This window comes from Clostridium ganghwense (assembly GCF_026735165.1).
Classification (GTDB): domain Bacteria; phylum Bacillota; class Clostridia; order Clostridiales; family Clostridiaceae; genus Clostridium_H; species Clostridium_H ganghwense.
This window is the reverse complement of sequence record NZ_JAPQES010000007.1, coordinates 172,652-230,322: the sequence shown is the minus strand read 5'-3', so window position 1 is coordinate 230,322 and position 57,671 is coordinate 172,652. Positions and strand designations below refer to the sequence as shown.

Sequence of the window (57,671 nt, the reverse complement as noted above, 5' to 3'; positions counted from 1 at the left end):
CAGCCACTGCTGCTGCTTCTGTGTTAACATAATTTATATCACCATATAAATCGTTTGATAGGTGATGATCTATATTTATAAGTGTATAATTTCTATCAGATATTTCTAGATTAGAATTTATTCTATCAATATTTCCACAGTCTAAAACTATAACTGTATCTGTACCTTCTAAAATATGATCAATATTTTTATTTACTTCTTCTGAAAGGGGTAAATATTTAAATGTTTCAGGCAATCCTTCTTTAGACATAATATAAACTTCCTTATTTAATTTAAGAAGTCCCTGCATTAATGCAAGGGAACTTCCTAAAGAATCACCGTCAGGCGATATATGACAAGTTATGCCAATTTTTTTACTTTTATTGATGGCTTCAATAATATTATTTATCTGCATCATAATTATTTCCCTTTAAATTTGCAAGAAGATCATTTATGTGCATTCCATGTTCTATACTATTATCTAACTCTAAAATTAATTCAGGAGTGTATCTTAATTTAACTCTATGCCCAATTTCACGTCTCATAAATCCAACTGAACTTTTCAAAGCCTCAAAGCTCTGTTTTTCAGAATCTTCATTTCCAAATATACTAACAAAAACTTTTGCATATCTTAAATCATTAGTTACATCCACTTTAGTTACACTAACCATAGCTGTAAGTCTAGGATCACTTATTTCATCACGAATTATATTACTAAGTTCTTTCTTTATTTCTTCATTAATTCTACCTAGCCTATATTTGGCCATATAACTCTCTCCTTTATTTTTATATCTGTTTAGGTTTTATTTCTTCCATAATATATGCTTCTATTAAGTCGCCTTCTTTAATATCATTAAATTTCTCTATTGTTATTCCACATTCATATCCTGTTGCTACTTCTTTTGCATCATCCTTAAATCTCTTTAAAGATGAAATCTCTGATTCAAAAATTACTATACCATCTCTAATTACTCTAACTTCACTATTTCTTGTTATTTTTCCATTTAAAACATAACATCCTGCTACAGTTCCAACACTTGAAATTTTATATGTTAGTCTTACTTCTGCAGTACCTAAAATTACTTCTTTGTATTCAGGTTCTAACATACCAACCATTGCAGATTTTATATCATCTAAAGCATCATATATAACTCTATATGTTCTTATATTTACGCCTTCTTTTTCAGCAAGAGTAGAAGCATTGCTAGAAGGTCTTACATTAAACCCTATAATTAATGCATTTGATGCTGTTGCTAAAGTAACATCTGTTTCAGTAATAGCACCAACAGCTCCATGAATAACTCTTACTTTAACTTCTTCAGTAGATAATTTTTCTAAAGATTGTTTAACTGCTTCAACTGATCCTTGAACATCAGCTCTAACAATAACACCTAATTCTTTTACTTTTCCTTCTTTTATTTGGCTATATAAATCTTCTAATGATACTCTATTAGTAGCTTGTAGACGCTGTTCTCTCAATTTCGCTTTTCTGTTTTCAGCCATATTTCTAGCTGTTTTTTCATCTTTTACTACATTAAATCTATCTCCAGCATCAGGTACTTCTGATAATCCAAGTATCTCTACTGGTATTGATGGTCCAGCTGAATTTATCTTATTACCTTTGTCATCAAACATAGCTCTTATTCTACCATATGTGGAACCAACTATAATAGAATCTCCAGCTTTTAATGTACCATTCTGAACTAATAATGTAGCTACAGGACCTCTTCCTTTATCAAGTTTAGCTTCGATAACAGTACCCTTAGCTCTTCTATTAGGATCTGCTTTTAATTCTTCCATTTCAGCAGTTAAAAGAACCATTTCTAATAATGAATCTAAACCTTCTTCTGTGTGAGCTGATACTGGAACACAAATTACATCTCCACCCCAATCTTCTGGAATAAGATTATACTCTGTTAATTCTTGTTTTACTCTATCAATATTTGCTCCAACTTTATCAATTTTATTAATAGCTACAATCATTGGAACATTAGCCGCTTTACAGTGATTAATTGCTTCTTTAGTCTGAGGCATTATTCCATCATCAGCTGCAACAACTAGTATAACAATATCTGTTATTTGAGCTCCTCTTGCTCTCATAGTTGTAAACGCTGCATGTCCTGGTGTATCTAGGAATGATATTTTTTCTCCGTTAATTTCAACAGTATAAGCACCTATATGTTGAGTTATTCCACCAGCTTCTGTTGATGTAACTTTTGATTTCCTTATAGCATCCAAAATTGATGTTTTACCATGATCAACATGACCCATAACAGTTACAACAGGTGGTCTTTTTTCATTTCCATAATCTTCATCTTCATCTTCATCTTCTTTAATTGCAGCAGAAGTATCTTCTTTCTGTGAAACCATTGCGTCAAATTTTTCTGCTAATTTTTCTGCTGTATTAAAATCCAACTCTTGATTAATAGCAGCCATTACTCCCATAAACATTAATTGTTTTATTACTTCAGTTGTTGGTTTATGTAGTTTTTCTGCCAATTCCTTTACAGTAATAGTATCTTCTATTTCAATTATTATTTTTTTTTCACACTCTTCAGAATTTGATTGACTTGAAGTATTTGCTTCGTCTTTATTATTTTTCTTTTTCTTTTTCTTTATGTTAACGTTAACGGAATCACTAATTTCTTCCTCATATTCATCAACAATACTTTTTTTATTATCTTCATCATCATTGTCATCGAAAATTTCTTTTATAAGTTCAGCATCTTCTTCGTCTAACACGCTCATATGATTTTTAACCTTTATACTAAATTCATTTAATAATACATCTATTAATTCTTTACTTGTTACATTTAATTCTTTTGCTAATTCATAAACTCTTGTTTTAGCCAAACCATTCACCCCCAATTATTATTCAAGCACTGCAAAATTTTTGCAGTGTTTGTTTTATATACATTTGTACTATCGCATAGTTTTACACCTTCTGTTGTTCAGTTAAAATTTCTGATTTAAGCTTATCATAAATATTATCACTTATCTTTGAACTAAGATTTCTCTCAAGTCTTTTAGATTTAAAAGCAATTTCTAAGCATTCTACATTTTTGCATATATAAGCTCCTCTGCCAGGCTTTTTACCGGTTAAATCAACTGATATTTCATCTTCTTTATTTTTAACTATTCTCAATAATTCTTTCTTAGCTTTCATTTCTGAACATCCAGTACACATTCTCTTGGGTGTCTTTTTTATTTTCATAAATAAATTACCACCTTTCATCAGAATTATTCAGAAGCTTGTGATTCGCTTTTTATATCAATTTTCCAGCCAGTAAGTTTAGCTGCAAGCCTAACATTTTGACCTTCTTTCCCTATAGCTAATGATAATTGATTATCTTCAACAACTATTTTAGCAGATTTATTCTCCTCATCTATAACAACATCCAGTACTTTAGCAGGACTTAGAGCATTAGCTATATATGTTTCAGGTGATTTATCCCATTTTATTATGTCAATTTTTTCATTTTTCAATTCATTAACTATATTTTGTACTCTCATTCCTTTAGGTCCTACACATGCTCCTGTAGCGTCTACATTTTCATCATGTGAATAAACAGCAATTTTAGTTCTTGAACCTGCTTCTCTTGCAATACTCTTTATTTCAACTATGCCATTGTAAATTTCCGGAACTTCCAATTCGAATAATCTTTTTACTAATCCTGGATGAGTTCTTGAAACTACAATTTGCGGTCCTTTTGTTGTATTTTTAACTTCTACAATATATAACTTTAGTTTTGAATTAAAGTTATATGCTTCTCCAGGCATTTGTTCATTTGGACCAAGAACAGCTTCAATCTTTTCTAAATCAATGAATACATTTCCTTTATCTTTTCTTATAACTGTTCCAGTAATTATATCATATTCTTTTGCTACAAATTCATTATAAATTACTTTTCTTTCGGCTTCTTTTATTCTTTGAATAACTACTTGCTTAGCTGTTTGTGCAGCAATTCTTCCGAATTTTTTAGGAGTAACTTCTATGTCTACTATATCTCCTACTTCATATAATGGATCAATTCTCTTGGCTTCGTCTAATGACATTTCATTGATATTTGATGGCTCTTCTTCAACTTTTTTAGGTGTATATACATGTATTTCACCATTTTCTCTATCTATAGTAACCTTGACATTTTGTAAATTTCCGCCTACCTTAGCATAATTCTTTTTATACGCTGATACTAATGCATCTTCCACAGTATAAAATAATAAATCTTCGCTAATTCCCTTTTCTTTTACAATCTCCTTTAAGGCTTCAATAAACTCTGCATTCATTTTTAAAACCCTCCTCAAAACTCCCCTTTTAAAATAATTTTTTTAATTTTATCTCTAGGAATAGATAACTTACTATCTTCTATTTCTATTTCTATAAAATCATTACTAAAACTTAATAATTCACCTTGGTATTTTTTACTTCCTTCGAATAATTTAAAAAGCTTTATAGTTATCATATGATTTATATATTTGTTCAAATGTTTATCACTATATAGTATTCTTTCTACTCCTGGAGAAGATACTTCTAAATAATAACTATCTTCTATAGGATCTTTCTCATCTAGCATACTACTTACTTTTCTACTTACTTTTTCGCAATCTTCTAGAGAAATTCCTTCTTCTTTATCTATGTATAGCCTAAGATAATTTTCTCCTTGTTCTTTTACATATTCTATATGATATAACTCATAAGCTAATTGAGATACTATAGGCTCAATTAATTGAGAAAGTTCATCTAATAAAACATCTCTTTTCATAACTAGCCCTCCTTATTCTTAGTTTTTACAAATTATTTTTTAATAAACCAAATAAACAAATATTAATGAAAAACGCAACTATATGTTGCGTTTTTTCAAAATATAAAGAGTGGGTATTATATCCCACTCTTATGCTAAAATTTATCTGCAAAATAATTCTACTACATTTTAACACACTAATAAGCCTATTTCAAGTAATCTATAAAACATTTTGCTTGAACAAACCAAAAATGGTTATTTCTTAAAAGAGAGATAATTGATTAGTTTCTGGTAACCCCTTAAGACATCCATGTTCACTTAAAGCTTCAATAACTGTTTTAGAAACTTTAGCTCTCGTTCTTAAATCCTCTTTAGAAATGAATTCACCTTCTTCTCTAACTTTAGTAATACTTTTAGCAGCATTTGCTCCAACTCCTGCTAAAGCACTAAGAGGAGGTCTAATATAATTTCCTTCTATTGAAAATTTAGTAGCATGAGACTTATATACATCAACTTTCAAAAACTTTATGTCTCTTTTATACATTTCATATGAAAGTTCCAAAATAGTTAATAAACCTTTGTCCTTTTGACTAATACTATTTCCCATAGCATTAATTTCATCCATTTTTCTTTTTATAACTGATTCTCCTTGAACAATTAACTGAGCATCAAAATCATCTATTCCTCTAACAGTAAAGTAAGTTGTATAATAGGCCTCTGGATAATATACCTTATAATAAGCTATTCTAACTGCCATCGTTACATATGCAACAGCATGACCTTTAGGAAACATATATTTTATTCTTTTACACGATTCTATATACCAATCTGGAACCGTATGTTCTTTCATCAATTGCTCATGTTCTTCAGTAAGTCCTTTTCCCTTTCTTACCTTTTCCATTATAGTAAAAGCATCCTTAGGAGGTAATCCTTTATAAATTAAGTAAACCATAATATCATCTCTTGTGGAAATACAGTCTTTTAATGTGGTATATCCTTCGCTTATGAAATATTGTGCATTATTAAGCCACACATCAGTTCCATGTGACAAACCTGATATCCTAACAAGATCTGAAAATGTTTTTGGTTGTGTATCTACTAGCATTTGTCTAACGAATTTAGTTCCGAATTCAGGTAGCCCATAACTTCCTACCGGACATCCCAATTCTTCTTCTGTAACTCCTAATGCTTCTGGAGAAGTAAATAAACTTAAAACTTTCTCGTCACCAATTGGTATAGTAGTAGGATCTAGTCCTGTAATATCTTTAAGCATTCTTAATACAGTAGGATCATCATGACCAAGTATATCTAATTTAAGAAGTCTTCCACTTATTGAATGATAATCAAAATGGGTAGTAATAATATCTGAATTAGTATCATCAGCAGGATGTTGTATAGGACAAAAATTAAATATTTCATTGTCACTTGGTACAACCATAATTCCCCCTGGATGTTGTCCAGATGTTCTTTTAACCCCTGTACATCCTTTAGTTAATCTTTCAATTTCAGCTTGGGGAACCAATTTTTTTTTCTCATCTAAATATTTCTTTACAAATCCATAAGCTGTTTTATCAGCTATTGTTCCAATTGTTCCTGCCTTAAAAGTATGACCTTTACCAAAAAGAACTTCAGTATATTTGTGAATATCAGCTTGATTATCACCTGAAAAGTTTAAATCTATATCTGGCTCCTTATCTCCGTTAAATCCTAAGAATGTTTCAAAAGGAATATCATGTCCATCTCTATCATATTCAGTACCACACTTAGGACATTGTTTTGAAGGTAAATCTGCACCAGAAGCTACAGAACCGTCAGTAAAAAATTCACTGTTTTTACATTTAGGACATATATAGTGAGGTGGTAATCCATTAACCTCTGTTATATCACTCATAGTTGCAACTAAAGAAGAACCAACTGATCCTCTAGACCCTACTAGATATCCATCATCTATTGATTTGGCAACTAATTTGTGTGCTATTAAATATAATACTGCATATCCATTATTTATAATAGAATTTAACTCTTTGTCTAGTCTTTTTTGCACTATATCTGGTAGAGGATTGCCATATATTGCATGTGCCTTATTCATAGTCATATTTCTTATATCCTCATCCGCTCCTTCTATTTTGGGAGGAAAAGTTTCATCTGGTATAGGTTTGACATGTTCAATTTCATTTGCAATTTTTTTAGGATTATATATAACAACTTCTTTAGCTTTATCCATTCCTAAATATTCAAATTCCTTTATCATTTCATTAGTGGTTCTTAAATATAAAGGTGGCTGATTTTCTGCATCAGAAAATCCTTGACCTTTCATTAATATTTCTCTAAATATTGCATCCTCAGGATCTAAAAAATGCACATCACAAGTTGCAACTACAGGCAAATTATTTTTTTCTCCTAACTCACATATTTGTTTATTAATGTCTTTAAGCTGTTCTTTATCTTTAACCATACCCTTTTTTATCATAAATTCATTATTATCTATTGGTTGAATTTCTAAATAATCATAAAATTTAATCATGTCATTAAGTTCTTCTTCACTTTTTCCTTCAAAAACAGCTTTATAAATTTCACCCGCTTCACAAGCTGAACCAATTATTAGACCTTCTCTATATTCTTGAATTAAACTTTTAGGCATTCTTGGTCTTCTAAAGAAATAGTCTAAATTCGATGTGGAAATAAGCTTATATAAATTTTTTAATCCTACCTGATTTTTTACAAGTATTATTAAATGATAAGTAGGTGATTTTTTAATATCTTGATTTCCTAAAAATTCTTTATTTAAATCTTGTAAATTAATTATATTTTTCTCTTTTAATAAATTAAAGCAAATTAATAATATATCAGCTGTTGCTTTTGCATCATTAACTGCTCTATGATGGTTTTCCAATGAAACCCCTAAATGTTTAGCTATAACATTTAACTTGTATCTTTTTAATTCAGGAAATAAAAACTTTGCTAAAAGTACTGTATCCATAATTCCATAATTAAATTCTATATTTAAATCTTTACAATTTTTTCTTATAAAAGATGTATCAAAATTTGCATTGTGAGCTACAAGTATAGAATTCTTTGTGAACTCCATAAATTTTGGAAGAATTTTATCTATTGTTTCAGCCTCTTTAACCATATCATCTGTTATGCCTGTAAGTTCAGTAATTTTATACGGAATTCTTATTTCAGGATTAATAAATACACTGAAACTATCAATTATAGTACCATTTTTAATTTTAACAGCACCAATTTCTATGATTTTATCATAAACACTTGAGAAACCTGTTGTTTCAATATCAAAAACAACAAAAATATCATCTATTGCTTTATTATCAATATTAGTAGCAACTGGTACTCCATCATTTACAAGATATGCTTCGACACCGTATAAAACTTTAATATTATGTTTTTTAGCCGCATCCATAGCTTCTGGGAATGCCTGAACTACACCATGATCTGTTATTGCAATTGCAGGATGCCCCCATTTTGCTGCCCTCTTAATTAGATCAGAAGTAGAAGATAATCCATCCATGGCACTCATTTGAGTATGAACATGAAGTTCAACCCTTTTTTCTTCAGAAGTATCCATTTTTTCAATTTTAGATGTTTTTACTATATCTCTTCCCATAATAACAACTTCTCTAGCAAAGGAATCATGTACCGCTTCTCCTCTAACTTTACAATAAAGTCCCACTTGTAACTCTTCTATCAACCCCTCTGTCTCATTAGGTCTTGGGAAACATTTCACAGTTATAGAACTTGTATAGTCAGTTATATAAAAAGTAACTATTTTTCTACCAGATTTAGTTTCAATTATTTTTATATTAAATATATCTCCACATATAGTAACTACTCCAGAGGTTTCATTAATTGAGTCTATATCAGTAATTTCACCAATTGCATCTCTTCCCAAAATAGCATTAGGATTTTTACTATATTTCTTTTTAAAACCTTCTTTATTTTTAGTATAGGTAGGAGCATTAGAATTTTTTTTCGTTTCTTTTTTCTCAGATATATTTGAAGAAGTAGATTTTTGTTTTAGAACAGATTCTATCAATGATTTTTCTTCTATTTCTTTATTTTCAAAGTAATTTTTTTCTTCTAGTGTTGAATTATAGTTCAAACTTACTCTAGCTTTAATTCCAAATATATCATAAAGTGTATTTCGTGTAAGATGTTCAATACTTTTTGATTTTAACAGCTTACACATAAATTTATCACCAACTTCTATTTCTAAATAGTCGTCTTTAACTTTTTTAACCGCATCATTTAAAAACTGCTTACAAACTGGAACTTTAAGAGAAATATTATTTACTATATCTATCCAATGTTCTTTTATAATTTTTTCTAAAGTCAAATTAGATATATTTTTATAACAAACTAAATCAATATTATTGAAACAAGATAGTTTTTTTATAATAAGTTTTTTTATAATATTTTTTGTATCATCATTTATTTCATTGATAGATCTTAGCACAACCTTTAATCTATCACTTTTAGTCAAATATTGAACTCTTAATATTTGTATATCATTTTCTAAAATATTTTCATTAGTGTCTAATTCAGCTTTTAATATTTGAACTAAACTAGTATTCATTAAATTTCCTCCTAATATAATTAGCTAAGTAAATAATGTAGGCTATGATTTTTCATAGCCTACATTTTATTGATTTCATTTATTAATTCATCAATTAATTTATCTTCTTTCACTTTTTTTATAATTTCACCTTTTTTAAAGATTAATCCTTCTCCTACACCACCAGCTATACCTATATCAGCTTCTCTTGCTTCACCTGGTCCATTTACTACACATCCCATTATTGCTACCTTAAGATTTTTATTACATGCTGCTAATCGTTCTTCTGCTTCATTAGCTAGTTGTATTAAATTAATTTTAGTTCTACCACATGTAGGACAAGATATGAACTCAATTCCTTCTTTTAAATATCCTAAAGATTTTAAAATTTGTTTACCAACTCTAATTTCTTCTACAGGATCTCCTGTAAGAGATACTCTTATAGTATCTCCTATACCCTGAGAAAGAAGTGTACCTATACCTATACTTGACTTTATAGTACCTCTCCATACTGTCCCAGCTTCAGTAACACCAACATGAAGTGGATAATCAACCTTTGAAGAAATAATTTTATAACTTTCAATCATTTGCATCACATTTGAAGATTTTAAAGAAATGACTATATCATTAAATTTTACACTTTCAAGAATTTGCACATGTTTCAAGGCACTTTCCACTAGAGCTTCAGGACATATTTTACCATACTTACTTAATATTTCTTTCTCTAAAGAACCAGAATTAACCCCAATTCTAATTGGTATGTTTCTTTCCTTGGCAGCATTGGCTACCATTTTAACTCTCTCAATACTTCCTATATTTCCAGGATTTATTCTTAAAGCTGCAACTCCACTTTCTATAGAAAGTAAAGCTAATCTATAATCAAAATGTATATCTGCTACCACAGGAATATTAACAGAACTTATTATTTTTTTTAACGCTTTTGCTGCTTCCATATCTGGTACTGCACATCTTGTAATATCACATCCAGCTTTTTCAAACTCAGTAATTTGTTTAACTGTAGTTTCAATATCCCTTGTATCTGTGTTATTCATTGATTGAACACTTATTGGGGAATCTCCTCCCACATAGATACTTCCAACCTTAATTTTTTTTGTTTTTATTCTTTCCATAAAATTATCACCTGAAATCTTCTAAAGTTTTATAGGATATAAAACATCCTTAATGGTTATTATTATCATCAGTAGAAGTAATAACGCAAAACCTATTGTATTGATAATCCCAATTTTATCTTTATCCACTTCTTTTCTCGTTATTATTTGATATAGTGATACAAAAATCCAAAATCCATCTAGTGCAGGAAAAGGTAACAAGTTAAAAATTCCTAGTTGTACACTTATAAAAGCAGAAAAAGCAACTAAATTTATTAATCCTGCCTTTGATACTGCCCAAGTAATTCTTAAGATTGTGACAGGTCCCCCAATATCGTCTTTTGACGCTTTCCCTTTGAAAATCATCCCAAAAGATAAAATTGTTTGCTTAATTGTTGAAGCTGTTTGTTTAAAACCATATTGAATTGACTGAAAAGTACTTGGCTTTTCTACAACAGTAGAAGCAACTCCAACCATATAACCATTAGTTTTTGGGTTCTTCATAGGGATTAAAGTAATAGATTTTTTTTCTTCGTTTCTTAATATTGTTATTTTTAGTGGTGCTCCTTTTGACATTGCAACTTGAGTTATGAAATCATCCCAAGTAGATATATTAGAATTATTAGTTTCTAATATTTTATCTCCTGGTTTTAGTCCTGCTTGCATAGCTGGACTTTGTGGGACAACTTCACTTATAACTGGAATTAAGTACCCTTTCAATGAACTAACTCCAGCAAATAATATTATTGCTAAAATAAAGTTCATTATAGGACCAGCTGCAACAATACTTAATTTTTGTGCAGGAGATTTATTTGAAAAAGCCCTTTCATCTAAACTTTCTTCATCTTCTCCTAACATTTTTACATAACCGCCAATAGGAATTGCCCTAAAAGCATATAAGGTTTCCTTACCTTCAATGCCAAATATCTTTGGACCCATTCCAATAGAAAACTCTTCAACTTTTACACCATTAAATTTTGCTAAAGTAAAATGTCCTAATTCATGTATTATAACTAAGATACTAAAAGCTATAACAACTAAAAGTATATTCCATATTATATGCAACAATTGTTCCTCCTTTAAAAATTATATTTATCCTGAATAAATTTCCTAACTATTTTTTCAGTATTCAGTATTAATTCTAACTCTATATTATTTTCATTTTCAAATTTGTTCATGCATTCTTCTATTATATCTATTATTTTCAGATATTTTATTTTCTTTTGTAAAAATAATTCTACAGCTTCTTCATTTGCAGCATTTAGGATAGTAGGCATAATACCCCCTTCAATTCCCGCATCATAAGATAACTTGAAACCTCTGAAATTAATCATATCAGGTTTTTCAAATGTTAACTTATTAATTTTATAAAAGTCAAGTTTATTGATTAAACTTTTTTCTCGTTTAGGATAGTTAAGAGCATATTGTATAGGTAAAATCATATCTGCACTAGAAAGTTGTGCTATTATACTTCCATCTTTATATTCTACCATTGAATGAATTACACTTTCAGGATGTATTACAACTTCAATATCCTTATAATCTAAACCAAATAACCAATGTGCTTCTATAACTTCTAATCCTTTATTTAAAAGAGTTGATGAATCAATAGATATTTTTTTCCCCATATTCCAATTAGGATGTTTAATAGCTTGTTCTGGTGTAATATTAATTAAATCCTTCTTAGTTTTACCTCTAAAAGGTCCTCCAGAAGCAGTTAAAATAATTTTATTAACTGATTCTATACTATTTCCTTGAAGACATTGAAAAATAGCACTATGTTCTGAATCAACTGGCAAAATGTTGACTTTATGTTTTTGGGCTTCTTTCATTACTATCTCTCCACCAGTAACTAAAGTTTCTTTATTAGCTAAAGCTATGTCTTTACCCGCTTTTATTGCATTTAATGTTGGTACTAAACCAACCATTCCAACTATTGAAGTAACTACAATATCTACTTCCGGTAAAATAGATATTGTAGTTAATCCTTCAATACCTTCAAAAATATTAATATCTATATTTTGCATTTCACAATATTCTCTAACTTTTTCATATGTAAATTTATCAACTACAGCAACATATTTAGGTTTAAATTCTTTTATTGTATTTATTATTCTTTGATAATTTTTATTGGCTGAAAAAGCAATAAGCTTAAATTTTTCACTTTCTTTTTTTATAACCTCTAAGGTCTGAGTTCCAACTGAACCAGTGGCCCCCAAAATAGTTATGTATTTCACTACAGTCACTCCTATCTTAACAAATCTTTTCTTAAGTTGAAAATATTATTTCCTTAGTTGTAATAATGTAAAGTGGTGCCATAAATAATCCGATAAATCCAAAAACCTTAATTCCTATATATATAGCTAAAATCAAAATCAAAGGATGAATTTGAAATTTTTTACTAACAAATTTTGCTTCTAAAATTTGTCTTGTTACTTGCAATAGAATATATAGTATTATCAATCCACTAGCAATTATATTTCTTTTAATAATAAAATTATATATTATTAAAGGAATGAACACTAATATTGTACCTATATATGGAATTAAATCTAAAACACCACAAAGTGCAGATAAAAATATGGCATTATTAATCCTTAATATAACAAAGCCAATTAAGGTTTCTAAAGTTGTTATTAATACTAAAATTAATTCGATTTTAAATATATTATTTATATCATCTAACTTTATCCTAAGCCTAGAAATATTATTTTCTGGGAAAAGTTTTTCAATCGTATTTACTATAACATATTTATCTACTAAAATAAAGTAAACAGCAATATTGCTAATAAAATATGCAAATACACCATTTGTAGTATACATTGCTCCTTTTTTTATATATCCATTATTAGCAATATTGTAATAAAAATTTTTAACATCACTATTAAATTTAAACAAGTCAATTTTAAAGAATTCATTAAGATTATCAACAACACTTCTGAGCTGAATAATTATTTCAGAATAATTATTTAGTACCAATGTAGAAATCTTATTAAAAAGTATTCTACTTGTGTAAAAAGCAATAAAAAATAAAATAAGATTAATAAAAAGTATACTTAATACTGCATTTGTATTTTTATTGAAAACTTTATACTTACACAACAAATCATATATTGGCTTACAAGTAAATGTCATAAAAATGATAATAAAAAACGGTTTAAAATAATTTTTGATTATAAAAGTTAAAATAATAAAAATTACTAACATCATAATACAATGAATTAATTTATTATATGTATTTTTACTGTTTTCCACCCATTACATCCCCATAATTATTGTTATATAATAATATACTACAGTTGATGCAAAAAGTATGCTATCAAATCTATCTAAAATACCTCCATGACCAGGAATAAGATTACTAAAGTCTTTAACTCCTACATATCTTTTTATAGAAGATGCTACTAGGTCACCAAATTGACAGAACACACCGCAAAAAACGCCTATCAAACAAAAATTATATAAAGGAATCTCAACTCCTTGTTTCATAATCACTAGCCCATATATTCCACAGCCTATAGTACTACCTATGAGTCCTCCTATTGAACCTTCAATAGTTTTTTTGGGACTTACTTTAGGGCATAATTTATTTTTACCAAAATATTTACCAACATAATAAGCCGAAGTATCGCACAACCATGATGAAATAAATATTATCCATATTAAATATTGACCATATTCTTTTTGGTTAACTAATACAATAAAGCTAAAAAATATTGTAACATAGAAAAAACCAAATAAAGTAATAGATATATCAATAAAATTATATTTTTCATTAATTATTGGTATACACAGCATTAAAAGAATTGTAATGAATATACTCAAAAATAAAGCTTTATAATCCACTGAATTTTTACCTACAAATAGAATATAATATACAATACATAGCAGATAGGCTACTATACTTAATGGCTTAATATTTTTATTCTTCATAATTCTAAACAGTTCATACATTCCAAATAACGAAAGAGTCATAACAACATATTTTAAATATATCCCACCCATAAATAGTACAATTACTAGTGGTGATAAAAGTAATGCTCCAAAATATCTTTTATCCATAGTTTCACCTCTATTTTAATCCGCCGTAACGTCTATCTCTGTTTTGATAATCATAAATAGCTTTTTGTAAATCTGTTTTTTTAAAGTCAGGCCACTTTGTATCTGTATACCAGAACTCAGAATATGCACATTGCCATAATAAAAAGTTACTTAATCGTTGCTCTCCTGCTGTTCTAATAATTATATCTGGATCTGGTATATTCACTGTGTATAAATGCTTTGAAATAACTTTTTCATCAATTTCAGTATAGGTTAAATTTCCTTTTTTTATTTCATTTGAAATATTTTTTATTGCATGCAATATTTCATTTCTTCCACCGTAATTAAGTGCAAGATTTAAAGTCAGTCCATTGTTATTCTTGGTCATTTCATAAGCTTTGTTTAATTCCTCTTGACATATTTTAGGTAACTTTGATATATCTCCAATATGCTTAACTACAACTCCTTGTGAATTTAATTCAGTTACTTCTTTTTTTAAATACTCTACTAAAAGTTTCATTAATGCATTAACTTCATCTGCTGGTCTCTTCCAATTTTCTGTCGAAAAAGCATATACAGTTAAATATTTTATACCCAATCTAGTACTTTCTTTAACAATTTCTCTTATAGTTTCTACACCAGCTTTATGTCCTAATGTTCTTGGTAAATTCTTTTCTTTAGCCCATCTACCATTACCATCCATTATAATAGCAATATGTTTAGGGATACTTTGCATATCAAGAGTTATTTCATGGTTTTCTTTAGATTTTTTATTTTTAAAACCCAAAAAATTTTTCATTAGCTTTTCTCCATTTCAAATTTATTTATTAAAGCTTTAAAATACCTGCGATTACGCAGGTATTTTAAGTTTTAAATATAAAATTATACAGCCATAACTTCCTTTTCTTTACTAGCAACAATTTCATCTATATTTTTAATATAGTTGTTAGTAATTTTTTGCACATTTTCTTCTGCATCTATAGCCATATCTTCTGTAATTTCATTTTCTTTCTTTAAATTTTTAATTTTATCATTAGCATCTCTTCTAATAGATCTAATAGCTACTTTGGATTCTTCACCATTTTTTTTAACTTTTTTAACTATATTTTTTCTAGTTTCTTCAGTTAATTCAGGAATTAATAATCTTATTACTGAACCATCATTAGAAGGATTTAGACCTAAATCTGACTGTAAAATTGCTTTTTCAATATCTTTTATAGAATTTTTATCCCATGGTTGAATAAGTAAAACTCTTGGTTCTGGAGATGAAACATTTGCTAATTGATTAATAGGAGTTTCAGCTCCATAATACTCAACAGATATTCTATCAAGCATAGATGGATTAGCTTTCCCTGCTTTCATTGAAGCAAGGTCCTTTTTTAATACTAAAACAGTTTTATCCATTTTTTCTTCTGATTTTTTTAGAATTTCTTTTACCATAATAATGTTACCTCCATTTATTTTGATACAGTAGTACCAATTTTTTCACCTATTACTACTTTCTTTATATTGTTTGGAGTGTCAAGTCCAAAAACTATAATTGGAATATTGTTATCCATACATAATGATGTAGCTGTTGAATCCATAACTTGTAATCCTTTTTCTAATACCTCAATATATGTTAGTTGCTCAAACTTCTTTGCATCATCATATTTGTTAGGATCCTTATCATATACTCCATCTACTTTTTTAGCTAATAAAATTGCATCTGCTTCTATCTCCGCTGCTCTTAAAGCTGCTGTTGTATCAGTAGAAAAATACGGATTTCCAGTACCTGCTGCGAAAATAACTACTCTTTTCTTTTCAAGATGTCTCATTGCTCGTCTTCTAATGAATGGTTCAGCAACTTCTTTCATTTCAATGGCTGTTTGTACTCTAGTATTAACTCCTATATTTTCCAAAGAATCTTGTAGTGCTAATGCATTTATACATGTAGCCATCATTCCCATATAGTCTGCAGTAGTTCTATCCATATCTTCACCATTTCTACCACGCCAGATATTTCCTCCGCCTACAACAGCTCCTACTTCTATTCCCATATCTACTATTTCTTTTATTTCTTGAGCAATTCTTTTTGTAACAGTAAAATCAATACCAAATCCATTTTCTCCACTTAGTGCTTCTCCAGATAATTTAAGCATTATTCTCTTATATTTTGATGAACTCATATTATTATTATACCTCCAAAATACCAAAAATTACACTTTTTTTTGGTTTTTCATATTTTTACTTTAAAAAAAGAGAACACTAGGTGTTCTCTTTATTTACTTTTATTCATTATTTTTTTTCCATTTGTTTTTGAACTTCTTCAGCAAAGTTTTCTTCTTTCTTTTCTAGACCTTCTCCTCTTTCATATCTTACAAATTTAGAAAGTGTTATTGGAGATCCTACTTCTTTAGATTTTTCATCTAATAATTTCTTTATTGTATAATCAGAGTTTCTAACCCAAACTTGATCTATTAAGCAAACTTCTTTTAAATATTTTTTGATTCTACCTTCAACCATTTTTTCAACTATTTTTTCTGGTTTTCCTTCATTTAAAGCTTGAGCTTTATATATTTCTCTTTCTTTATTAAGAACTTCTTGATCAACACTGTTTTCATCTAAGAATAGTGGATTTGCAGCTGCAACTTGCATAGCTATATCTTTTGCAAGTGCTGTTAAAACATCACTTGCTTTTTCACAAGTAAGTGCTACTGCTACACCAATTTTTCCGCCAGCATGTATGTAGCTGTTTATAACTCCATTTTCGATTGTAAGCTTTTCAAATCTTCTTACATTCATATTTTCACCGATTTTTGCAATTAAAGCAGTTAAAGCATCTTTTACTGTAACGCTTTCATCTCCGATGAATTTTGCATCTACTAATTCTTCAACAGTATCTACATCTGTAGTAGCTATTTGTTTCGCTACATTATTTGTAAATTCAATAAAGCTTTCATTAACTGCAACGAAATCTGTTTCACAGTTAACTTCTAGTATTACAGCTGTCTTTTCATCTTCACTTATATAAGTTGTAACTAATCCTTCTGCTGCAATTCTTCCAGCCTTTTTAGCTGCAGATGCTAATCCTTTTTCTCTTAAAAATTCTACAGCTTTATCCATATCACCATTAGTTTGAGTTAAAGCTTTCTTGCAGTCCATCATTCCTGCACCAGTTTTTTCTCTTAATTCTTTAACCATTTTTGCAGTTACCATATGTATTCCTCCTATCAAGTTAATTTAAAAATTATTCAGCTAGTTGTTCACCTTGATTTCCTTCTATTATAGCATCAGCTACTTTTGAAGTTAATAATCTTACCGCTCTTATAGCATCATCATTTCCTGGTATTACAAAGTCAACTTCATCTGGATCACAGTTTGTATCAACAATTGCTACAACTGGTATTCCTAAAACTTTAGCTTCTGCTATAGCATTTTTTTCTTTTCTTGGATCTACTACAAACATAACACCTATCTTGTTTGCATCCATATTTTTAATTCCACCAAGATTCTTTTCTAACTTTTCTTTTTCATTTCTTAATTTTATAACTTCTTTTTTAGGAAGAACTTCAAATGTTCCGTCTTGTTCCATAGTTTCAAGATTTTCTAGTCTCTTTATTCTAGTTTTTATAGTTTTGAAATTTGTAAGCATTCCACCTAACCATCTATTGTTAACAAAGTGCATTCCTGCTCTTATACTTTCTTCTTGTATAGCTTCTTGAGCTTGTTTTTTAGTACCTACAAATAAAACTTCTTTTCCTTCTTCAACTACACTCTTAACGAAATCATAAGCTGCTTCTACTTTCTTTACAGTTTTTTGAAGGTCAATGATATAAATACCATTTCTTTCTGTAAATATGTATGGAGCCATTTTAGGATTCCATCTTCTTGTTTGATGTCCAAAATGAACACCTGCTTCTAATAATTGTTTCATTGAAATAACTGACATTAATATTACCTCCTATTGGTTTTTTCCTCCATTACCTTTTAACATGAAAAACCTTTATTTCTAAAGGCACCATTTCATAAATTAGGTAATGTGTGTTTTTCTTCCTTATGTAGTATAGCACATGAATTATAGCCCTTCAACAAAAATTATAAAAAACTTGTAATTTTTCATAAATAAATATAGAATAGGAAGACAAAATTCCTATTCTATATTTATTATTTCTATTTTATTTTTTTTAATTCATCTAATAATTTTTCATTTAAAATTTTTATATGCGTACCTTTCATACCTAAAGATCTTGATTCAATAACTCCAGCACTTTCAAATTTTCTTAAAGCATTTACTATTACAGATCTAGTAATGCCTACTTTATCTGCTATTTTTGAAGCAACTAATAACCCTTCATTACCATCTAATTCATTAAACACATGTTCTACCGCCTCAAGCTCTGAATACGATAGTGTACCAATAGCTAATTGAACTACAGCTTTTTTTCTCGCTTCTTCTTCCATTTCATCATTCTTAGATCTTAAAATTTCAAGTCCAACAATAGTAGCACTATATTCAGCTAAAACTAAATCTTCATCTGTAAATTCCCCTTCAAACCTTGTAATAAATAAAGTACCTAGCCTCTCTCTATTTCCAATTATAGGAACAATAGTTGAGAGTTTACCTTCCATTTCAGCTGGTTTAGTTTCATCAAAAGAAGATTTACCTTCATTCTCTAAATTAGCTAATGTTTCGTGAATATTTAATAATTTTGTGTTAAAATATTCTGGAAATTTCTTTTCATTTATAACCTTCTGTTTTACACTTTCACATTCCACACCATTATGAAATTTATGACCTAGTATTTTTGCTTTTCTACTTATTATGTAAACATTGCATGATAACACTTCACTTAGTGAAGCACAAATATCATCAAATACAACTGGTTCAGCCCCCGATTTTTGTAGTATCTTATTTAGCATTCGTATTTTATTTAATAATTCTGAAGCCATTTGTTCCTCTCCTTCTTTTAATACAGTTTAAAATAAGTAACTAGAATAAGTTTGAATTTTTATTTTTTTTAAAATATTTTGAATTATTCTAACCACTCTAAATATATTATCATAGTGTTTTCTATATTTCAACTGTGTTTTTATTAAATTCGACATATATTTTGTTTTTTTCACAATTGTAAAATTAATATTAAAAAATTATTAAAGTGGTTAGATATCTTTATTTTTCAATTTTATGCTTACATTCTTTATTAGAACATTCTATATAATCACCTTTTGCCTTGCTATGCTTTTTCATCATAAAGCTTCCGCATTCTGGACATTTTGTTTCCACAGGCTCAAACCAACTTACAAATTTGCACTCAGGGTAATTACTACATCCATAAAATTTTCTACCTTTTCTACTTTTTCTTAATAAAATTTTACCACCACACATTGGACAAGGAATATCTAATTCTTCTACTATAGGTTTTGTGTTTTTACATTCTGGATATCCAGGACATGCAAGGAAATCTCCAAATCGCCCATGCTTGATAACCATATTTCTTCCACACTTATCACACAGTATGTCTGTAACTTTATCCTCTATGGTTATCTTTGCAATTTCTTTTTCTGCTATTTCTATAGCTGCCTCTAATGGTGTGAAAAACTCTTTAACTATATCCTTCCAATTTTCTTTTCCTTCTTCAATACTATCTAATTTAGTTTCCATATCAGCAGTAAATTCAACATCTACAATTTGCTTGAAAAATTCACTAACAATATTGTTAACTATAAACCCTAATTCTGTTGGAATTAAAGTTTTCTTTTCACGTTCTACATAATTTCTGTCAAGTAAGGTTGAGACTATTGGTGCATAGGTACTAGGCCTTCCTATACCATTTTCTTCTAAAGTTTTTACTAGAGAAGCCTCTGAAAATCTTGCAGGTGGTTGAGTAAAATGTTGTATTCCTTCTACTTTAGTTTTGGTTAATTCTTCTCCTTCTACTAATTCAGGTATTTTAGAATTATCATCATCATCATCTGTTTCATATTTATATAGTTTCATAAATCCATCAAACTTGATACTAGAGCCACTTGCTTTTAAACCATATAATCCATTTTCTACTGTTATAGACATAGTATTCATTATGCATTCAGCCATTTGGCTGGCTACAAATCTTTTCCAAATAAGTTGATATACTTTATATTGCTCTGGTTTTAAACTTTCTTTTATTTTTTCAGGATAAAGTTCAACATAAGTTGGTCTGATTGCTTCATGAGCATCCTGTATATTTTTTTTACTTTTGAAGTCTCTAGTTTTCTTTGATATATAGTTTTCTCCAAAATTATTAATAATATAATCTCTTGTATTCTCTTGTGCTTCTTTAGATATTCTTACTGAATCTGTTCTCATATATGTTATTAAACCTACAGTTCCTACACCTTTAATATCAATTCCTTCATATAGTTGTTGAGCAACAGACATAGATTTTTTTGTTGAATAATTCAATTTTTTATATGAATCTTGTTGAAAAGTACTTGTTGTAAAAGGTGGTAATGGTTTTCGTGTTTTTTTAGACTTTTTAATTTCTTTTACAATATATTTGTTTTTGTTTAATTCATTAATAATTGTTTTACTTTCTTCTTCATTATCAATCTGTATTTTTTTATTATTTTTTGAAATTAATTTTACAGTGAAAGTTTTTTGTTTCTTATCCTTTTTTAATTGAGACTCTATTGTCCAATATTCCTTCGGTTGAAAACTCTTAACTTCTTCTTCTCTGTTACATATCATTTTAAGTGCTACTGATTGTACTCTACCGGCACTTAGTCCCCATTTTATTTTTCTCCAAAGAATTGGACTTATTTTATATCCTACCAATCGATCTAACACTCTTCTTGCCTGTTGTGCATCAACCACATTAAGATTTATTTCTCTTGGTTCTTTAATTGCAGCTTTTATAGCATCTTTAGTTATTTCATTAAACTCTATTCTGCATTTTTGCTCTTTATCTATTTTTAAGGTTTCTGCTAAGTGCCAGGAAATTGCTTCTCCTTCTCTATCTGGGTCAGTTGCGAGAAAAATTTTATCACTTTTTTTAGCTTCTTTTCTTAAAACCTTTAATAGTTCCCCCTTACCTCTAATAGTTATATATTTGGGAGTATAATTATTTTCTATATCAACACCTAATTGACTTTTAGGTAAATCTCTAACATGCCCCATTGATGCCTTTACAACATAATTCTTTCCTAAATATTTTCCAATTGTTTTTGCTTTAGCTGGAGACTCTACTATAACTAGCTTCTTACCCATATTATCCCCTCCATTAACTCTAGTCTATTGTAGTTAAGTATAATTATTAATGTATATTATTATAATATCTTTAAATTTTATTAATATTCCTTATATGCTAATATACATAATGCTTATTCAATTTTTCAGCTGCAATTCAAATAATACCTCATATAATTGTTTTATGTCAATCTTTGCTAACATTAAAACATAAATAATTATATTTTAACTTAAATTTTAATAGCTTGGATATAATTTAAAAGTTCAATTTAAAATTATATCATTAGTATATAATATTTACAAAGAAGTCCATAAAAAATTTATTTATATTGTAATATTAAAATAGCTATATCATATAAAAATAGCATAATTATTATCACATATATTTATTTACATTAAATGTAAATTATGTGATATATAACTATGCTAATGTTTCTTTATTACATTAAATTTCTTTCACATTTTTGACATAATAATTGCCACTTAGAGACACTATTTCCTCATTTAACTGAAGGTTTAATAATACTTCATATAGTTTTTTTATATCAATATTAGTTAATCTTGATATATCATCAATATGTATAGGATTAGTATTTATATATTTATATACTCTTTGTTCTATATTACTCATTTTCATTTGTTTAACTAAATTTTCTTTTATATTATTTATATGTAGTAATTCATATATATCTTCAATATTAGTTAATACATAAGCTCCATCTTTTATTAGATGATTAGTCCCCACACTTTGAGAAGAAAAAATATTTCCTGGCACAGCAATAACATCTTTTCCCTGTTCTAATGCTGCACTTGCTGTTATTAAAGAACCGCTTTTTTTACCAGCTTCAACCACAATTACAAGATCACTTAAACCACTTATAATTTTATTTCTAATTGGAAAATTATACGAATAAGGTTTAGTACCTGGAATAAATTGAGATATTATACAACCATTATGATGTAAAATTTCATTGTATAGTCTTAAATTATCTTTGGGATAAACTATATCTAATCCTGATCCTAAAACAGCACAAGTATATGAAATTTTCGCTATACACTTTTGATGTACAATTGAATCTATTCCTCTTGCCATACCACTTATAATATTTATATTATTTTTACATAAACTCTCACTTATTATATTACTTACATTTATCCCATAATTAGTACATTTCCTTGATCCAACTATTGATACATTATATTTTTGATTTAATTTTTCAATATTTCCTTTGTAAAATAGCATATACGGTGCATCATCATATATTTTTAATCTTTTAGGATATAATTGTTCCGTAATAACAACTGTATTAATTTCATTCTTTTCTATTTCATTTTTTATAAAATCAATTTTTTCTTTATTCCAAGCCTTTTTTAAGATTTTGAGAGTGTTTATGTCCAACTCATTACTTTTTTCATTAACTACACTTCGATACCAAAGATTCTGAATATTTTTAAAGTTTTCTAACAACTTTCTTTTTGTACGATAAGATAAATTAGCTATAGCAAACCATAGTTCATAATCATTCATAGCATTTCTCCTTTATTTTTATTAAATAATAGTCTGATCCATATATTTTCTATATTGCAATGCCTCAATTACATCCTCTTCCTCAATTTTTTCTCTAGAATTCAAGTCAGCTATACTTCTTGAAACCTTTAATATCCTACTATAACTCCTTGTACTTAAATTAAATTTCTCATAAATTTTCTCTATAATTCTATTTGTTTTAGAATTAAGTTTGCAATACTTATTAATAAGTCTTTCATTCATTTGTGCATTACAATAAATCCCCTCATTTATAAATCTTTCTTTCTGCATTTGTCTAGCTTTTTCAACCCTTAATCTTATCTCTTTAGAAGTTTCTTTTTTATTTTCGTTTTTAATTTGTGTATAGGATAAAGCATTTACAGGTGAAAATATATCTATCCTATCTAACAATGGACCTGAAATTTTATTAATATACCTTTTCCTTTCATAGTCACTACATGTACATTCCTTAGTTCCACTTTGCCAGAAACCACACGGACAAGCGTGTAGATAACAACCTTGACTATGTGGTAAAAAAACATGGTTATTTATCTGTAGAAAATTCACCCTCTACAACTGCTAAAAGAATATATGAAGCTAGAATAGAAAAAGGACTCTCCATAAAAAGACTTGCAAAGCTTTCCCAAATGGATAAAACTTATTTAAATAAGATAGAATTAGGCGGAAATGTACCTTCTAGTAAAATAATAAAAAAACTATCATTAGTATTAGAAAAACCTATATGGTATTTAGGAGCATATGACAAATTTCCTCAAAATACACTTGGAGAACGCATATATAAATGTAGACTTTTTTACGGATACACTCAAAAAGAGTTTGCAGCAGTATTAGGAGTACTTCCTGAGACAGTTCGCAACTGGGAAAAAGATATATCTACACCTATTAAAAAACATTCTAATATCTTAAAAATTTTTTTAAAAATTTTAAAAATATAACCTATATAATATGTAGAAACTATTTCAGTTTACTAGGGCTTTGTAATCATAAAAAACATATATTAGCAATCTAAAAAAGGAGCCATTAGGCTCCTTTAGTTCTATTCTTTATAATCAGTTCGTAATACTCTATTTTTGTGTATTAATTACTTCCTTAATTATTAGTTTTTTATAATGTAATTTAAGGAAATTATAAAATTATTCTTCTTTTTCAAAAACTAAATCGAAATTTTTAATTACACCATGTCCACTAAACCCTGAAGGAATAGCAGTAACAAATCTCCAACCTTCTGCACTATATTTATCAATTAATTCTCTATGATTTGCCTGTTTAAATATTCCTTGTGTATCTGATTCAACATAAATATATTTATACATATAATCTTATTCCCTCTATAAATCTCTTGAAACTTTACTGTATAGCCCCAGATAATCTTATTTATAATGTAATAATAACTAATCAGCAACCTAAAAAAAGGAGCCTAATAATATTATTGGAATTGCTTCGTAATATTTTGCTAGTATGTCTTAACTATTTCCTAAATGATAAATCTTATATTATTTTTGCTTTTCAAATATAAGTTCATAATATGGTGCTGACCCATATCCGCTGATTGCTGGTGCAAAAATTTGAATTAATCTCCAACCTTCTGCTGCATATTTTTCAATTATTTTGTGATAATCTTCTTCAGGCTTTACTCGTAAAAGGCCTGACTTCATTTCTATTTTTTCAAATTTGTACTCATACATTTCCACATCCTCCTTCTTCATTAGTATTATATTTGATAATAACATATTTACGACGCAATTACTTCACAATGTGAATTAACACAATTACATATTATACAATACACTTAAATTTATAATTTTAGTAACCTAAAAATATTATTGAACTTGCTTCGTAATATTTTGCTATTATGCCTTAACTGTTTCTTTTAATATTAGCTTTTTATATCGTCATTTAAGAAGATTATTCATTTGTAGTTGATATGATATATTTTATAAATTAAAATTTATGGTTAATTTTTTAATTTTGTTGTAACTTTTTCCACTTTCGTATTTTGGTTCTAAAGGATTTAAATGGTGCAACAGTATTTATATGAATCCACTTCCATATTGCCCAATTAGAAGGAGTTGATGATGACCACTTCCTTCCTCCTTGCTGAAATAATTCGATATCCGTATAATTATTTATCAATTGAATAATTCTCTGTTCAGTCTCTAAAAACATAGTACATAACTCTTTTAGAGTATATTTCTCATAATGTTTATAAAAACTTTCATATAATCCACCAAGATTATTCCATTTATATTCTGGAGTTGGGGTTACGACAGCATATCCTTCTTGTTCTTGATTTTCCCAGCTAAGAATAAGATTCATCCATCCTAATTGATAGGCAATCATTTGAGTAGGTGTTTTATCTACGCCATCAATTAACGTATTTTTATCTTTTTCATTAACATCAGTAAATTCTTGAATAAATAATTTTGAACGTTTAGAAATTTCTAAAATCAATTCCTCTCTGTTTTTATATTCCACCAACTTAATCCCTCATTTCAAATTCTTATTTAACATTCGTAATATCTTACAATTTCATCTTAAAATGTTATATATTCTTGCGACGTAATTTATTTATATTGTTTAACAATAATACTTGTACAAGTATACCATATTTAAAATTAGGATTCATATTATGTAAAAGTGAAGTGAGGATACCAGCCCCTACTTAATTGATTTTTAGATAGTTAATTAGCAATATAAAAAGGAGCCATCAGGCTCCTAACTCTTTTATCATATTTTCTGTAATTTTAATCTTATTTTGTATAGATTCAATATATAATTGATCATCTACTTCATTTAATCTATTCTTATAATAATTCAAGTAACTATATAAAGCTAAAATCATTATATCTTTTTCCTCTTCTGTACATGCCATTATTCCTTTCATAATCTCACCTCATTGAAATTATATACATTAATGTTATTAATTATACAAGTTGATTATTCTAAAAAAATCAAGGTATAATATTAGTCATGATTATGTCATTATTTAAAGATATTACGAAGTAAAGATTATTTATAGGATATTAAGTTCGAAGGAGGAAGGAAATGGAAGCTGTTATCTATATTTTAATTTTCATATTGTGTTATTTGATTTCAGGTATAATTCATGAATTAGGACATATTATTGTTGGTTTGGCTAACGGTTGGAAATTTTACTTATTGGTCATTGGACCATTAGGAATAAAGGCTGATGAGAATGGTAAGATTAAATTTTATTTTGAAAAACAAATTGCTATGTGGGGTGGGGTTGGCGGTACAGTGCCTAAAAGTGCTAACGTAGATAATATTAGGATATGGTCAAATGTTTTATTAGGTGGACCATTGGCTTCGATAGTTATGGGAGTTATTTTTCTGCCGCTAGGAATTATCACAAACAACATTGTTTTGATTCTATTAGGAGCAATGCCTTTAGGGATGGGAATTATGTGTGCTCTTCCAATTCCTTTAAAAACAGGTGTTGGCACATATTCTGATGGAGGAAGATGGAGTAGACTTCATAAAGGAGGACAAGAAGCCAATGAGGAAATTGCACTATTTAAATTAACAGAAAATAGAATTACAGGTGGTGATTTTTTAAACATTGATTTAAAAAGCATTGAGTCGCTTATAAAATCAAAAGAAATAGGAATTCAATATTATGGGTATTATTATAAATTTCAATATTACAAAGCAAGAGGCAATGAAGAAGAAATGAAATTAGCAATTCAAAAAATGGAAGATATTAAAAGTAAAGTATCTTCGATTGTTGTTATGGATTGCAAAATTGATTGATATACATTATTCTTATTTATTTTATTAAATAGAGAAATTAGTTAAGACACAATAAAAGAGAAGTGTGTAGCAAATATGGGATTCTGAGTTATTACACAATAGCAAAAGATTATGCATTTAAAAATAGGAGCACTAGCTCCTATTTTATTGGGAATTTTGAGAATAATGATATTTCCATTCTTTGACCTTTTGATAATCTAAATATTGATAAAGTACATCTTCTCTTTTGTTATCTTCTATAATTTTTTTAGTCCTATCTATATCAGAACTTACTATTGCAATTACAGGAAAATTATCAAATAGCTTCTTATATTCTTTACTTTTATAATACATTTCCCACTTTTTTATTTTATCTTCAAAGTGTTTGTCTCCTAGATCTAGTTCTACAAATATCCAAGTATTAGTTTTCATTAGAATATCTATTTTTAAAATGTACTTTCTATTTTGATATCTAAAATAATATTTATTATTAAACTTTATAAATGCATCTAATCTTTTTTCATGAAAATAAAAATCTGCTGCTGCTAGAGAATATTCAAGATTAATATTTAACTTCTTAGATTTATATCCTATAGTTTCATATCCTTTTTTATCTAAGGTAAAAACATTTTCTTTACTTGGAAGCTTATATAAGACTTTAATATATCCATTATCTTTTAGAAGTTTTAGACGTGAGTAACAATATTTTTTAGAGTTGTATAGTCTACAGATTCTCTGAGTATTTAGGATTTTTACGAAATATAAATCCTTTAGGAAATTCCAATCTCTTTCTGATAAAATCAAAATATGCCACCTACCCTTTTTATTTATATATAATATATATAAGGGCTTATCGTTTTCTAATCTTATGTATAGTATTGTTTTAAGCCATTTATAGGCTCTTTTGTATTTTGAAATTTCTATACTTATTCTATATGTATTCTACAGGTTATTCTATATCTTATTGCATAGGTAGGTTGCTTTTAAAGAATAGCTTTTTGTTGAACATTTACTTCTTTTTCTTTACTATCATTCATATTATTTATAAATTCTTCTTCGAAATTCATGGTCTTCTTAAAAATTTCATCCTGTACCTTTGCAACTGATCTACCAAAAATATTTTCTTTCTTATAATTTCTTTTAGCTGGCAGAGGTTTTAACATATCGGTCATAACACATATTTGTTCTTCTTTATATCTTAAATTTACAATAGCATTATGCCATTTAGTTTTTAGCATTTCATCTAATGTAAATGGATATAATTCTTCTAATAACTCTCTATAAGTTTCCTTGCTAGTGCTATATATAAAGTAGTTCGTACCTGCACTTTTAAGTAATGTTTTCATATTATTAAAATCACCAAATTCATGTGCTAATATAAATACTCCAAACCTCCATTTTCTCATTTCTCTAATAATGGAATGTAGTTCTGTAAATACTGTAGGAAATTGATGTGGTTCATCTAAGATTAATATACAAGGTTTTCTCTTCTCTTTAGGAATGTTACTGCGTGTTAATATAGCAAGCCATAGCTTAGATACTATATAAGTTACAAGTAAATCTGTAGTATCATCTAGTAAAGTATCTTTAGGAACTCTTACACCTACAAAATAACCTTCATCAGCCCACTTTCTAAAATTTATATTTAAATTAGCTTCTTGCAATAAACAATTTGCAGCAAACTCATTGTCTAGTAGCGCATCTAATCTATCCATAATGCCAGAAATATAACTCTGTTTAGTACCTGTTTCATTTTCATCATCATTTAGTTGTTGTAAGGTCCATCTTAATCTGCCTTCAATATTATTATCCTTAATTAAGTTATCTCTATATCTTCTATCTGTAAGACAAAGAATAACATCATATAAATTCGCAGTAGGATTTTTAAATACTGCTTTAGCTGCAGCTCCTAAAAATCTTTCCATTCTACTGCTTAATTTTTGATTTTCACTTTTAGCAAGTTTATTAAGAAAGTTCTTAAGTTGAGAAGCTAATTTAGTTTCTATAGTTTTATCTCCATTACTAACACATTCACTCCAGGACAATGAAATAGGATTATCTGTATCACCAAAATTAAGGTCTATTATTTTCTTAAAATCCTTTGGTAATCCATTTTCTATATTATCAATCATACTACCATCTGCTACATCTATAGCAAATACACTAACACCATTCTGAAGTAATTGAATAGCTGTATTTTCTCCACAAGTTGTTTTACCGCTACCCATCTTACCTATAGAAACCCAACATTGACATAGAGAATCTAAATCATCTAAAGGAAAATATAGTGGTATTTTTCTTCCTTTATATATAGTCCATCCTATCTGAATACCTTTTGAAGTAAATATAGGTGGTATATTAATTTCTCTAATATCTATGTTTTTAATCTTATATTCTTGTTGATAATACTTAGTTGGTAGCTGCATGAATTGAGCTAATTCTTTTGTACTGAAAGCATCTTCATTAAGTTTGTCTATAACTTTTCTTTCTTCTATAGCTTCAATTAACTTATGTTCTTTTACTTTTCTTTTAACTAATTTATTATCTCCTTGTAATGTATTAAAAGTTTTTTTGAATAAATTTAAAATTAGTTCACTTCTTTCACTATTAGTGGCTATTCTTATTGAGGTATCATAACAAAGAGAAGAAGATTTATCTTTAGTATTTTGAGATAAGCCATTTCTAAAAAGTACATTATTATCAAATTCATCAAGATTTAATCTTTTATATTCTTGATTAGTAAATACCAAACTAGCTAGATCTAATACTTCTGCGATACAACTATAAGCTAATTTAAGACTTCCTCTAATCATTTTTTCTTTATCTAACTTATATTTTGTTTTAATTCTATTTTCTGTATTAAATTCTTTAATTGATTCTTCAAAATCAGTAGAAGTAGATAGTTCGCAAGGCATTAAAATATATTGTATTAGTACTTTCTCATCATCTTTTAGCATTTTGGAAGTTTCTAAAAATGAGCTAAGAGGATATTCTGCTCTTGAATCTGTTTTTAAGCTTAAAAAACTATGTTGCTCCAATTCTAATTCAATTGCATCTTCAACATTTATCATATGATCTTCTTTAAGTAGATTGAGAATACCGTTAGATTTATCTATTTTATAATTATCATTTTTAAATTTAAAAGTAGCTTTAGGATAACAGACGTTCAATTCATTGGTTACTAACTCTTTTAATTCATCGGGAATTATATAATAAAAAGATATGTTTAATTTAGAGTTTTCTTTAGCAAATAGAATCTCATATGTTATTTGATTTTGAGAAATTATTTTCCTATCTCTGAAATTAATTCTACTAAATAGGTTTTTATGAGAATGTATATTAGTAAGCATACTTTCAAGTTTAGAATTACTAATATTTATATCAGGAGTAACTTCTATAATCATGCCCTTAAAGCCCTCCCCACTTCCGCTAATATCTTCATTAAACCTGGTACAAATTGAAGAACTAAGTAAGCTATTCCTGTTTCTTTTATTATTCTAACTCCCATTCTTTTGTTGAACATCATGATTATAGCTCCACCGCTCATAGATAATACAGCTAAAGGGTATCCTAGAGATTGCACTAAATCTAATAATGGATTTAGTGCAGCTATTACTTTATCGCCAACGGATGCATATGCTGTTCCATTTAGTACTAAAGTTATAGTTAATGTAGTCTCAGTAACCTTCACAATAGTTTTTATATGCTGCTGTTGTTTTGTATTCATCATTTTATAATTGAATATAGCCTCATTTATTCTATCTTGAACTAATATTCTTGGTTTAGAAAGATTTATACAAGTCAGCATTACTTATTCCCCCTCTTAATATCTTTAAATATTTGCTTCCACATTTTAACCGTTCCATAGACTGCTAAAAAGAAGAATATAACCTTTAAAAATTCTTTCATTACAAAATCCTCCTGAATAATATTTTATATTTAGGTTATACTATGAATAAATTTTTATACGGGAGTGAATTATTATGTCAGCTGGAGCATGGCTATTATTTTCAGCAGTATGTTTAGGTATATCTATGAGTTTATAATAATTTAGGATAAGTCTAGCTTTCATGCTTAGGCTTATTTTTTATATCTTTTTTAGGAATCCAACGCTTTAATTCATCCCCTTGTTCTGTTTCAACTACCCAAAATTCTTTACTCTCTAATTCCATTACTTTTTTAATTAATCTTGCTTTTACAGTGCCAACTAATTCCCCATCCCAAACTTGTAGTGGATACATTTCTTCAGCAACTTTTTCTTTCCAAAATGCATCCATCAAATCATACACTTCATTTACATGACCACACTCTAAAAGATTCTTAATTGTTTCAAATTCCTTAACAGTTAAAAAAGAAAACATTTTTTCAATAGCTCCTGCAGCGGTAGCAAAATCCTTTTTGCTTTGCTCTGCATACTTGCTTATATCTAAAACTTTATTAATATTCATTCAATACCCTCCATTTAACTTAATTATTGAAAAATTGCAACCACTAACAGAATAGGACCTATCTCAGCTTTAGTTTAAGAAATGTAAACATGATATGAAAGGATAATCTAAAAATCTAAAATATTAACTTCTTCTTTCTTTTCTTGTTTAGATATCTTCTTTTGACCGATTTCTGCTTTGAAAGCTTCTCTTAAAATTTGTTTTACTTCATAGCTTTTATCCTCCATAGACATAATTAACTGATAAAGTTCCAAATCTTTAGTAGTTTCTTTAAAACTTATACTTATTTTTCTAGCCACAATTGTTCACCTACCTTTTTAAATCCAATTACATTATCATAAACAGGATCATTACTTACTATTAAATTTTTAAGTCTATTTTGAAATGCTCTCCTTAAAGTTAAACTACCTCCTCCAGTAAGCAATACATAACCTTTTGAGATTTCAAAATTTAGTTGCAACTCTTTATATATAGAATTGAAATGTCTTTGTAAAATTGGTTTTATAAAACTCATATTTTGTTGCTCACCATATAAAAACAATCCATCTTTTAGGATGCTTTCACCTTCTTCTAATTTAAAACTTTCAGTGAATCTGCTATTAACTTCTGTAACTATATCTGTATAAATATTTAACATACCAACTGGAATCGTCTTGAAACCTTTTATTTTTTTATCTTTAAACAAGCATACATCTGTAGTTCTACCACCAATATCTACTATAGTAAGTGGTTTATTTCCTATAAGTTTCTTATTTTCTATAGATAAGTTATAGTAAGCACTAGCCCCTTCTGGAGCGATCTCTATATTGCTTATAATAATATCTCTTGATTTGCCATCTATAATTAATGTTTTCCCTCTATTCTCTTCTATTAGTTCCTTAAATTTTTCTTTATTTTGTTTGTATTGCTGAATTGGAAGCCCTAAAACAACTTGAAATATATTTTCTTTAGAACTTTTAGCAAGAGAAGTAAATAGAAGTGGTAATGTACTTCCTTTCATACTTTTATTCCAATCCGTACTAAACTCTCCTTCACCTACATAGAGCTTTCTACCTTCGTATATAACTTCATTTTCACCTGTGAAGTTTTCAACATCTGAAATTTTGCTCAAAAATGATACTCTCTCAGATGTTTTTACTCCATAGTTGCCTAAATCAATGCCAATTAACATGTATTCTTACTCCTTTCTGCTCTGTTAGTGCTCTTTATGTTATATCTTATGCAGAAACTTTCTGAAAGTTTCCTAAATTTAGGATAAAATACTAAAATATATTTTTAATCCTAAGATTAGTTTTATTTTGTATAAAAAAATAGCACCTAATCTTCCAGGTACCATATATCTTCTACCTTTCGATTAAGTGCTTTAGCTATAGTTAATAAAGTCTCTGCATTTCCTTGAACTTTATTCAGTTCTATTGTGTTATAAGTACTCTTTTTCATTCCCAGCATTTCTGCAAATTCCTTCTGTTTCATCATATACTCTCTCATCCTAATTTCTTTAAGTCTATTCTTTACCCCAAACACATCACCCCACATCACCAGTTTATGTAAGTATTCTATAAGTGGTATAAAATTCCTTTAAATATAAAGAATTAACCCCTGATGAAATTATCACAAAGAAATCTTTTGTTAGAATAGCTATATGTATAGTAGCTACATTATTGATATGTTCTATATTAATATTAATATCAATTAAATAAAGTATAAAATCTAAATATATGTCAATAATTAAGATAGCTGTTATCACATATTTATTGACAAGAATCACCTTAAAAAGCCCCAGACACTATGTCTAGGGCTTGAACTATTTATATATAAATAATTGTACATATTATATAAAACATAACTTTATCATAATTATTTGCTTTTCCATGTAGTTCCATCGGTAAAATGTACTTCTAATACTTTTATGTCCTTAATTTTAGTTGTTAAATCATATAAACTTAATGACCACATATATTCATCAAATTCAGCACTTTTTAATGATATATTTTGAGCAACACCATAAAAAGTATTACTATTATCTAAAAATTTATTTACTGGTTTATCAAATGCATCATAACATTTAAAAGATATTTTAAATGCATCTATTTCTTTATCTGAAAGATTTACAACAGTAATATTTGCAACTGGATCTCCTATACTATCTGCTACTATTACTGTTGTTTCGCCGATATACCTTTCATTTGGTTTAAAGAAGTATATACCTGTTTTAATAGGAATATAATTGTTTTCTTTTAACTCCTTCTTACGTTTTTCCTCAGCTTCTCTTAATTCTTTCTTGCGTTGTTCTTCCTCTCTATATTTTCTCCTATTTTCCTCATAGATTTTTTGATTAATAAACTCTTTTGACGATATTAAATTTTTAAAATAAGAATAGTTAGGATTATCTATCTTTGTTTCACTAAAATCATAATTTGAACAGACTTTAATGTTTTTTAGTGAACTTCCTAAATAAAGATATTTATCACTCCACATAGAATCAAAATATAGTTCTTTTTTTGTACTACTTGATCCTGGTTTTAATCTCATTGGCGAAACTGTTGATGTTATTATTTTATGTGTTTTTCTATCATAAAATATATTTTCTAATTCAATACTTAAACTTTCATCAAAGCAATTTTTTATAATTATATCTTCATTTCCAAAATCATTAGGAATTTTAAAATCTATCAAACTATTTTGCTTACATATATCTTTTTCACTTTCGCTAAATACCTCTTGCTTCCGCTTTCCATCATTTGTTATTTTATACACTTTATCATTAAATGCGTTTACATAGTATATCCATTCACCTTTGATATTAACTCCACTTATAGAATCATCACATAATTTTTCTTGTTTAGTTCCATTAATATTTTTCTTATAAAGTTTATAGTTATCTTCAGCATTTCCGTAATAAATATAACTATCTTTATACGCTATTAAGCTATCATCAGTTGGCTTTTCTTTTACAGTTATTAACTTTAATTTTTTACCATCATATTGTTTCTTTGAATTAGGTGATTTTACTAATATTTCAAGTATATAATCTCCTGCTGAAACTGGAGCCCAACTTACTTTTTTAGAATAGCCGGTAAAATTTCTCTTCCAAACATTTCTAGAAACATTATAATAATTTAATTTATATAGATACTTGTTATCTAATCCCTTGATATTATTTATCGTTATATTTTGACCAATAATAAATGTTTCTTGTTCCATACCTAGTTCTTTATTTAGCTTAAGTTCATTTTGTTTATTTAAACATTTTAAAGTTGTAATGCTATATGTATCATACTTATTATTTTTGCATTGTTTACCATATCTTTTTACCCAAACTGATAGCTTATATTCACCTTGGGTAAATTTTTTATCGGAGCAAAACTTATAAATTTTATCAGCATTAACTGGATTTGTATATCCTTTTGTTAATTCATCCCATTTATTTGTATTTATTTTATTAAGAAAAATTCTATACTGAACATCACACTTTTCACTTTCTTTATCAAATATAGTTCTTAAATAAAATGTTTCTGAATCTCCTTCAATTATAGGCAAATGATCTACTCCAACCAACTTACTTTGAGGTAATTCATTAGCTCTAGCTACAATAAAATTGCAACAAAATATTAACATGAAAAACATACAAAAACTTATCATTACTTTAAATCTTTTTTTAAATAAAATCATTTCTATCCCCCCTATGAATTTGTCTATTATTATTATACATTATTTAATTATATTGTAAATCTGAATAATTTTATCCTATTTATATGCTAGCAAACTCAAATTTTCCACTAAAAAACTCAGGCTAATTTATCCTTAGAATAATAGTTTATAATTAAAGTATAAAATCTAAATATGTGTCAATAATTAGAATAACAGTTCATATTTGTCACTAAGAATCACCTTAAAAAGCCCCAGGCGTAATGCCTGAGGCTAAATTTATGATAGTTAAATAAAAAGATTTGATTTCTTGATCTTTTATTTTTCTGTTAATTTCCCATTATTAATTGCTTCTACAATACTCTCTACAAATTTCTTATCTATATTCTCTTGTTCCTTTTGTTTTCTTCTTAGGTCTATATACTTTGGATTTAAAGCAACAACATTACCTTCTTTTTGTGGCTCACATTGCATTATCTCTAGTTCAAATTCTATTTCGTACTTTTTATCCATTTGCTCCTGCATATACTTAGAAATATTATTTTTAGTTAACCATTCTTCAAGTTCATCATATATTTTAATACCCTTCATTACATCAGGTTCAACATGAAGTTTTTCAGAAATTCCTACATACTCTTTATATTGTTCATCTGTAAAATTCTTTATATATTTAACTGTTTTCGTTCCTGCATCAACTACAATCCCTTCTTTAAAGCTATTGTCTGAGTTAAATATTTTAATACCTTTTTTTATGTCTAACTTGTTTTTATCCATTAACACACTTCCTTTTTTAATTCTGTCACGAATTTTATTGTCTAACTTTATACCTTCTATAACTATTATTTACATAATTATAACACATTGAAATTTAAAATATTTTTATAAAAAAGCCTTGGATATACTCCAAGGCTTCATTTGTATATTTAAATTTATTGTGGTGGGTGACATTTACTGCATGGTCCATAACTTGCTTTAGCTTTATCTAAACTAATAGGAATTTTGCTTTTTCGTAGATATTGGCAGCCATCCCTATGATACTTCTTACCTGTTTTAGTTACATAAACTGTTGTGCCTACATTTTTTGATGGTTTTGGTGTAGGTTTAGGAGTTGATTTAGTAACTGTTTTATTTGAAGTTGAGCTTTTTACTGTAGAACTACTACTATTCTTAGTTGAGGTTCCAGTTCCGTTGTAATTATAAGTACCTGGTTTTTTATCAAAAGTAATTTTAGTTCCATCAGATGTAGCTACTATAGTACCACTTTCATCAGTTCTATATACTGTAATGCCTTTAGTTTTCAGCTTATCCATCGTAGGCTTGTGTGGGTGTCCGTAATCATTTCCTTTACCTACGCTTACAATAGCATACTTAGGATTTACTTTAGCTAAGAAAGCATCTGTTGTTGATGAATGGCTACCATGATGTCCTACTTTTAAAACATCCGCACTAATATCTAATTGTTTTCTTAGAATTTCACCTTCTGATACATCTTCAGCATCTCCAGTAAATATAAATGAGTTATTACCAAATTTAAGCTTTATAACTATTGAATAGTTATTTACATCTTTATATTCTGTTCCATTTGGAGCTAGTATTGTACATACTGCATCTCCTACTTTAAAGTTATCTCCAACCTTAGGTACAGTCATTTTTTTACCTTTATTTTTTATAGCTGTTACTACATCTTTAAAAGTTTTAGTAGTACTTGTAGCTTTAGGCATATAGATTGTACCTATATCAAAAGTATTGATAACTACATCAAGTCCTCCGATATGATCCTCATGTGGATGCGTACCTATTACATAGTCTAACTTTGACACGCCTTGCTTTTTAAGATAATTCACTACTAAATTACTATCTGCATTGTTTCCAGCATCAATTAACATGTTATGTCCATTTTGTTGGATAAGTATTGAATCTGCTTGACCAACGTCTATATAGTGAACTTTAAGATTCCCTTGAACTTTCACATCTGCTTTTATAGTATTTGATACCGGTTTAGAAGTTGCTCCTTGATTAGTTTCTTTAGCAACTGCTACAGTTTTATTTTCTACATTTTCTTTTGAAGCTTCTTTTTTATTAGCTCCACAGCCTACTAAAGAAAACATAAAAATAAAAGCTATCATTAAATTTAAAAATCGCTTTTTTATGTTTGACATGTAGTCCCCCCCTATCTGATTTATCCACTACTATTATACATTATTTTACTTGTAAGTAAATTATTTATCTTAAGTTATCTCTTTAATTAACATAACAAGCTGAATATCCAATTATTTTTAACTTATTTCAATTGTATTTGAACTAAAATATTCCATTAATATGTGTATAATACTTTTTGTTTATGTTAAAACTTTTACATGTATATCAAAATAAATTTATATGGGGTGATTTATTGAAGACTTTTAATATAATTCCTTTATTAATAGTTTTAATAATAGTTTTAAAAATCATTAATAGTAGGTTAGATACTGAACAATCAAAACTAAGAAATGAATTTGCTAAAGAAAAATTAAAATATGGTTTAGCATCAAGATATTCTTTATCTCAACTTCCTAATAATCAATTTATAGATTTTTGTAATGAATTTTTAATAGAAAATGATTATAAAAATATAAAATTAATATCAGAAAAGCTTGAAGGTGGCATTACTTTTACTGCGGATAAAGGTAAAACTCTTAATATATATATTCATTGCTATAAAGCTATTAATGAAGAAAATTCAAATACTAATGATAATTATACTCATGTAGGTAGACCAGCACTTCAAAAATTTGTTGGAGCTATGGTTGAAGATAATATATATAATGCCCTTGTTATTACAAATGGCAACATATCCGGAGAAGCAAAGGAATATGTAGAAAATCTTCCCCAAATATATAATATGGAATTAATAGATGGAATTAATTTTTCAAAAGCTTGTTGGGATATCAGAAAAAATAATATAAGAAAAGAGTTTCTTCAAAATTCTTAGGAAATAAGGTGATTTAAATGAATTCTCCAATGGACATTTTAATAGGTTATTTTGTAAATTTAATGTTTATTGTTATTTTAGGGATAGCTTTAATAAAATTCATTATACTTTTTGCAAAATGCTTGCATAAAATTATTAACATGTTTATATATTACAGACAGGAAAAGAAACGTATTGATAATTTAAAACAGGGTATTTTAACTTTAGAAGATTTACATGATTTAAGCCCTAATGAATTTGAACATTGGTGTGCATCGTTTCTGGATAAACAAGGATATACTAACATTGAAGTAACACCTGTTGGACCTGATGGAGGAAAAGATATTATTTGTTACAGAGGTAATCTTAAATTTTATGTAGAATGCAAAAGATATGTTTATTCTAAAAAAGCAAAATATAAAGTTGATTTAGAAATAGCTCGTAAATTAGTAGGAGCTATGGAAGGTAATCAAGTTGTTGATGGAATGATAATTACCAGTGGTATTATTACTAATGAAGCTATCGAATATATAAATTCATTACCTGAATGTTTCGATATTAAATTATATGATGGAAAAGATTTATTAAAAGAATATGATAATTTTAGAAAGCTATCACCTGTAACTATAAAGACTTAAAAATAATAAAATCTAGTTTCACTTATATAACTAAAAAACCCCGGATTAATATCCGAGGTTTAATTATTTATATGCTCTTATTTTATTTAATCTTATATTATCTATATGCTGCTTTCTTAATCCAGCATCAGTTACATTATTAGTTTTAATTAATTTATAAATCTCTTGAACTTCATTAATGTTTAAAATTTCTTTATTAGCACTTGATAATTCATCCATTCTATTTAGTAATTCACTTACAAATAGTACATCTTTGTTATTTTTAAGATACTCACCTTGTAAAGTACATTTACCTGCAAATACAACTAAATTGTAAAAAGGTATTTTGCTATCTTTTATTAGCTTTTTCAATTCCTCAATATGTTTTTTATTTTGCTTTATAGGATTATAGACTGTATAGTATTTTCCTGTTTTCTTTATACTTTGTGTCCAATCATTTTTATCATCATAACCATAAATAAGATCTTTATAGTTTTTAGTTTCAATAACAATAATTCCAAAAGTTGATATCACTATATGATCAATTTGACTTGAAGTACCTTCATTCAATATCATTATATCATTAAGAAACTTATATTTATTTTTAGGTAATTTTTTTAGTGCTTTAATAACTTTCTTCTCTCCTATTACCCCTTTATTTTCCTTCCTAGTAAACCAAAGTAATACTGCTGCAATTAACGGCATTAATATTAAAGTTCCTACAGTAGATAAAAGAGTAAATACTATTTCCACTTTTCCTTTTTTATCACTAATATTCCAGGCATTATTTATTTCTCTTTTTAACTTTATAAATTCTCCTTCATGCTTCTTTATAATATAGATACATTTATTACTGCATTTATTATAGTAGTCAGCATATTGCTTATCTAGATAAACTTTAATAGTTTTATTTTCTCTGTTTACTTCTGCTATAGTTACTTTATTAGCTAAAAAATCCCCTTTCTTAAGGTAAAATAATTCCATAGTTTCTTCTTTATTAGATTTAAATCGTTCAAAATATATATTGACTAAATCACCTTTTTTTAGCTCTTTAAGTGAATTTGCTACTGAAATAGTAATCAATGAACTATTGCTTTGATTAATTTTGGGTGAAATATTCTTCTTATCGTAAACTATTTTGCCTACTGCTAAAATAGACATAAATATTGAACTAATTAAAATAAACCATAATATAAATCTAAATTTTTTTTTCATTTGCTTTTAACCTCTCCTAATAATAACTTAAATTACTCATATTATAAATACATATTAATTTTGAGTTTTTCACGTTTATATTTTCTTTTACTTATTGAACTGCTTCTGTTATACTCATTTAATAGTAAGTCTTCTTTGAGAACTTTTACCATTTCTTTATATCTACTACTCCTAATATTAAGTACTTTTAAAATACTCTTATTAATTACAAAACGAATTAAAATAACTATTGCTAGTGCAAATGTGATTATAATTAAGAAGTTTTTCCATAAAGTAATATTAATTATATTAGCATTCTTAAATTCTTCGTTAACAAACCAATTCCAAACGGGTATACTTAGAGCTCCTATTACTCCTATAAACCATAAGTTATCAACTTTATGTTCTTTAGCTTTATCATCTAACAAATCACATAAAACTTCTTTTTGTTTAAGTGTTTTAATACCTTGTTTTTTTAAATAACAAATAAATTTTTCACGTTTTTTTACATGTAAATAAGCAAATAAACTAATCTTATAATTATTTTTACTTTTAGACTTTCTTCTCCATTTCACCACTATTATTATAGCTATTATATAACTAAGTAAAGCTATCCAAAATAAAAATGATTCTTTGGTTAAAACTGATATTAAACCAAATATTAGATATATTCCAAGTAGTGTTACTAAACTCATTTGAACAATTTTATCTTGTTTGCTCATTAATCTAAAATTACTAAGTTCCTTATTATAATATTTATATATATTTTCAATCTCTAAATTGTTCAATACATCACCTCATTTTATATAAAAACTAATACATTTTAATAAAATAAAGAACTTAGGATATTGTACCTAAGTTCCAACATTCAATACTAGTAACCTCGTACTACTCCATTAATTGACCTAACAAGATAATAAGGTGCTGATACTAATCCTGTTAGTATCACTAAAAGCAGTATGAATGGACTTATGAATATAACTACTATTAATGGCACTATAATTCCAAAATTAGGTTTTAGTTTATTTAATATTCTCATTCCACATGGTATTCCCATTGCAATATAACACTCTGGCAGTGAATAAAGGGGTGGAAATGCTAAAAATTGAGTTTCTAATATAAACGTCCCTATTGCAAATAGTGTCATACTAATTAACATTTTCTTTGGATTAAACATTCTGTCCTCCTATTGATTATAAAAGAATATTTTAATTGCACTTTTTATATAACCATTGTTAAATTTTAAAAATTTAGTATTAATCTATCATTGTATAGTGTAAAACTAATAGTTTCTTTTTTTATTATAGGCATATTTACCAATAAAATCAATATTATATATATATCTTCATTTTTGCATAAAGAGACCAAGATAAAAAATGCCCTAAGCCTAAGTTTATGGGAAAATTACTTCTTTTTAGTTGTTTGTTTAACAAGCTGGTTGGACAACACTGTAACACCAGCTACTAAAATTCCTTGAATAACTGCTTGTACATTTATCTCTAGAATCAAAACAGACAACACTATAGATACCATAAGTATTATCCAAGGAATTACCCAATCAGGTATGTTAGGTATATTTTTTATTATAATACCTAATACATATAAAACTGGAATAAGTATTAAAGCTTGCTCAGTTACATATTTCATAAGATCTATGTTATTCATCTATACTCCTCCTAAATCAATTTAATATATTTTGCATATACACATCCAGTTGGATATATTGAATACCAGTTATTATATTGTTTATAAATTTTAACTTTATCACCTTTTTTAAGCTGTTTTAAAACTTTTGAATTAGTTGTATTTGATTCTCTTACGTTTAAAACACTTGCGGTAATTTCTCCATATCTACCCTTTAGGCTACTTTTAGATTGTTTAGGTACTGCAGTAATGCTTTTACCAGTAATACCTTTTACAACTGCTTCAGCTAACTGTTGTCTAAAACTTTCATTTTTTAATTTAGCTACATCTGAAACATTATCAATAAATCCAAATTCATTGAGTATTGCTGGCATTCTAGTATTTCTTATCACATACAAGTAATCACCATGTCTACCTCTTTTAGTTTTAATTCCCCTTGATTCAAATAACATTACTAATTGAGCTTCGACTTTAGATGCATAAACTCTTCCTGTACCACCATTAATAGAACACCAAACTTCTTCACCTTTTCCACCACCTGAATTTACATGATTTGAAATAAATATATCGGCTCCCCAGATATTTGCCATATAAACTCTTTTTGCTAAATTAACAAATACATCAGTACTTCTACTCAATCTTACTTCATGTCCAAGTGTCTCAAATAATTTCTTCTGCTTTAAAGATATATCTAAGACTAAATCTTTTTCTCTTAATCTATTTCCTACTGCTCCTGAATCATATCCACCATGTCCTGGATCTATAAATATTTTCATAAACTATTCCTCCTTTTTTCTTAACTGTTCTAAAGCTTTAATCATTTTTTTAGGAAGAGGTACCCCACACTTTCCTACATTTTCAAGAATACTAATTCCTTCATTGCCAATATAAAAATAGGCTACTATAGTACGGAACACCCAAGTTCCATTACTTAGCAACCTATCTAATAAAACAGCCACAATAAGTACTAATAAAATAGTTGATTTTCTCAATATTCCTTTAAAACCTATATGGCTGTTAAGTTTATCTTGAATTATTGCAGCAATAAGTCCTGTAATGTAATCAAGGCTCATAAATGCTACTAATACTATGAGGCATGTATCCCATATTCCAAAAATATAGGTAAAAAAACTGCCTATTACTACTATTACAGTATTAAATATCTCTCTTTCATTCATATTGCACCTCCTAAAATGAAGTATAATTCTTTTGATTCTTGCAAGTCATTTTATAACCCCTCGGTAATTTTTATATATTTTACAAAATATGGTTTGTATTTTGCAAGTTTCACATATTTGTATCTCGTTTTTAAATCATAAAAAATACACCTTTTTAGGTGTTATGTTAAATACATAATATTTTTCTATTAAGAAATAACTTTTTCAAACCTCATACTAAAACTGCTTTGAAAATTTGATATATTTCTAAATGTCTCTTTAAGAATATAATCTTGTCCAATTGTTAATACAACATCTTTATTGCTTAAAATTTCAGCATTTAAATTTGTACCTACAAATGAATCAAATTCAACTTTAACATTAATATCCGTTACATTTATTGATATAGATTTTTCTTTTCTTTCTCCTGTCCAACTAACATTTTCATAACAATTATTTACCTCATATTCTTTTTCGTTAACTCTTATTTTTAACATAAAACATTACCTACCTTTAATTTATTTTAATTTTTTATTGTATACTTAATATTTATATTATATTTGTAATAGTAGTAGTAACCACCTTTATAAATAGTTCCACTATAATTTTGTCTGTATTTTCTAGTATCAGAACTAGGTTTTGTTACTGTTCCACTATAAGTTACAGTATATGTGACTTTTTCTTCTAAGAAAATTTGTCCTATATATGGTTGATATGGTGGATTAAAAACTTCCGATTTATCCATAACAGTCGATTTATGAGTTAAGTTTCCACTATATCCATTTTCATTATACGAAATAGGAAAGCCACCACCCCTAGCCCAATCTATATGGTCAGTTTCCCAACGATTTCCATTCCATTTTTTATAAAAACGATCATACGTATGTTTTGTAGTTGCTACTGTTTTGCTATCACTTGGAGTATAACTTCCACTATATACATAACTACTTCCGCTTTTATATAATGTTCCACTATACCCATCATTTGAATAGCTTACACTTGAAGAAAAGCTATTTGATGATGATGTTCTATAATCTGTTGCAGATTTAGAATATTTAGTTGAACTATAACTACTGCGTATATAGTTACCAGCACTTACAGATACATTTACATTATCGCCTTCTGTTGTATAATTTACATTACCAGTATCTACAGTAATTTCATCAATACTTATTAAATTAGGAAAATTAAAAGTATATGAACGACTACTTGATGTACTTTCACTAAATGTATAATCTAATATTTTTTGTATTGTATATTTGATAAAGTCTATTATTTCAGAATCTATTTTACTTTTCACAAGCAACCTTTTAATTTCATTACCTACTTTATAGTAAATACTTTTTATTTGCTTAACTTTATTATTCATTTTAATAGGTATCAATTTTATCACCTACTCATATACAAAATATAAAGTATTTTCTTGTGCTGTTTCTACTGTAGGTATTATATTAGTTATTATTACTCTTTTTATATCTCCTTGTGACGTTAAATCAATCATTTGAGAAGTAACTTCTTTTAATTTATTATCGGTATTTGTTTTGAAATTTTCTAAATCTGTAGTATTAGCATTTATAAGATTAAGTAAATTACCAGAAATATCTTCACTTAATATATTTTTTATAGAATTGAACCATGTATTAAATTCATTTTCAAAGTTTTGTTTCATTGTTGCTATATCTTCTTGAGAAGTAGATGTTGTAGTATCATACCAAGCTGTAAAAGCTTGTTTTTTACTTCCTATGAAATTGTCTAAATCTGAATTATACTGCTGCATTTTTTTAGCAAACCATGCCTGGTACTGATTAAATAGTGTAGTAGTGTCCACCTGCTCCACAGTTCCATGTACTATTCCGCAAAGATCTTTATTAATCCTTAAATCCGTAATATCAGCTTGAGTTATAGAAATAGCTCCCTTGTTTAATTTTATATCTGCTAAAGCTATTTCGTATGCATCAGCATCTCTTTGTAGATTTTTAGCAACTGCATTAGTGGTAAAATCACCTTTTTTAATATACCCATATATTTTTCTTTCTACTGTATCCATTCTTAGTACAACTCTATCTATTCTGCTTAATACTCCATCAGCAGGATCTACAGATACTATATAATCATCTGTATTAATGTATATCGCACCATTTATCCAACCTTTACCTTGTTTAATAGTTACGGTCATATCGTCATTAGCCATTACTTGTAAGTTAGTTGAGGGATTAGGAAAAACTCCATTCCCTATAAATGAAGCAAAGTATTCTCTAAAATTCTCTGCTTTATATTTCCTATCTCCGTTTACACTATTAAAAATAAAGCTTTTTTCCACTATCTCACCACCTTTTTAGTTTCTCTTTTTATTGCTGTAATTAAATTAGGTATATTTATACCAAATGTTGCTTCAAGATTAAAATTTTCTTCATATATTTCTTTTAACTCAATAATTCTAGTATTCATAGTTATTCCTAATTTTCTGTCTTGTACTGTTACCATGTCTCCCAAATCATAATCTTCCTGAAAATTAAAAGAGCTATAAGGAATAATCTGTACCTCAAAGCTTTTTACTTTTTTAAATTCATTTAGTTTTTGTTGTCCTTGGATAGTAAGTTCTTCTACATTTTCTGCCTGTGAACAGTCAATAAAAATTTCAGTTCTATGTAGTCCACTAGCTTCACCAACTTGTTGAATTAACCTTTCATCTTCTTCACCTTTTCCACCACAATATCCAACATTTTTATAATCCAAGCTACTTTCTATGTAATGCCTATTCTTTATGTTGTCAAAATCCAAACTAAATATTACTGGTGGTAAAATATCCTGGTTAGCAGTTAAAGATTTTCCTTCAACTACATCAAATATCCATTTAGCATTATTTATATCTAATAATACTTCCCACCCTAACTCACTATATTCTCCTATATCGGTAAGTTTATCAGCTAAATTTTCAAACCTAGTACGCCATTTATCTTCCTTACCTCTTTTTAAGTCAGGAGCTATTACAACTTGAGAAATTTTTCTGGAAATGTCTGATGGATTTACAATATTATTATTTACAAACTGCTTCATTATAGTTTCTTGACTCCCTACTGCATTATCATAAGCTTGGTTACCTGTTGGTACTGTTATTCTTCTTTTCATAACCCCTTTAAGCGTTGGACCTTTAATGACAAGCGTTTCTGTAGCTTCTCCATTCTCATCTATACCATTTTCACGGTGCATTATAATGCCTACTTTATTAACTTTAGCACCGAGTAATATTAAGTTTCCTTCCTGAAGTTTATCTGTATTATTTTTATTTATATTAATATGAAGTTCAAACTCACCGACTTTAAAAAATCGTCTTATGAATATAAGTGATTCATAATCATCAATTTCGCCCAAAAGATTAAAGTCAGAACTTATTATTCTTATATGTTCATTCATTTTACACACCTAAATAAAGAGGTTTATGGTAAATAGCAACCTCTAGGTTATCTATACCTTTCTCTGCATCATATCGCAGCAAATTGTCTCCAACATTAAGCTGTAGGAACTCTGAATTTAAATCTATATAGTTAAAAACATTTTGACTTATTCCATTGCTCTTTACCATTTCAACTCTTTTATTTCCAAAGTCGGTACTGATAATAAGCTTATCCCCTGCTTGTAAAGTTCTTTTAACTTTTAAATATTTTCTAGTATAAACATCAAATAAACTTGGATTAACTACTGTAGCAAGAGCTGTGAATTCTATTCTCATTCCACATTTACTATCACCCTTGTTAAGAATATTTACTATTAAATTTGACTCTCTATGTCCCATTTCTATACCCTCCTCTGGAATTTCCAATTCAAATTCAAAATCTCCAGCCCAAAGAGCTACTTCTTTTTTGCATTCTTGTGTATCTGTCCAAAATGGATTAGGGCAATACAGTTGAATCAAAAAATCTTGTATCTCTGACACCTTATCCTTGAATGATATATTTTCCACAATACAGTTAATTTCATGCTCTCCTGCATTATTTATATACTTAAGTTTCCCTTTTATTTTAGGATTAAATATACTGCATAATTCTTGTCTTTTCCTATACATATTCTCTACATTTTCCCCAACTATAGAGCCTGTTATAGGTAAAACTCTTTCTTCTAATAACGTTCCATGATAACTCCTTCCATCTTGACTAGGAGCCTTTGATGTTAAAACTGTAGTTTGAGAACTTCCTGTTCCTTCTATCTTTTCAATAATAAAAGGACCAGAGTTTTTTAAAACTATACTCTGACCCCTTAAATTTGTAAATATTATTTTCTCCATATTATCACCTACGATCCAAAAACTAATCTTCTAAATGTAGATTCAGTTTTTCTCATTATTTCTGAAGGTCTCATAACATGAGGACTATTAAAAGTCACATGATTATTATTTACTACTGTAGAATGATTATTTGATATATGTGTACTTCCACGAAATGAATGTGATGAACTTGCAGCTTTTGCTGCGTTAGCTTCACTGATAGCTTTTAAAGCATTTTTTCTTGATTCACTAATAGAACTATTAATATCAGCTACCATCTCTCTTAGTGAGTCAATCTTAGGCTTAAATCCTTCAACTAAATTTTCACCTAATGTATTCCCTACTTCTTTATAAGTATCACCATACGCTTTGAGTAATTCTACTATTTCTTTTTGATTATTATCCATAATAAGTTTTTCAGCTTCAGCGTTAAGTTGAGCATCATCTAATTTTTTTTCATAAAAATCCTTGTTATCTCTGAGTTTTTTATATAATATAGCTTTTTCAAAATTATAAGTCTCGTTTATACTTTTAATTTGTAGTTTTTCAGTTTCTTGAAGTTGCTTCTTTTGCTTTGCAAAATATTCTTTACTATCTACTATCCTTCGTTTTAAATCTTCCTTTTTAGCTTCGTAAGTAGCTGATATTGAGTCTTTTTCCATTTTTTCTGAGCTATCAAGAAGCTTTTTTTGAACTCTATAATATTCTTTGCTATCATCAATTCTACGCTTTAAATTATCTTTTTTAGTCTCATATATATCACTTATACTTTGCTTTTGCTTAGATGCATCTTCTTTGATTATATCCATTTGTTTTTTTAGTGTATCTTTTGTATCTTCTATTTTATCATTGTGCAAACGCTCTTGTCTTTCTTGGATTAATTTATTTAATTCTTTCTGCATTTCAGCTTTATTAAACTCATTATGTTCAAAAGATATTTTATCCTTTAATCTATTTATCTTGATGAGATCTTCTTTATCTTTTTTGATTCTTTCTTCAACTTTAACTTGCTTATCTAATGCATTTATTTGGTCTTGTAATGCACTAATTTTTTTATTTGAAACTTCATCAATAGATCTAAGCTGATGTTCTTTCCAGTTATCCAACTTTTCAGATTCATATTTAAAAGCTTTTTCTGAATTTAGTTTACCATTTTCAAGTGCTTCTTTTTTAGTATTATAAGTATCTTCAATAGCTTCAAGAGTATCTTTTTTCCACTTATCTAACTCTTCTGACTCATGTTGAAAAGCTATCTCAGATTTATTTTCTTCTTCTTGAAGTATTTCCTTTTTCTTATCAAAAACTTCATTTATCTCTTCTAAGTTTTTGTTTTTAAGTTTTTCTAAGTTATCTAATTGCTTATTTAGAGATTCCTCTTGCTGACTTTCTTCTTCACTATATTTTTCTTTTAATGCATTTTTAATTTTATCAGCAAGGTTATTTATACTTTCAGCAACTTCTTTATTTATTTGTTTTTTAGCTTCTACAACTGCATTAGACATACTGATAAGTTCTATCTTAGCATCTTGAAAAGCTTTTTTAGCTTCAATAGCCTCATCAGAAGTTGAACCAAAACTTTCAGCTAACTCCTTATAACGTTTTTTCAATTCCCCTATCTTCTGTTCTTGAATAATAACTATAGCTTTTTGATTATCTAAATTCTTATTTAAATCTTTAGTGTCAATACTTAATCTTCTTATAGCTACATCATATTTATTAATTTTATCTTTAAATAAATTTTCAGAAGTTTTTATAGATTTCTTTACAGCTTCATTTCTTTCATTTAAAAGCTCAATACCTAACTCATGATATTTTTTTAAAGCAGTTTTAGAATTTTCAAGTGCTTTTACTTTAGCATTAGTTACTGATTTTACTGCAGCTATAGCTTTTTTATTATGTTCATTTTTCTTATTGCCTACAGCTTGTAAGTTAGCTGTTTCTTTTGCAGTACTTTCCTTAATGGCTTTTATTTTAGCATCTAAAATTATAATTCTGTTTTTATAATCTTTATCAAGTAATTCTTTTGATGTTTTAACTTCATCTTGATTAAGTTTATTTACATAATTAACATAGTCTTTATAAGCTTTTTTATTTTTATCTCCATAGTTTAACATTGAAGCATTATTGTTTTTAATAGTGCTTTCAGATACACTTACTCTTGGTTTTACAGCTATACTTTCTTTTGACTGTGCCATAGCTTCTTTAGCAATATTTTGAGCATTGGATTTATTAGAAAGAGCCTCTAGTAATTTTTTAGATTCATTATGATTAAATACTTTTTCTCCACCATTAAACCATCTATATTGTCTACTAGTTACTATTTCAAACCCATCTTCTGCAATTTCATGTAATCCTGGTGTTGCTGAATTTGTACCAGTTGCATATCCCTTACCTGCACCTGCAATTGAACCTGGACCATTATAAGTTCCTAAACCACTATCATTTTGTTTTTCAAAAAAACTATTTATCTTCTCAAAAAATCCAGTAACTTTAAAGGTAAAGTTTTTTACATCTGGTTTCCAATCATCCCACCATTTTTTTAATTTATCCCAACTTGTTAACATTTCACCTGACTTTGTGTCTACATCATCAGCTATAGTTTTATCCATTTCAAGTACTCTAGTTACTACACCTTCTTTAAGCATGTTAGCTTTTTCTATGCTTTGTGTTTTTTGTCTCTCAGCTTCTTTGATTAATTTATCAGCTTGTTCAGCTGTAATAGTTCCAGTTTCATCTCTCATTCTTATTATCTGCTTAACAGTTTCATCATATTGTTTATTGGCTTTATCTACTGCACTTATTCTTTGTTTTTCTGCATTCTTAATCACTTCACTAGCTTGCTCTGCTGTAATTCTACTACTATATCCTTTGAGTCTTTCCATTATTACTTTACTTTCAATTTCCTCTTCACTAAGACATTTAATGGCATTTTGTCTCATATTATTTTGATACATATTTATTTCTTTGACTTCATCTGCTTTAAGATTTCTGTTTTCTTTACTTGCCCTCTCAATGATTGCTTTAATTTTATCTTGAAATTCTTGCTGAGATGCCTTTCTGGCTTCATTATTTTGCTTTTCTTTTGCTAAAATCTCTGCTTCTTCATCCTTTGTCATAGCATTACTATTATTAAAGAAATTTTGTAAAGATGAAGTTCTTTTTTGATAATGTTTATCTATTCCCTTCTCTATTTGCTTATTCATATTTTTATAGATACTAATTAGTTCCTGAGAGTTTTCATTAGTTAAAATTGTTCTATTAGCATATATGTTTGTAAGACTTTCCGTAGCAGATTTATCTAACTCCATATAAGTTCCAACAGCCTTCTTAGTTTCATCACTTATTTTTATAGTAGTTTGCTCATAACTTTGTATAATTTGTCCATTTGCAGTTTTTGTTCTATGTGCTGCTTGTTGAGTTTTATTTGCAAAAAGATCAACGGCTGGAATTGCTTCTTTTGTCATATGCTTATATATTTTATGCCCACCATAAGCAACTGCTCCAGCAGCAGCTATCCATGGTGCGGCAGCAACTACAGCTGGACCAAAACTAGCTGTTAATCCTAAAATTCCTCCACTACCTGCAGCTCCTGTTGCTACACCTGCTGCTGTTCCAACTCCTTCAACTGCAGTAGCTACTGTTGTTGCCCCCTTAAATAATCCAAAGAAGGTACTTACTTTAGGTCCTAAGCTTAATAGTCCACCTATTCCTTTTATAACTCCACCAGTAACGCTTAGAAAAGGTCCGAGTACAGCAGTTGCTAATCCGATTTTAACTATCCAGTCTTGAGTTGTTGGACTAAGTTTTCCAAATTTATCAGCTAAATTTGATATTAGATTAATGCCTTTCTCTACTACTGGTAATAACTTTATACCTAGTCTAATACCTGCATTTTTTAATTTGTTCATTGCTTTTTCAAATTTTTCAGCTGTTGTTTCAGCCATTTGATCTGCAGCTTTTTGTGTACTACCTATTGAATTTTTAGAAGCTTCTAATCCGTTTTTAAAATCTTCCATACCATATTTACTTGTTAAACTTAAAACTGCTCCTAGTCCTTCTACACTGCCAAACAATTGTCCTAAAGCACCTGTAGTTTCTCCACCTGCTTTGGTTAATACTTTCAATTGTCCTTTAGCGTTTTTTAATTCTGCTTTCCAGTGTCTCATTTGTTCCTTGTTCTTTTTTTGCTCTTTAGTAGCATGATCTATTTGATAGTGATATTTAGCTATTTTATCTGCAGTTTCAATAAGTGCAGGATTTGTATTTTTAAGTTTTTCTCGTAAATCTTTTAAAAATCCACCAAACCCTTTAGATTTAATTGTTGCAGTACTAAAATCAATTCCTAGCGCTTGAGCCATTTTCCTTGCCTGTTGACTAGGTTTTATCAAATTACTAAGAGTTGCTTTTAATCCTGTCGTTGCTTCACCTGTTGATAATCCATTTTTAGTTAAAACTATCATACTGGCTGAAAGTTCATCTAAGCTCAATCCTGCATTAGATGCAATTGGGGTAAGTGAACCTAATGTTGAACTTAATTGTCCTACAGTAGTTACACCCATGTTTTGTATATTAATCATTTTATCAGCTATTATTTTAGTTGCATTTGCTTGACTAATACCTAACTTTTCAAATTCTTCTCTATAGATATTATAAGTAGACGTTAATAATTTAAGAGAATCATTCGCATCAGCAAAGCCACCCTTGCTAAGTTCGGAAGATGTTTTAACAACACTTGTAAGATCTTTTATTTTAACACTGGCAGATAGCGCGTTATACTCCATTTCTGCTAAATCTTTTGCTGTAACACCTGTTGCATCAGATAGATTTAATGTTTCTTTAGATAAATTCTTTATTTCTTCACTACTTAATTTTGCAATTGTATTTGCCTTTGTCATACCTTTTTCAAAATCCATAGCAGATTTAGCAGATACGGTTCCTACTGCAACAAGTGGAAGTGTAACTCCCATAGTCAATTTATTACCTATCTCTTGAAACTTACCACCAACTTTATCAAAAACCCTGTATCTATTATTAATTCTAGTGAATTCTCTTTCTAACAATTCCAGTCTTCCAGTAAAAGTTCTTGTTTCTCTTTCTGCTCTTCTCATTTCTTCTGTAAGCTGAGAATGTGATAATTTCAAATCCAAAACATGAGAGTTATATTGTTCAGCTTCTTTAGAGTTTTTACCACTTTGCTTTTCTATATCAGCTAAAGTCTTTTCTGACTTTTTAATTTCTTCATCTAAGACTTTTATTCTATCTTTATAACTTTCTATTTTTTTACTATTATCAAAAATACTTTTTCCTGTCTTATCATTAGCTCTTTCCCAAAGCTGATATGATTTTTCTATGTTAGATACAGCAGTATAAACTGATTTATCCATTATAGAACTAGATTGTTGAGTTCTTGTTTGTAATTTATAAAAACCCTTCATTGCTTTCGTCACAGAACTCTCAAACTTATCTAACCTTAAATCTAAACTCGAATATATACTTCCTAAATCTGTACTTATATTTCTCACCTCCTATTTTGAGGCATAAGAAAAGAACCACAAAAGTGATTCTTAATTCTCTAATTACTTCATAAGTAATTTTAATCCTGGGTTATCTTTCTTCGTGTTATTATCTATAAATCTAGGAGTTTCCTCATTCTCTATTCTAATTATAAATTCACTTATCGCTTCATCTAAACAATAAGCTACATAATCATCTTCAATTTTTATTATTTCACTTGGTCTCTTCTGGTACATCTTTACCATTGTCACTAGGCTTAGTATTTTCTGGCTTTTTACGAAACGGTTCCAATACTCTAGCTCCTTTTACTGCGTAGTTATAAATTATTATCTTTTGCTCATCAGTAAGTCCTATGGCTTCTTGAACTTCTTTAAAAGTAGGTTCTGCCATAGTAACCTCACAGAATAACTCTGATAATTCATTTATTGTTTTTAAACTATTTTCATCCTCTGGTACTGGTCCATTCCCTTTAAATAATTGCACTACAGTTCCCATAAGTGGATTAGGTATTTTCCCTTTACTTGCTAAATCTAAAAGGTTAACTCTTTGAAGCTTACAAGTAAAGACATCATCTCCGTCCCATCCTGGAAGATCTACCTCTATATATTTTTTAGCTTTTAATTCCTCTATTTTAGTTACTGCCATATTATCGACCTCCAAATTATTCAAATTAAAAAGAGAGCTTGTTTAAAGCCCTCTTATGCTGGTATTTCATCAACAAAATCAAGTGATTTCATTGTTAATTTAGCCTTAGTATTTTCTCTACACTTAATCTCAAATTCAGGAGCAAAGAAATCCTTCTTAAGTGACATTTTAAACGCCTTTCCTGTACACTTATTAAATGTTATCTTCGCATAATTTTTTATGTCGTCTCCCTCATAATTTGCCACATATATTTCAGTCATAAAAGGCTTCAAGGTACATCCTTCTGAAAGCATTGGTGTATCATAACCTATTATTTTTGTAGGATCTTCTTTATCATATCTAACATTTCCACCTTCTACTAATGCTGCTACTGCTATATCAAAGGTATTATTTTTTAGTTTTAATTTATATCCATAGATTAAATCTGGAGTATTTGCAGTTGCCAATATTCTTTCATCATCTCTAAGTGTTTTTTCTTTACCTTGAGATATTTCAGGATCAATATCAGCTTCACTATCACATTGAACATTAATTTTTTTAGCATCAGCTAATGGTAAACCAGTACTTTTATCTATTGGTGTCAAAATAACCTTTTTAATATTGTACAAAATCTCACCAGTTGTACCCATACTTAAACTACCTCCTTTGGTATTCTATATTTTATCCTTCTCATATAAGCTTTTTTATCACTATCGATTATTTCAGGAGTAATTTCTCCTGTATCTTCAAGCTTATTTTTAAGAGCTTGTTTAACTTCAAGTATCATATCATCAAGTATTGTTATGTCTCCTAAAGGAGCATATAAAAAAATATGAACAAACTGCCAACCACACTGACTGTTATTCATACTTGTTAATTGTCCATCAAATTTTAGAACTATATATGATTCTATACATTCACCTTTATGTTCTCCTATAGCATATGTGGGATAAACAGGATCTAATAAATTAAATAACTCTTGTCTATTCATTAAATCACTCCTACGGATTGTACTATCTTCTTCCAACCTTCATGGAATTGTGGAGTAAACTCTTGAATAGCTTTTTCAAGTATTGCATACTTACCTTCATTAGCTAATTCAAGATACACCCCATAATCTACTCCATGGCTAATAGTTATCATAAGTTCATTGGTGTGTTTCCATTTAACTGTAGCTTTTAAAAATAAACGTGCATGAGCTGTTCTATCTTCCCATGGTGCATTTTCTTTAGCCCATTTTTCCATTTCCATAGCTATGTTTTGAGCATCTAAAGCTAATGCTGCTTTAAGCCTTGGAGTAAACTCCTTAAGTTTTCTCATTGCTTCATCTAAACCATTCATATCTATTTTACAACCATCACTCATTTAACCACCTCTAAATCAGAGTTATAAACTCCTTCTACAAGCATTCCCGGATAAGTTACTCTGTACTTTATCTCATTGGCAATAAAATAATCTCCTTCTTTAATTTCAAAGCCTTCTGCTACAGCAAGCATTGTTAGACTTCTAATTCTATTTATTTTTCCTGATTCTTTTAAATTACCACTTAATGAATGTTTACTATCATCTATAAAAACATCAAGTTCAGCAACATCTACTGGTTTTTCTTTTCCACCTCTCATACCATTGCTTATTTTCTCTTTTCTAATAAGCTTTATATGAGTAGGTTTTATAGCTATTCCTCTTTTAACTTGCTGTTTTATTCTTTCTATATTTAAACTCATTGACCATCACTTCTTTTCATGCTTGTTATATAGTTATAAGTTTTCTTAGGTTTAAAACTTTTAGCAAGATTCAACCAATATTCTTTATTAGACTCTGTTTTCAATGGTCCTATATTTAAACCATCTTCTTGAGCTTTCATCATGCATCCTTTGTAAGTTGCTTTATTTACATCATTATCATTAGTTTCTAGTAAAATCTCTAGCTCCTTATAATCAAAATAAGGAAACTGTTTCTCTTGTAAATTAAATTTTAAAACTTCAATAGGTGTGGTAGCCATAACTATTCACCTTCTTTTTCATTACTTTCCCCACCCGTCTCATCATCTTCTCCTAGTTTTTCAGGTATATCTTCTAGTAGTACAATCAATCCCCTATCTACCATTGATTCAACATTATCAATTCTTATTTTTAATTCTTCACCTATTTTCTTTATTTCCTTATCATATTTAAGATTAACTAACGCCTTTGCTTTAATTTTTTTCTTAGCCATTTATATCATCCTTTCTAAAAAAATAAGGAGAGAAAAACTCTCCTATTTGTTAATTAATTATTATTTAACTCTTGCTATAAAAATCTCTTCTATTCTTTCAAAGCTTGGAAGAGTAATCTGAGATACTTTTGTCACTACAGTTACTGGATCTGTTTGTTTAACAGTTGTTATTGCAATTCCATCTCTTACAATAGCAACTTGAGCTGCATTCCCTGTCATTAAATCTGCTTCTTCTGGTGTTGTACCGTAATAAGTTCTTCCTAAGGTACCATCTGGAAGTAATGTAAATATATCTTCAGGGAAATAAGGTTGATTTGAGCCATCTTCAGCAATAAAATTACCACTTACTATTTCTACAACTATTCCAACTTTATCATTTAAATATTTTTTAATAATGACATCTGTTATTATTGTGCTGCCTGTTCTATCAATGTCTAATCTTGCTCCTTTGTTAGCTTTGAGATAATTAAAAGTTTTTCTTGTACATACTGCTCTTGATGGTCTTACTCCAGTATCTTCTTCAACCTTATCTTGCCATCTCATAATATCCTCTATTGGTGTAGAATTTTCTGTATCAGACCATACTGCAGTACCTGAAAGAGTTTCCATATGACCAACAGGAAAACCATAGTCAAAACTTATATCTCTATCTTGTGTAGATACAAGTATTTTACCTTCGCTTATTAGCTGCATTCTCATTCTTTCTGCTTGTATATCAGCACCATCTACAAGACATTTTGTATCGTTGTATATATTATCTAAGATCATATCTCTCCATTGAGTATTTTTTCCACTCATTGCAAGGAGCAAATCTTGTCTATCTCTTTCCTTAATAGCAACTGCTTCTTTAAAGAATGGCATTTCTTTTGTTTCTTCTTTTACATCTGCTCTTAAACTTCTTAGCTTTACAGATACATCAAAAGTACTTGGTCTTAATGCTACCGGCTTATTTTTTGCACCCTTGATTAAAGTAATATCAATTCCCATCTGCTTTTTACGTGGAAATAGAGCCTCTCCTATTTTATTTTCTTTTGGCATTCCTGTAACATACTGACTAACACTTTCTGCATTTATTACTTCCATTACATCAACTGGCATAAATGTCACCTTACCTTTCTAAACTTTTTATATTATAGTTATTTGTTTCATTGCTGCTAGAGCCTCTGCACTTGGAGCTGTAGGTAATTTCTTACCATTTATAATTCCATGTATTGTTACTGGAACTGTTTCATTACCTACAACAGTTGTAAAATCAACATTTTCATATACTAAACCATAAGCAGTTCCATCATTTACAATTTTGCCTGTTTTACTTAATATGGTTCCTGCCTTAAGTATTCTCTTACCATTTGAATCAACTGGTACATCATCATATTTCACCTTTAAAGGAACATTTACAAAATTATCTGGAATAGCAAGAATATTTTCATTTACCCCAAAAATTTGTCTTGAATATTGTCTACTCATTAATTTTCACCTCTCACTAGTTTATTTTGAAAAATTCATTTTCTATATTTTTTTGATTTTCAGCTTTCTGCTTTGCTAATCTTGCACCTATTGTTTCAGTTGGAGCATCTTTCTTATCCTGTCCACCAATTACACCTGTACCTCCCCCCTTATCTGATTTTTCATCTTCAAATAAGTAAGCATCAGATTCTTTTAATACTTTCATTTGATCATCAAGCCCTAAAATACTGTCACCATCAAGTTTGATTTTTTCCATATCTAATAGTGCTTTCAGAGCTCTTGTATTTTTAGGCTTATGACTTGTTAAAGCTTTTTCAAATTTAGTATCAAATTCTATTTGTTTTAGCTTTGATTCATATTTTTCTGTAGTTTGTTGATTTTCAGTTTTTAATTTCTCAATTTCACTTTCTAATTCTTTTACATCTTTTATATCTTTAAGCTTTTCTTTTAAATCATTTAATTGTGTATCTCTGTCTTTTATCTGCTGCTTATAATCTTTTATAGTTTGATTAGCAGAATCAATCTTTCCTTTTTCAACGTACTTAGATTCTTTCTTTGAATCAACTAAAATGACATTATCCTTATCTGCTTGAATTTTGTCATATGCCTTTTGTCCTTCTTCATCACCTAAGATTTTCTTTAAATATTCTAATAATCCCATAACTTAAACCTCCTTAAATTTTTACAAAATAAAAAGACGTACTTATACGCCTTATCATTTATCCTATCCATCTCCAATAGCCTCCAAAATAAAAAGCACCTACTATTTTTACTTAGTAAGTACCTATTTAATCATTACTATGATTAGGACAATTTATATCATTCATATTTTTTAACACCTCTATCATTTTTTCAACATCCTCTTTGAACTCTTCTTGTTTAAATGCAGTTCTTATATTTTTATTTTCTATATCCACATACGTTGCTCCATCAAAAGAATAATAATTTTCAAATTTACCATTCCACTTACTGATAGATAATTT

64 protein-coding genes (2 of these 64 running past the window's edge) are annotated in these 57,671 nt (G+C 28.2%); 4 read left to right on the top strand and 60 right to left on the bottom strand.

Going from position 1 to position 57,671, the window contains the following annotated elements:
- The 21 genes from OXH55_RS18030 to OXH55_RS17930 form a co-directional block, all read right to left on the bottom strand.
- A protein-coding gene (locus tag OXH55_RS18030) for a DHH family phosphoesterase (protein ID WP_268051635.1) crosses the window boundary here: on the bottom strand, positions 1-394 show its 5' end (the start). It extends 566 nt beyond the left edge of the window; 394 of the gene's 960 nt are visible here — the first part of the coding sequence; it begins with the start codon at positions 392-394; its stop codon lies off the left edge, out of view.
- Positions 381-746, bottom strand: coding sequence for a 30S ribosome-binding factor RbfA (gene rbfA / locus OXH55_RS18025; protein ID WP_268051522.1), 366 nt, complete (start codon positions 744-746; stop codon positions 381-383). Before rbfA ends, OXH55_RS18030 begins: the two co-directional genes overlap by 14 nt.
- A 19-nt stretch (positions 747-765) precedes the next feature.
- Positions 766-2,832: a translation initiation factor IF-2 gene (gene infB, locus OXH55_RS18020; RefSeq protein WP_268051521.1), complete on the bottom strand. Its 2,067-nt coding sequence runs from the start codon at positions 2,830-2,832 to the stop codon at positions 766-768.
- Between the two features lie 82 nt (positions 2,833-2,914).
- Entirely contained in the window at positions 2,915-3,193 is a 279-nt protein-coding gene (gene rnpM, locus OXH55_RS18015; RefSeq protein WP_268051520.1) for an RNase P modulator RnpM, read from the bottom strand.
- Between the two features lie 26 nt (positions 3,194-3,219).
- Entirely contained in the window at positions 3,220-4,266 is a 1,047-nt protein-coding gene (nusA, locus tag OXH55_RS18010; protein ID WP_268051518.1) for a transcription termination factor NusA, read from the bottom strand.
- A gap of 14 nt (positions 4,267-4,280) precedes the next feature.
- A complete protein-coding gene (rimP, locus tag OXH55_RS18005; RefSeq protein WP_268051517.1) occupies positions 4,281-4,742 on the bottom strand; it encodes a ribosome maturation factor RimP in 462 nt (153 codons plus the stop codon).
- A 241-nt stretch (positions 4,743-4,983) separates the two neighbouring features.
- Positions 4,984-9,315 carry a PolC-type DNA polymerase III gene (locus OXH55_RS18000; protein WP_268051516.1) on the bottom strand — a complete coding sequence of 1,444 codons (4,332 nt, stop codon included), beginning with the start codon at positions 9,313-9,315 and terminating at the stop codon, positions 4,984-4,986.
- A 59-nt stretch (positions 9,316-9,374) separates the two neighbouring features.
- The gene (ispG, locus tag OXH55_RS17995; protein WP_268051515.1) at positions 9,375-10,424 is read right to left on the bottom strand and encodes a flavodoxin-dependent (E)-4-hydroxy-3-methylbut-2-enyl-diphosphate synthase; all 1,050 of its coding nucleotides are present in this window, start codon (positions 10,422-10,424) and stop codon (positions 9,375-9,377) included.
- 21 nt (positions 10,425-10,445) lie between these two features.
- Positions 10,446-11,468, bottom strand: a complete 1,023-nt coding sequence (gene rseP, locus OXH55_RS17990; RefSeq protein ID WP_268051514.1) for an RIP metalloprotease RseP — start codon at positions 11,466-11,468, stop codon at positions 10,446-10,448.
- A 14-nt stretch (positions 11,469-11,482) separates the two neighbouring features.
- On the bottom strand, positions 11,483-12,640 hold the full coding sequence (dxr, locus tag OXH55_RS17985) for a 1-deoxy-D-xylulose-5-phosphate reductoisomerase (protein WP_268051513.1): 1,158 nt from the start codon (positions 12,638-12,640) through the stop codon (positions 11,483-11,485).
- Between the two features lie 31 nt (positions 12,641-12,671).
- Entirely contained in the window at positions 12,672-13,610 is a 939-nt protein-coding gene (locus OXH55_RS17980) for an AI-2E family transporter (RefSeq protein WP_268051634.1), read from the bottom strand.
- A 51-nt stretch (positions 13,611-13,661) separates the two neighbouring features.
- The gene (locus tag OXH55_RS17975) at positions 13,662-14,465 is read right to left on the bottom strand and encodes a phosphatidate cytidylyltransferase (RefSeq protein ID WP_268051512.1); all 804 of its coding nucleotides are present in this window, start codon (positions 14,463-14,465) and stop codon (positions 13,662-13,664) included.
- A gap of 10 nt (positions 14,466-14,475) precedes the next feature.
- Positions 14,476-15,243: an isoprenyl transferase gene (locus OXH55_RS17970; protein WP_268051511.1), complete on the bottom strand. Its 768-nt coding sequence runs from the start codon at positions 15,241-15,243 to the stop codon at positions 14,476-14,478.
- Positions 15,244-15,326: 83 nt separating this feature from the next.
- A complete protein-coding gene (frr, locus tag OXH55_RS17965; RefSeq protein ID WP_268051510.1) occupies positions 15,327-15,884 on the bottom strand; it encodes a ribosome recycling factor in 558 nt (185 codons plus the stop codon).
- A gap of 17 nt (positions 15,885-15,901) precedes the next feature.
- Entirely contained in the window at positions 15,902-16,612 is a 711-nt protein-coding gene (gene pyrH / locus OXH55_RS17960; RefSeq protein WP_268051509.1) for a UMP kinase, read from the bottom strand.
- 109 nt (positions 16,613-16,721) lie between these two features.
- Entirely contained in the window at positions 16,722-17,642 is a 921-nt protein-coding gene (gene tsf / locus OXH55_RS17955) for a translation elongation factor Ts (protein ID WP_268051508.1), read from the bottom strand.
- 31 nt (positions 17,643-17,673) lie between these two features.
- On the bottom strand, positions 17,674-18,375 hold the full coding sequence (rpsB, locus tag OXH55_RS17950; RefSeq protein ID WP_268051507.1) for a 30S ribosomal protein S2: 702 nt from the start codon (positions 18,373-18,375) through the stop codon (positions 17,674-17,676).
- A 221-nt stretch (positions 18,376-18,596) separates the two neighbouring features.
- On the bottom strand, positions 18,597-19,376 hold the full coding sequence (gene codY / locus OXH55_RS17945) for a GTP-sensing pleiotropic transcriptional regulator CodY (RefSeq protein ID WP_268051506.1): 780 nt from the start codon (positions 19,374-19,376) through the stop codon (positions 18,597-18,599).
- A 220-nt stretch (positions 19,377-19,596) separates the two neighbouring features.
- Complete coding sequence (gene topA / locus OXH55_RS17940; protein ID WP_268051505.1) at positions 19,597-21,672, bottom strand: type I DNA topoisomerase; 2,076 nt, start codon at positions 21,670-21,672, stop codon at positions 19,597-19,599.
- Positions 21,673-22,096: 424 nt separating this feature from the next.
- The gene (gene dprA / locus OXH55_RS17935; RefSeq protein WP_268051503.1) at positions 22,097-23,179 is read right to left on the bottom strand and encodes a DNA-processing protein DprA; all 1,083 of its coding nucleotides are present in this window, start codon (positions 23,177-23,179) and stop codon (positions 22,097-22,099) included.
- A 21-nt stretch (positions 23,180-23,200) separates the two neighbouring features.
- Positions 23,201-23,746, bottom strand: a complete 546-nt coding sequence (locus tag OXH55_RS17930) for a magnesium chelatase subunit ChlI family protein (protein ID WP_268051501.1) — start codon at positions 23,744-23,746, stop codon at positions 23,201-23,203.
- Here OXH55_RS17930 and OXH55_RS17925 point away from each other — a divergent pair.
- A complete protein-coding gene (locus OXH55_RS17925; protein ID WP_268051500.1) occupies positions 23,707-24,135 on the top strand; it encodes a helix-turn-helix domain-containing protein in 429 nt (142 codons plus the stop codon). The genes OXH55_RS17930 and OXH55_RS17925 overlap by 40 nt on opposite strands.
- A gap of 198 nt (positions 24,136-24,333) precedes the next feature.
- Here the strand turns inward: OXH55_RS17925 and OXH55_RS17920 are convergent, their stop codons facing one another.
- From OXH55_RS17920 to OXH55_RS17905, 4 genes are all read right to left on the bottom strand, one after another.
- Positions 24,334-24,513, bottom strand: coding sequence for a DUF4177 domain-containing protein (locus OXH55_RS17920; protein WP_268051498.1), 180 nt, complete (start codon positions 24,511-24,513; stop codon positions 24,334-24,336).
- A 180-nt stretch (positions 24,514-24,693) separates the two neighbouring features.
- Positions 24,694-24,885, bottom strand: a complete 192-nt coding sequence (locus OXH55_RS17915) for a DUF4177 domain-containing protein (RefSeq protein WP_268051496.1) — start codon at positions 24,883-24,885, stop codon at positions 24,694-24,696.
- 277 nt (positions 24,886-25,162) lie between these two features.
- Entirely contained in the window at positions 25,163-25,678 is a 516-nt protein-coding gene (locus tag OXH55_RS17910; RefSeq protein ID WP_268051494.1) for a ClbS/DfsB family four-helix bundle protein, read from the bottom strand.
- A 229-nt stretch (positions 25,679-25,907) separates the two neighbouring features.
- Entirely contained in the window at positions 25,908-26,084 is a 177-nt protein-coding gene (locus OXH55_RS17905; RefSeq protein WP_268051493.1) for a hypothetical protein, read from the bottom strand.
- Between the two features lie 161 nt (positions 26,085-26,245).
- Here OXH55_RS17905 and OXH55_RS17900 point away from each other — a divergent pair, with 161 nt between their 5' ends.
- Positions 26,246-26,971 (top strand): site-2 protease family protein, encoded by a 726-nt coding sequence (locus OXH55_RS17900; RefSeq protein WP_268051491.1) that lies wholly within the window; start codon positions 26,246-26,248, stop codon positions 26,969-26,971.
- A 144-nt stretch (positions 26,972-27,115) separates the two neighbouring features.
- Here the strand turns inward: OXH55_RS17900 and OXH55_RS17895 are convergent, their stop codons facing one another.
- From OXH55_RS17895 to OXH55_RS17845, 11 genes are all read right to left on the bottom strand, one after another.
- Complete coding sequence (locus tag OXH55_RS17895) at positions 27,116-27,754, bottom strand: replication-relaxation family protein (RefSeq protein ID WP_268051489.1); 639 nt, start codon at positions 27,752-27,754, stop codon at positions 27,116-27,118.
- Between the two features lie 179 nt (positions 27,755-27,933).
- On the bottom strand, positions 27,934-30,354 hold the full coding sequence (locus OXH55_RS17890; protein WP_268051487.1) for a type IV secretory system conjugative DNA transfer family protein: 2,421 nt from the start codon (positions 30,352-30,354) through the stop codon (positions 27,934-27,936).
- The gene (locus tag OXH55_RS17885) at positions 30,351-30,758 is read right to left on the bottom strand and encodes a bacitracin ABC transporter ATP-binding protein (protein ID WP_268051485.1); all 408 of its coding nucleotides are present in this window, start codon (positions 30,756-30,758) and stop codon (positions 30,351-30,353) included. Before OXH55_RS17885 ends, OXH55_RS17890 begins: the two co-directional genes overlap by 4 nt.
- Positions 30,759-31,011: 253 nt before the next feature.
- Positions 31,012-31,398, bottom strand: a complete 387-nt coding sequence (locus OXH55_RS17880; protein WP_268051484.1) for a hypothetical protein — start codon at positions 31,396-31,398, stop codon at positions 31,012-31,014.
- Positions 31,399-31,505: 107 nt separating this feature from the next.
- Positions 31,506-31,697, bottom strand: a complete 192-nt coding sequence (locus OXH55_RS17875) for a circadian clock-controlled protein (RefSeq protein ID WP_268051482.1) — start codon at positions 31,695-31,697, stop codon at positions 31,506-31,508.
- Positions 31,682-32,569, bottom strand: a complete 888-nt coding sequence (locus OXH55_RS17870; protein WP_268051481.1) for a ParM/StbA family protein — start codon at positions 32,567-32,569, stop codon at positions 31,682-31,684. Before OXH55_RS17870 ends, OXH55_RS17875 begins: the two co-directional genes overlap by 16 nt.
- A gap of 146 nt (positions 32,570-32,715) precedes the next feature.
- Positions 32,716-32,934 carry a helix-turn-helix transcriptional regulator gene (locus OXH55_RS17865; protein ID WP_268051633.1) on the bottom strand — a complete coding sequence of 73 codons (219 nt, stop codon included), beginning with the start codon at positions 32,932-32,934 and terminating at the stop codon, positions 32,716-32,718.
- A gap of 7 nt (positions 32,935-32,941) precedes the next feature.
- Positions 32,942-33,166, bottom strand: coding sequence for a hypothetical protein (locus OXH55_RS17860; protein ID WP_268051480.1), 225 nt, complete (start codon positions 33,164-33,166; stop codon positions 32,942-32,944).
- 89 nt (positions 33,167-33,255) lie between these two features.
- Positions 33,256-35,070, bottom strand: coding sequence for a DUF5050 domain-containing protein (locus tag OXH55_RS17855; protein ID WP_268051479.1), 1,815 nt, complete (start codon positions 35,068-35,070; stop codon positions 33,256-33,258).
- Between the two features lie 294 nt (positions 35,071-35,364).
- Positions 35,365-35,820 carry a hypothetical protein gene (locus OXH55_RS17850; RefSeq protein ID WP_268051478.1) on the bottom strand — a complete coding sequence of 152 codons (456 nt, stop codon included), beginning with the start codon at positions 35,818-35,820 and terminating at the stop codon, positions 35,365-35,367.
- Between the two features lie 155 nt (positions 35,821-35,975).
- Positions 35,976-37,205, bottom strand: a complete 1,230-nt coding sequence (locus OXH55_RS17845) for a ComEC/Rec2 family competence protein (RefSeq protein WP_268051477.1) — start codon at positions 37,203-37,205, stop codon at positions 35,976-35,978.
- A gap of 233 nt (positions 37,206-37,438) precedes the next feature.
- Here OXH55_RS17845 and OXH55_RS17840 point away from each other — a divergent pair, with 233 nt between their 5' ends.
- Both OXH55_RS17840 and OXH55_RS17835 read left to right on the top strand, forming a co-directional pair.
- A complete protein-coding gene (locus OXH55_RS17840; RefSeq protein WP_268051476.1) occupies positions 37,439-38,017 on the top strand; it encodes a restriction endonuclease in 579 nt (192 codons plus the stop codon).
- A 17-nt stretch (positions 38,018-38,034) separates the two neighbouring features.
- Entirely contained in the window at positions 38,035-38,634 is a 600-nt protein-coding gene (locus tag OXH55_RS17835) for a restriction endonuclease (protein WP_268051475.1), read from the top strand.
- 63 nt (positions 38,635-38,697) lie between these two features.
- On the opposite strand, the gene OXH55_RS17830 is transcribed toward OXH55_RS17835, so the two are convergent.
- The 24 genes from OXH55_RS17830 to OXH55_RS17715 all read right to left on the bottom strand — a co-directional run.
- On the bottom strand, positions 38,698-39,828 hold the full coding sequence (locus OXH55_RS17830; protein WP_268051474.1) for a nuclease-related domain-containing protein: 1,131 nt from the start codon (positions 39,826-39,828) through the stop codon (positions 38,698-38,700).
- 41 nt (positions 39,829-39,869) lie between these two features.
- Positions 39,870-40,595 (bottom strand): hypothetical protein, encoded by a 726-nt coding sequence (locus tag OXH55_RS17825; protein ID WP_268051473.1) that lies wholly within the window; start codon positions 40,593-40,595, stop codon positions 39,870-39,872.
- Positions 40,596-40,681: 86 nt separating this feature from the next.
- Positions 40,682-40,984, bottom strand: coding sequence for a hypothetical protein (locus tag OXH55_RS17820; RefSeq protein ID WP_268051472.1), 303 nt, complete (start codon positions 40,982-40,984; stop codon positions 40,682-40,684).
- A gap of 227 nt (positions 40,985-41,211) precedes the next feature.
- On the bottom strand, positions 41,212-41,472 hold the full coding sequence (locus OXH55_RS17815) for a phage holin family protein (protein WP_272509113.1): 261 nt from the start codon (positions 41,470-41,472) through the stop codon (positions 41,212-41,214).
- A gap of 11 nt (positions 41,473-41,483) precedes the next feature.
- Positions 41,484-42,227, bottom strand: a complete 744-nt coding sequence (locus tag OXH55_RS17810; RefSeq protein ID WP_268051471.1) for an N-acetylmuramoyl-L-alanine amidase — start codon at positions 42,225-42,227, stop codon at positions 41,484-41,486.
- A gap of 3 nt (positions 42,228-42,230) precedes the next feature.
- A complete protein-coding gene (locus tag OXH55_RS17805; RefSeq protein ID WP_268051470.1) occupies positions 42,231-42,629 on the bottom strand; it encodes a phage holin family protein in 399 nt (132 codons plus the stop codon).
- A 188-nt stretch (positions 42,630-42,817) separates the two neighbouring features.
- Positions 42,818-43,105, bottom strand: a complete 288-nt coding sequence (locus OXH55_RS17800; protein ID WP_268051469.1) for a hypothetical protein — start codon at positions 43,103-43,105, stop codon at positions 42,818-42,820.
- Positions 43,106-43,131: 26 nt separating this feature from the next.
- Positions 43,132-43,977: a hypothetical protein gene (locus tag OXH55_RS17795; protein WP_268051468.1), complete on the bottom strand. Its 846-nt coding sequence runs from the start codon at positions 43,975-43,977 to the stop codon at positions 43,132-43,134.
- Positions 43,978-44,001: 24 nt separating this feature from the next.
- Positions 44,002-44,928, bottom strand: a complete 927-nt coding sequence (locus OXH55_RS17790; protein WP_268051467.1) for a hypothetical protein — start codon at positions 44,926-44,928, stop codon at positions 44,002-44,004.
- The gene (locus OXH55_RS17785; RefSeq protein ID WP_268051466.1) at positions 44,928-46,022 is read right to left on the bottom strand and encodes a siphovirus ReqiPepy6 Gp37-like family protein; all 1,095 of its coding nucleotides are present in this window, start codon (positions 46,020-46,022) and stop codon (positions 44,928-44,930) included. The genes OXH55_RS17790 and OXH55_RS17785 overlap by 1 nt, the downstream gene beginning before the upstream one ends.
- Before the next feature lies 1 nt (position 46,023).
- Complete coding sequence (locus OXH55_RS17780; RefSeq protein ID WP_268051465.1) at positions 46,024-46,890, bottom strand: phage tail family protein; 867 nt, start codon at positions 46,888-46,890, stop codon at positions 46,024-46,026.
- Between the two features lie 8 nt (positions 46,891-46,898).
- Entirely contained in the window at positions 46,899-52,391 is a 5,493-nt protein-coding gene (locus OXH55_RS17775; protein WP_268051464.1) for a phage tail tape measure protein, read from the bottom strand.
- 54 nt (positions 52,392-52,445) lie between these two features.
- On the bottom strand, positions 52,446-52,619 hold the full coding sequence (locus OXH55_RS17770; protein ID WP_268051462.1) for a hypothetical protein: 174 nt from the start codon (positions 52,617-52,619) through the stop codon (positions 52,446-52,448).
- Positions 52,597-53,028 carry a hypothetical protein gene (locus tag OXH55_RS17765; protein WP_268051461.1) on the bottom strand — a complete coding sequence of 144 codons (432 nt, stop codon included), beginning with the start codon at positions 53,026-53,028 and terminating at the stop codon, positions 52,597-52,599. The genes OXH55_RS17770 and OXH55_RS17765 overlap by 23 nt, the downstream gene beginning before the upstream one ends.
- 53 nt (positions 53,029-53,081) lie before the next feature.
- Positions 53,082-53,657, bottom strand: a complete 576-nt coding sequence (locus OXH55_RS17760; RefSeq protein WP_268051460.1) for a hypothetical protein — start codon at positions 53,655-53,657, stop codon at positions 53,082-53,084.
- 2 nt (positions 53,658-53,659) lie between these two features.
- Entirely contained in the window at positions 53,660-53,998 is a 339-nt protein-coding gene (locus OXH55_RS17755; protein ID WP_268051458.1) for a hypothetical protein, read from the bottom strand.
- Entirely contained in the window at positions 53,998-54,372 is a 375-nt protein-coding gene (locus OXH55_RS17750) for a hypothetical protein (protein WP_268051457.1), read from the bottom strand. The genes OXH55_RS17755 and OXH55_RS17750 overlap by 1 nt, the downstream gene beginning before the upstream one ends.
- Entirely contained in the window at positions 54,369-54,731 is a 363-nt protein-coding gene (locus OXH55_RS17745) for a hypothetical protein (protein WP_268051456.1), read from the bottom strand. Before OXH55_RS17745 ends, OXH55_RS17750 begins: the two co-directional genes overlap by 4 nt.
- The gene (locus OXH55_RS17740) at positions 54,728-55,009 is read right to left on the bottom strand and encodes a hypothetical protein (protein WP_268051455.1); all 282 of its coding nucleotides are present in this window, start codon (positions 55,007-55,009) and stop codon (positions 54,728-54,730) included. The genes OXH55_RS17745 and OXH55_RS17740 overlap by 4 nt, the downstream gene beginning before the upstream one ends.
- A gap of 2 nt (positions 55,010-55,011) precedes the next feature.
- Positions 55,012-55,221 (bottom strand): DUF7210 family protein, encoded by a 210-nt coding sequence (locus OXH55_RS17735; RefSeq protein WP_268051454.1) that lies wholly within the window; start codon positions 55,219-55,221, stop codon positions 55,012-55,014.
- Positions 55,222-55,281: 60 nt separating this feature from the next.
- Entirely contained in the window at positions 55,282-56,319 is a 1,038-nt protein-coding gene (locus tag OXH55_RS17730) for a major capsid protein (RefSeq protein ID WP_268051453.1), read from the bottom strand.
- Between the two features lie 27 nt (positions 56,320-56,346).
- Complete coding sequence (locus OXH55_RS17725; protein WP_268051452.1) at positions 56,347-56,688, bottom strand: hypothetical protein; 342 nt, start codon at positions 56,686-56,688, stop codon at positions 56,347-56,349.
- 16 nt (positions 56,689-56,704) lie between these two features.
- Positions 56,705-57,349 carry a phage scaffolding protein gene (locus OXH55_RS17720; RefSeq protein ID WP_268051451.1) on the bottom strand — a complete coding sequence of 215 codons (645 nt, stop codon included), beginning with the start codon at positions 57,347-57,349 and terminating at the stop codon, positions 56,705-56,707.
- 127 nt (positions 57,350-57,476) lie between these two features.
- Positions 57,477-57,671, bottom strand: partial view of a hypothetical protein gene (locus tag OXH55_RS17715; protein WP_268051450.1) — the 3' portion only. It continues 147 nt past the right edge of the window; the window shows 195 of its 342 coding nt (coding positions 148-342); the start codon falls outside the window, past its right edge; it ends in the stop codon at positions 57,477-57,479.

Excerpts from the sequence above, each read along its gene's own strand:
- topA (WP_268051505.1), bottom strand. The coding sequence starts at position 21,672 with ATGGGTAAGAAGCTAGTTATAGTAGAGTCTCCAGCTAAAGCAAAAACA.
- dprA (WP_268051503.1), bottom strand. The coding sequence starts at position 23,179 with ATGAATGATTATGAACTATGGTTTGCTATAGCTAATTTATCTTATCGT.
- OXH55_RS17795 (WP_268051468.1), bottom strand. The coding sequence starts at position 43,977 with ATGAATAATAAAGTTAAGCAAATAAAAAGTATTTACTATAAAGTAGGT.
- OXH55_RS17760 (WP_268051460.1), bottom strand. The coding sequence starts at position 53,657 with ATGGGTACAACTGGTGAGATTTTGTACAATATTAAAAAGGTTATTTTG.
- OXH55_RS17890 (WP_268051487.1), bottom strand. The coding sequence starts at position 30,354 with ATGATTATAGAAGTTACTCCTGATATAAATATTAGTAATTCTAAACTT.
- OXH55_RS17975 (WP_268051512.1), bottom strand. The coding sequence starts at position 14,465 with ATGGATAAAAGATATTTTGGAGCATTACTTTTATCACCACTAGTAATT.
- OXH55_RS17800 (WP_268051469.1), bottom strand. The coding sequence starts at position 43,105 with ATGTTAAAAATAAGAGTTAACGAAAAAGAATATGAGGTAAATAATTGT.
- OXH55_RS17730 (WP_268051453.1), bottom strand. The coding sequence starts at position 56,319 with ATGCCAGTTGATGTAATGGAAGTAATAAATGCAGAAAGTGTTAGTCAG.
- OXH55_RS17830 (WP_268051474.1), bottom strand. The coding sequence starts at position 39,828 with ATGAAAAAAAAATTTAGATTTATATTATGGTTTATTTTAATTAGTTCA.
- rimP (WP_268051517.1), bottom strand. The coding sequence starts at position 4,742 with ATGAAAAGAGATGTTTTATTAGATGAACTTTCTCAATTAATTGAGCCT.
- OXH55_RS17855 (WP_268051479.1), bottom strand. The coding sequence starts at position 35,070 with ATGATTTTATTTAAAAAAAGATTTAAAGTAATGATAAGTTTTTGTATG.
- OXH55_RS17920 (WP_268051498.1), bottom strand. The coding sequence starts at position 24,513 with ATGTATAAATATATTTATGTTGAATCAGATACACAAGGAATATTTAAA.
- OXH55_RS17740 (WP_268051455.1), bottom strand. The coding sequence starts at position 55,009 with ATGGCTACCACACCTATTGAAGTTTTAAAATTTAATTTACAAGAGAAA.
- OXH55_RS17725 (WP_268051452.1), bottom strand. The coding sequence starts at position 56,688 with ATGAGTAGACAATATTCAAGACAAATTTTTGGGGTAAATGAAAATATT.
- rpsB (WP_268051507.1), bottom strand. The coding sequence starts at position 18,375 with ATGTCAGTTATTTCAATGAAACAATTATTAGAAGCAGGTGTTCATTTT.
- OXH55_RS17865 (WP_268051633.1), bottom strand. The coding sequence starts at position 32,934 with ATGTGGGGTGATGTGTTTGGGGTAAAGAATAGACTTAAAGAAATTAGG.
- pyrH (WP_268051509.1), bottom strand. The coding sequence starts at position 16,612 with ATGAGTTCATCAAAATATAAGAGAATAATGCTTAAATTATCTGGAGAA.
- OXH55_RS17850 (WP_268051478.1), bottom strand. The coding sequence starts at position 35,820 with ATGGATAAAAACAAGTTAGACATAAAAAAAGGTATTAAAATATTTAAC.
- OXH55_RS17765 (WP_268051461.1), bottom strand. The coding sequence starts at position 53,028 with ATGGCAGTAACTAAAATAGAGGAATTAAAAGCTAAAAAATATATAGAG.
- OXH55_RS17980 (WP_268051634.1), bottom strand. The coding sequence starts at position 13,610 with ATGTTAGTAATTTTTATTATTTTAACTTTTATAATCAAAAATTATTTT.
- OXH55_RS17870 (WP_268051481.1), bottom strand. The coding sequence starts at position 32,569 with ATGTTAATTGGCATTGATTTAGGCAACTATGGAGTAAAAACATCTGAG.
- OXH55_RS17810 (WP_268051471.1), bottom strand. The coding sequence starts at position 42,227 with ATGAAAATATTTATAGATCCAGGACATGGTGGATATGATTCAGGAGCA.
- OXH55_RS17885 (WP_268051485.1), bottom strand. The coding sequence starts at position 30,758 with ATGCTGACTTGTATAAATCTTTCTAAACCAAGAATATTAGTTCAAGAT.
- OXH55_RS17970 (WP_268051511.1), bottom strand. The coding sequence starts at position 15,243 with ATGAAAAATTTTTTGGGTTTTAAAAATAAAAAATCTAAAGAAAACCAT.
- OXH55_RS17780 (WP_268051465.1), bottom strand. The coding sequence starts at position 46,890 with ATGGAGAAAATAATATTTACAAATTTAAGGGGTCAGAGTATAGTTTTA.
- nusA (WP_268051518.1), bottom strand. The coding sequence starts at position 4,266 with ATGAATGCAGAGTTTATTGAAGCCTTAAAGGAGATTGTAAAAGAAAAG.
- tsf (WP_268051508.1), bottom strand. The coding sequence starts at position 17,642 with ATGGTAACTGCAAAAATGGTTAAAGAATTAAGAGAAAAAACTGGTGCA.
- codY (WP_268051506.1), bottom strand. The coding sequence starts at position 19,376 with ATGGCTTCAGAATTATTAAATAAAATACGAATGCTAAATAAGATACTA.
- OXH55_RS17915 (WP_268051496.1), bottom strand. The coding sequence starts at position 24,885 with ATGTATGAGTACAAATTTGAAAAAATAGAAATGAAGTCAGGCCTTTTA.
- OXH55_RS17735 (WP_268051454.1), bottom strand. The coding sequence starts at position 55,221 with ATGGCTAAGAAAAAAATTAAAGCAAAGGCGTTAGTTAATCTTAAATAT.
- OXH55_RS17835 (WP_268051475.1), top strand. The coding sequence starts at position 38,035 with ATGAATTCTCCAATGGACATTTTAATAGGTTATTTTGTAAATTTAATG.
- rnpM (WP_268051520.1), bottom strand. The coding sequence starts at position 3,193 with ATGAAAATAAAAAAGACACCCAAGAGAATGTGTACTGGATGTTCAGAA.
- OXH55_RS17820 (WP_268051472.1), bottom strand. The coding sequence starts at position 40,984 with ATGTTTAATCCAAAGAAAATGTTAATTAGTATGACACTATTTGCAATA.
- OXH55_RS17720 (WP_268051451.1), bottom strand. The coding sequence starts at position 57,349 with ATGGGATTATTAGAATATTTAAAGAAAATCTTAGGTGATGAAGAAGGA.
- OXH55_RS17750 (WP_268051457.1), bottom strand. The coding sequence starts at position 54,372 with ATGAGTGATGGTTGTAAAATAGATATGAATGGTTTAGATGAAGCAATG.
- OXH55_RS17845 (WP_268051477.1), bottom strand. The coding sequence starts at position 37,205 with ATGTCAAACATAAAAAAGCGATTTTTAAATTTAATGATAGCTTTTATT.
- rbfA (WP_268051522.1), bottom strand. The coding sequence starts at position 746 with ATGGCCAAATATAGGCTAGGTAGAATTAATGAAGAAATAAAGAAAGAA.
- OXH55_RS18000 (WP_268051516.1), bottom strand. The coding sequence starts at position 9,315 with ATGAATACTAGTTTAGTTCAAATATTAAAAGCTGAATTAGACACTAAT.
- OXH55_RS17770 (WP_268051462.1), bottom strand. The coding sequence starts at position 52,619 with ATGTACCAGAAGAGACCAAGTGAAATAATAAAAATTGAAGATGATTAT.
- ispG (WP_268051515.1), bottom strand. The coding sequence starts at position 10,424 with ATGGAAAGAATAAAAACAAAAAAAATTAAGGTTGGAAGTATCTATGTG.
- OXH55_RS17805 (WP_268051470.1), bottom strand. The coding sequence starts at position 42,629 with ATGAATGAAAGAGAGATATTTAATACTGTAATAGTAGTAATAGGCAGT.
- OXH55_RS17815 (WP_272509113.1), bottom strand. The coding sequence starts at position 41,472 with ATGAATAACATAGATCTTATGAAATATGTAACTGAGCAAGCTTTAATA.
- OXH55_RS17900 (WP_268051491.1), top strand. The coding sequence starts at position 26,246 with ATGGAAGCTGTTATCTATATTTTAATTTTCATATTGTGTTATTTGATT.
- OXH55_RS17880 (WP_268051484.1), bottom strand. The coding sequence starts at position 31,398 with ATGAATATTAATAAAGTTTTAGATATAAGCAAGTATGCAGAGCAAAGC.
- OXH55_RS17905 (WP_268051493.1), bottom strand. The coding sequence starts at position 26,084 with ATGAAAGGAATAATGGCATGTACAGAAGAGGAAAAAGATATAATGATT.
- OXH55_RS17785 (WP_268051466.1), bottom strand. The coding sequence starts at position 46,022 with ATGAATGAACATATAAGAATAATAAGTTCTGACTTTAATCTTTTGGGC.
- OXH55_RS17745 (WP_268051456.1), bottom strand. The coding sequence starts at position 54,731 with ATGAGTTTAAATATAGAAAGAATAAAACAGCAAGTTAAAAGAGGAATA.
- frr (WP_268051510.1), bottom strand. The coding sequence starts at position 15,884 with ATGGTAAAAGAAATTCTAAAAAAATCAGAAGAAAAAATGGATAAAACT.
- OXH55_RS17755 (WP_268051458.1), bottom strand. The coding sequence starts at position 53,998 with ATGAATAGACAAGAGTTATTTAATTTATTAGATCCTGTTTATCCCACA.